Annotated in this window: 53 protein-coding genes (1 of these 53 cut by a window edge); 30 read left to right on the top strand and 23 right to left on the bottom strand. The window is 70.2% G+C overall.

What is annotated here, in order from left to right:
• From WYO_RS13755 to WYO_RS13765, 3 genes are all read left to right on the top strand, one after another.
• On the top strand, nucleotides 1-891 hold an 891-nt coding region (locus tag WYO_RS13755), incomplete at its 5' end, for an outer membrane beta-barrel protein (RefSeq protein WP_007563397.1).
• Nucleotides 892-1,142: 251 nt separating this feature from the next.
• The gene (locus WYO_RS13760) at nucleotides 1,143-2,039 is read left to right on the top strand and encodes an outer membrane beta-barrel protein (RefSeq protein ID WP_007563399.1); all 897 of its coding nucleotides are present in this window, start codon (nucleotides 1,143-1,145) and stop codon (nucleotides 2,037-2,039) included.
• 26 nt (nucleotides 2,040-2,065) lie between these two features.
• Nucleotides 2,066-2,311 (top strand): hypothetical protein, encoded by a 246-nt coding sequence (locus WYO_RS13765; RefSeq protein WP_007563400.1) that lies wholly within the window; start codon nucleotides 2,066-2,068, stop codon nucleotides 2,309-2,311.
• Nucleotides 2,312-2,318: 7 nt separating this feature from the next.
• Here WYO_RS13765 and WYO_RS13770 read toward each other — a convergent pair whose 3' ends face one another.
• Nucleotides 2,319-2,867, bottom strand: coding sequence for an HNH endonuclease (locus WYO_RS13770; protein ID WP_007563401.1), 549 nt, complete (start codon nucleotides 2,865-2,867; stop codon nucleotides 2,319-2,321).
• 625 nt (nucleotides 2,868-3,492) lie between these two features.
• Between WYO_RS13770 and WYO_RS13775 the strand changes: the two genes are divergently transcribed.
• Nucleotides 3,493-6,201 carry a DUF3772 domain-containing protein gene (locus WYO_RS13775; RefSeq protein WP_007563403.1) on the top strand — a complete coding sequence of 903 codons (2,709 nt, stop codon included), beginning with the start codon at nucleotides 3,493-3,495 and terminating at the stop codon, nucleotides 6,199-6,201.
• A 14-nt stretch (nucleotides 6,202-6,215) separates the two neighbouring features.
• Here the strand turns inward: WYO_RS13775 and WYO_RS13780 are convergent, their stop codons facing one another.
• Together WYO_RS13780 and WYO_RS13785 are read right to left on the bottom strand one after the other, a co-directional pair.
• Entirely contained in the window at nucleotides 6,216-6,593 is a 378-nt protein-coding gene (locus tag WYO_RS13780; protein WP_007563405.1) for a hypothetical protein, read from the bottom strand.
• Nucleotides 6,590-6,889 carry a DUF6516 family protein gene (locus tag WYO_RS13785; RefSeq protein WP_007563406.1) on the bottom strand — a complete coding sequence of 100 codons (300 nt, stop codon included), beginning with the start codon at nucleotides 6,887-6,889 and terminating at the stop codon, nucleotides 6,590-6,592. Before WYO_RS13785 ends, WYO_RS13780 begins: the two co-directional genes overlap by 4 nt.
• Before the next feature lie 147 nt (nucleotides 6,890-7,036).
• On the opposite strand from WYO_RS13785, the gene WYO_RS13790 reads away from it, so the two are divergent.
• Entirely contained in the window at nucleotides 7,037-7,546 is a 510-nt protein-coding gene (locus WYO_RS13790; protein WP_007563407.1) for a CAP domain-containing protein, read from the top strand.
• Nucleotides 7,547-7,551: 5 nt separating this feature from the next.
• Here WYO_RS13790 and WYO_RS13795 read toward each other — a convergent pair whose 3' ends face one another.
• Together WYO_RS13795 and WYO_RS13800 are read right to left on the bottom strand one after the other, a co-directional pair.
• The gene (locus WYO_RS13795; protein ID WP_007563408.1) at nucleotides 7,552-8,385 is read right to left on the bottom strand and encodes a flagellar motor protein MotB; all 834 of its coding nucleotides are present in this window, start codon (nucleotides 8,383-8,385) and stop codon (nucleotides 7,552-7,554) included.
• A 1-nt stretch (nucleotide 8,386) separates the two neighbouring features.
• Nucleotides 8,387-9,160, bottom strand: a complete 774-nt coding sequence (locus tag WYO_RS13800) for a MotA/TolQ/ExbB proton channel family protein (RefSeq protein ID WP_039902939.1) — start codon at nucleotides 9,158-9,160, stop codon at nucleotides 8,387-8,389.
• Nucleotides 9,161-9,435: 275 nt separating this feature from the next.
• On the opposite strand from WYO_RS13800, the gene WYO_RS13805 reads away from it, so the two are divergent.
• The 6 genes from WYO_RS13805 to WYO_RS13830 all read left to right on the top strand — a co-directional run bounded on the left by WYO_RS13805 (nucleotide 9,436) and on the right by WYO_RS13830 (nucleotide 15,842).
• Complete coding sequence (locus tag WYO_RS13805) at nucleotides 9,436-11,220, top strand: glucan ABC transporter ATP-binding protein/ permease (RefSeq protein ID WP_039902940.1); 1,785 nt, start codon at nucleotides 9,436-9,438, stop codon at nucleotides 11,218-11,220.
• 238 nt (nucleotides 11,221-11,458) lie between these two features.
• Nucleotides 11,459-12,175, top strand: a complete 717-nt coding sequence (dnaQ, locus tag WYO_RS13810; RefSeq protein WP_007563411.1) for a DNA polymerase III subunit epsilon — start codon at nucleotides 11,459-11,461, stop codon at nucleotides 12,173-12,175.
• Between the two features lie 110 nt (nucleotides 12,176-12,285).
• Entirely contained in the window at nucleotides 12,286-13,554 is a 1,269-nt protein-coding gene (locus tag WYO_RS13815) for a PHB depolymerase family esterase (protein WP_007563412.1), read from the top strand.
• 86 nt (nucleotides 13,555-13,640) lie between these two features.
• A complete protein-coding gene (locus WYO_RS13820) occupies nucleotides 13,641-14,522 on the top strand; it encodes a TIGR01459 family HAD-type hydrolase (RefSeq protein WP_007563413.1) in 882 nt (293 codons plus the stop codon).
• Nucleotides 14,523-14,557: 35 nt separating this feature from the next.
• On the top strand, nucleotides 14,558-15,382 hold the full coding sequence (locus tag WYO_RS13825; RefSeq protein WP_007563414.1) for a hypothetical protein: 825 nt from the start codon (nucleotides 14,558-14,560) through the stop codon (nucleotides 15,380-15,382).
• A gap of 205 nt (nucleotides 15,383-15,587) precedes the next feature.
• Complete coding sequence (locus tag WYO_RS13830; RefSeq protein ID WP_007563415.1) at nucleotides 15,588-15,842, top strand: hypothetical protein; 255 nt, start codon at nucleotides 15,588-15,590, stop codon at nucleotides 15,840-15,842.
• Between the two features lie 10 nt (nucleotides 15,843-15,852).
• Here the strand turns inward: WYO_RS13830 and WYO_RS13835 are convergent, their stop codons facing one another.
• Nucleotides 15,853-16,560, bottom strand: coding sequence for a response regulator transcription factor (locus WYO_RS13835; RefSeq protein ID WP_007563416.1), 708 nt, complete (start codon nucleotides 16,558-16,560; stop codon nucleotides 15,853-15,855).
• Nucleotides 16,557-17,009 (bottom strand): MarR family transcriptional regulator, encoded by a 453-nt coding sequence (locus WYO_RS13840; RefSeq protein WP_128755000.1) that lies wholly within the window; start codon nucleotides 17,007-17,009, stop codon nucleotides 16,557-16,559. Before WYO_RS13840 ends, WYO_RS13835 begins: the two co-directional genes overlap by 4 nt.
• A 382-nt stretch (nucleotides 17,010-17,391) precedes the next feature.
• Here WYO_RS13840 and WYO_RS13845 point away from each other — a divergent pair, with 382 nt between their 5' ends.
• Nucleotides 17,392-18,756 (top strand): 8-oxoguanine deaminase, encoded by a 1,365-nt coding sequence (locus tag WYO_RS13845; RefSeq protein WP_007563418.1) that lies wholly within the window; start codon nucleotides 17,392-17,394, stop codon nucleotides 18,754-18,756.
• A 443-nt stretch (nucleotides 18,757-19,199) separates the two neighbouring features.
• Here WYO_RS13845 and WYO_RS13850 read toward each other — a convergent pair whose 3' ends face one another.
• From WYO_RS13850 to WYO_RS13860, 3 genes are all read right to left on the bottom strand, one after another.
• Entirely contained in the window at nucleotides 19,200-20,873 is a 1,674-nt protein-coding gene (locus WYO_RS13850) for a formate--tetrahydrofolate ligase (protein WP_007563419.1), read from the bottom strand.
• Between the two features lie 242 nt (nucleotides 20,874-21,115).
• Nucleotides 21,116-22,984, bottom strand: coding sequence for a tetratricopeptide repeat protein (locus WYO_RS13855; RefSeq protein ID WP_007563420.1), 1,869 nt, complete (start codon nucleotides 22,982-22,984; stop codon nucleotides 21,116-21,118).
• 151 nt (nucleotides 22,985-23,135) lie between these two features.
• Entirely contained in the window at nucleotides 23,136-24,809 is a 1,674-nt protein-coding gene (locus tag WYO_RS13860) for an electron transfer flavoprotein-ubiquinone oxidoreductase (protein ID WP_007563421.1), read from the bottom strand.
• A 282-nt stretch (nucleotides 24,810-25,091) separates the two neighbouring features.
• Here WYO_RS13860 and WYO_RS13865 point away from each other — a divergent pair, with 282 nt between their 5' ends.
• Nucleotides 25,092-25,973 (top strand): uracil-DNA glycosylase, encoded by an 882-nt coding sequence (locus WYO_RS13865; RefSeq protein ID WP_007563422.1) that lies wholly within the window; start codon nucleotides 25,092-25,094, stop codon nucleotides 25,971-25,973.
• A 140-nt stretch (nucleotides 25,974-26,113) separates the two neighbouring features.
• Entirely contained in the window at nucleotides 26,114-27,019 is a 906-nt protein-coding gene (locus WYO_RS13870) for a neutral zinc metallopeptidase (RefSeq protein ID WP_007563423.1), read from the top strand.
• A gap of 135 nt (nucleotides 27,020-27,154) precedes the next feature.
• Here the strand turns inward: WYO_RS13870 and WYO_RS13875 are convergent, their stop codons facing one another.
• Nucleotides 27,155-27,415, bottom strand: coding sequence for a hypothetical protein (locus tag WYO_RS13875; protein ID WP_007563424.1), 261 nt, complete (start codon nucleotides 27,413-27,415; stop codon nucleotides 27,155-27,157).
• A 240-nt stretch (nucleotides 27,416-27,655) separates the two neighbouring features.
• Between WYO_RS13875 and WYO_RS13880 the strand changes: the two genes are divergently transcribed.
• Nucleotides 27,656-29,278, top strand: a complete 1,623-nt coding sequence (locus WYO_RS13880; protein WP_007563425.1) for an ABC-F family ATP-binding cassette domain-containing protein — start codon at nucleotides 27,656-27,658, stop codon at nucleotides 29,276-29,278.
• Nucleotides 29,279-29,363: 85 nt separating this feature from the next.
• Nucleotides 29,364-29,843 (top strand): hypothetical protein, encoded by a 480-nt coding sequence (locus WYO_RS13885; protein ID WP_007563426.1) that lies wholly within the window; start codon nucleotides 29,364-29,366, stop codon nucleotides 29,841-29,843.
• A gap of 277 nt (nucleotides 29,844-30,120) precedes the next feature.
• Here the strand turns inward: WYO_RS13885 and mnmE are convergent, their stop codons facing one another.
• Complete coding sequence (gene mnmE / locus WYO_RS13890) at nucleotides 30,121-31,446, bottom strand: tRNA uridine-5-carboxymethylaminomethyl(34) synthesis GTPase MnmE (RefSeq protein ID WP_039902950.1); 1,326 nt, start codon at nucleotides 31,444-31,446, stop codon at nucleotides 30,121-30,123.
• A 170-nt stretch (nucleotides 31,447-31,616) separates the two neighbouring features.
• Between mnmE and bla the strand changes: the two genes are divergently transcribed.
• The 6 genes from bla to WYO_RS13920 all read left to right on the top strand — a co-directional run bounded on the left by bla (nucleotide 31,617) and on the right by WYO_RS13920 (nucleotide 36,942).
• Complete coding sequence (gene bla, locus WYO_RS13895) at nucleotides 31,617-32,504, top strand: class A beta-lactamase (RefSeq protein ID WP_007563428.1); 888 nt, start codon at nucleotides 31,617-31,619, stop codon at nucleotides 32,502-32,504.
• 12 nt (nucleotides 32,505-32,516) lie between these two features.
• Nucleotides 32,517-33,005 carry an aminoacyl-tRNA deacylase gene (locus tag WYO_RS13900; protein WP_007563429.1) on the top strand — a complete coding sequence of 163 codons (489 nt, stop codon included), beginning with the start codon at nucleotides 32,517-32,519 and terminating at the stop codon, nucleotides 33,003-33,005.
• Nucleotides 33,006-33,076: 71 nt separating this feature from the next.
• Complete coding sequence (locus tag WYO_RS13905; protein WP_007563430.1) at nucleotides 33,077-33,439, top strand: hypothetical protein; 363 nt, start codon at nucleotides 33,077-33,079, stop codon at nucleotides 33,437-33,439.
• Nucleotides 33,440-33,508: 69 nt separating this feature from the next.
• Nucleotides 33,509-34,357 (top strand): pantoate--beta-alanine ligase, encoded by an 849-nt coding sequence (gene panC / locus WYO_RS13910; protein WP_007563431.1) that lies wholly within the window; start codon nucleotides 33,509-33,511, stop codon nucleotides 34,355-34,357.
• A gap of 292 nt (nucleotides 34,358-34,649) precedes the next feature.
• Nucleotides 34,650-35,564, top strand: a complete 915-nt coding sequence (locus WYO_RS13915; RefSeq protein ID WP_007563432.1) for an alpha/beta hydrolase — start codon at nucleotides 34,650-34,652, stop codon at nucleotides 35,562-35,564.
• A gap of 100 nt (nucleotides 35,565-35,664) precedes the next feature.
• The gene (locus WYO_RS13920; RefSeq protein WP_244424171.1) at nucleotides 35,665-36,942 is read left to right on the top strand and encodes a porin; all 1,278 of its coding nucleotides are present in this window, start codon (nucleotides 35,665-35,667) and stop codon (nucleotides 36,940-36,942) included.
• 10 nt (nucleotides 36,943-36,952) lie between these two features.
• Here the strand turns inward: WYO_RS13920 and WYO_RS13925 are convergent, their stop codons facing one another.
• Nucleotides 36,953-38,404: an EAL domain-containing protein gene (locus tag WYO_RS13925; RefSeq protein WP_007563435.1), complete on the bottom strand. Its 1,452-nt coding sequence runs from the start codon at nucleotides 38,402-38,404 to the stop codon at nucleotides 36,953-36,955.
• A gap of 300 nt (nucleotides 38,405-38,704) precedes the next feature.
• Between WYO_RS13925 and WYO_RS13930 the strand changes: the two genes are divergently transcribed.
• The 6 genes from WYO_RS13930 to WYO_RS13955 all read left to right on the top strand — a co-directional run bounded on the left by WYO_RS13930 (nucleotide 38,705) and on the right by WYO_RS13955 (nucleotide 44,412).
• Nucleotides 38,705-39,577, top strand: a complete 873-nt coding sequence (locus WYO_RS13930; RefSeq protein WP_007563438.1) for a MipA/OmpV family protein — start codon at nucleotides 38,705-38,707, stop codon at nucleotides 39,575-39,577.
• Between the two features lie 59 nt (nucleotides 39,578-39,636).
• Nucleotides 39,637-39,858, top strand: coding sequence for a heavy-metal-associated domain-containing protein (locus WYO_RS13935; protein ID WP_007563439.1), 222 nt, complete (start codon nucleotides 39,637-39,639; stop codon nucleotides 39,856-39,858).
• 167 nt (nucleotides 39,859-40,025) lie between these two features.
• Nucleotides 40,026-41,915: a tRNA uridine-5-carboxymethylaminomethyl(34) synthesis enzyme MnmG gene (gene mnmG, locus WYO_RS13940; protein ID WP_007563440.1), complete on the top strand. Its 1,890-nt coding sequence runs from the start codon at nucleotides 40,026-40,028 to the stop codon at nucleotides 41,913-41,915.
• A complete protein-coding gene (gene rsmG, locus WYO_RS13945) occupies nucleotides 41,912-42,547 on the top strand; it encodes a 16S rRNA (guanine(527)-N(7))-methyltransferase RsmG (RefSeq protein ID WP_007563441.1) in 636 nt (211 codons plus the stop codon). The genes mnmG and rsmG overlap by 4 nt, the downstream gene beginning before the upstream one ends.
• Nucleotides 42,544-43,437 (top strand): ParA family protein, encoded by an 894-nt coding sequence (locus WYO_RS13950; RefSeq protein ID WP_007563442.1) that lies wholly within the window; start codon nucleotides 42,544-42,546, stop codon nucleotides 43,435-43,437. The genes rsmG and WYO_RS13950 overlap by 4 nt, the downstream gene beginning before the upstream one ends.
• A 60-nt stretch (nucleotides 43,438-43,497) precedes the next feature.
• A complete protein-coding gene (locus WYO_RS13955; RefSeq protein WP_039902943.1) occupies nucleotides 43,498-44,412 on the top strand; it encodes a ParB/RepB/Spo0J family partition protein in 915 nt (304 codons plus the stop codon).
• 211 nt (nucleotides 44,413-44,623) lie between these two features.
• Here WYO_RS13955 and holA read toward each other — a convergent pair whose 3' ends face one another.
• The 5 genes from holA to WYO_RS13980 form a co-directional block, all read right to left on the bottom strand.
• Nucleotides 44,624-45,667, bottom strand: coding sequence for a DNA polymerase III subunit delta (holA, locus tag WYO_RS13960; protein ID WP_007563444.1), 1,044 nt, complete (start codon nucleotides 45,665-45,667; stop codon nucleotides 44,624-44,626).
• Nucleotides 45,668-45,674: 7 nt separating this feature from the next.
• Nucleotides 45,675-46,220 (bottom strand): LPS assembly lipoprotein LptE, encoded by a 546-nt coding sequence (gene lptE / locus WYO_RS13965; RefSeq protein WP_039902944.1) that lies wholly within the window; start codon nucleotides 46,218-46,220, stop codon nucleotides 45,675-45,677.
• Between the two features lie 119 nt (nucleotides 46,221-46,339).
• Entirely contained in the window at nucleotides 46,340-47,293 is a 954-nt protein-coding gene (locus WYO_RS13970; RefSeq protein WP_007563446.1) for an AEC family transporter, read from the bottom strand.
• A 112-nt stretch (nucleotides 47,294-47,405) separates the two neighbouring features.
• Complete coding sequence (locus tag WYO_RS13975) at nucleotides 47,406-49,649, bottom strand: TonB-dependent siderophore receptor (protein ID WP_007563447.1); 2,244 nt, start codon at nucleotides 49,647-49,649, stop codon at nucleotides 47,406-47,408.
• A gap of 131 nt (nucleotides 49,650-49,780) precedes the next feature.
• Nucleotides 49,781-50,650: a phosphatase PAP2 family protein gene (locus WYO_RS13980; protein WP_039902952.1), complete on the bottom strand. Its 870-nt coding sequence runs from the start codon at nucleotides 50,648-50,650 to the stop codon at nucleotides 49,781-49,783.
• Nucleotides 50,651-50,896: 246 nt separating this feature from the next.
• Here WYO_RS13980 and WYO_RS13985 point away from each other — a divergent pair, with 246 nt between their 5' ends.
• Nucleotides 50,897-51,343: a hypothetical protein gene (locus WYO_RS13985; RefSeq protein WP_007563449.1), complete on the top strand. Its 447-nt coding sequence runs from the start codon at nucleotides 50,897-50,899 to the stop codon at nucleotides 51,341-51,343.
• A 90-nt stretch (nucleotides 51,344-51,433) separates the two neighbouring features.
• Here WYO_RS13985 and WYO_RS13990 read toward each other — a convergent pair whose 3' ends face one another.
• Nucleotides 51,434-52,099, bottom strand: a complete 666-nt coding sequence (locus WYO_RS13990) for a WYL domain-containing protein (RefSeq protein ID WP_007563450.1) — start codon at nucleotides 52,097-52,099, stop codon at nucleotides 51,434-51,436.
• A gap of 90 nt (nucleotides 52,100-52,189) precedes the next feature.
• Here WYO_RS13990 and WYO_RS13995 point away from each other — a divergent pair, with 90 nt between their 5' ends.
• Nucleotides 52,190-52,762 carry a glutathione S-transferase family protein gene (locus WYO_RS13995; RefSeq protein ID WP_007563452.1) on the top strand — a complete coding sequence of 191 codons (573 nt, stop codon included), beginning with the start codon at nucleotides 52,190-52,192 and terminating at the stop codon, nucleotides 52,760-52,762.
• A 260-nt stretch (nucleotides 52,763-53,022) separates the two neighbouring features.
• On the opposite strand, the gene WYO_RS14000 is transcribed toward WYO_RS13995, so the two are convergent.
• From WYO_RS14000 to WYO_RS14015, 4 genes are all read right to left on the bottom strand, one after another.
• Nucleotides 53,023-53,883: an alpha/beta hydrolase gene (locus WYO_RS14000; protein WP_007563453.1), complete on the bottom strand. Its 861-nt coding sequence runs from the start codon at nucleotides 53,881-53,883 to the stop codon at nucleotides 53,023-53,025.
• A 25-nt stretch (nucleotides 53,884-53,908) separates the two neighbouring features.
• Complete coding sequence (gene dapD / locus WYO_RS14005) at nucleotides 53,909-54,754, bottom strand: 2,3,4,5-tetrahydropyridine-2,6-dicarboxylate N-succinyltransferase (RefSeq protein WP_007563455.1); 846 nt, start codon at nucleotides 54,752-54,754, stop codon at nucleotides 53,909-53,911.
• Between the two features lie 97 nt (nucleotides 54,755-54,851).
• Nucleotides 54,852-55,301 carry a Crp/Fnr family transcriptional regulator gene (locus WYO_RS14010; protein WP_007563456.1) on the bottom strand — a complete coding sequence of 150 codons (450 nt, stop codon included), beginning with the start codon at nucleotides 55,299-55,301 and terminating at the stop codon, nucleotides 54,852-54,854.
• Between the two features lie 123 nt (nucleotides 55,302-55,424).
• On the bottom strand, nucleotides 55,425-55,915 hold the 3' portion of the coding sequence (locus WYO_RS14015) for a response regulator transcription factor (RefSeq protein WP_007563457.1). It continues 196 nt past the right edge of the window; 491 of the gene's 687 nt are visible here — the last part of the coding sequence; its start codon lies beyond the right edge, outside the window; its stop codon occupies nucleotides 55,425-55,427.

A 55,915-nucleotide genomic window follows, 5' to 3' on the forward strand; every position in this document is an offset into this window, starting at 1 on the left:
CCGCCCCCGCCCCCTCCGCCCCCGATCGAGGTCGGCGGCGGCTGGTACCTGCGCGGCGATGTCGGCGCGAGCGTCTACACCCGCCCGAGATACACCGAGGCCTACGATTACACCGGCTACGCGGATGCCAACCGGTCGTTCGGCAACGAGATCGGCGGTGGCGGTTTCGCGGGTGTCGGCGTCGGCTACCAGTTCACCCCGTTCCTGCGCGGCGACGTCACCGGTGAGTACCGCTACTCCACCGGCCTGCGCGGCAGCGAGTATTACAAGGGCCCCGAGTTCGACAACGGCCTCGGCTCCTACGGGGTCAACAAGTCGACCAGCAACTTCGATTCCGCGGTGGTGCTGGCCAACGCGTATTTCGACCTCGGCACCTGGTACGGGATCACCCCGTTCATCGGCGGCGGCGTCGGCTACGCCTTCAACCACATCTCGGGCTATTCGACCAACCAGCAGTTCACCAGCCCGACCTACGCCTACGATTACGGCAACCCGATTTACGACTGCAAGTGCGGCCAGCCCTACTACAATTACGCGCCGGTCTACGACAACAACGGCAACCCGGTGTACAACACCAACAGCGGCAGCAAGTTCTACAAGAGCAAGACCAGCGGCAGCTTCGCCTGGGCGCTGCATGCCGGTCTGGCCTACGACGTGAGCGACGCCCTGAAGATCGAGGTGGCCTATCGCTACCTGAACCTCGGCAAGGCCGAGACCGGCGCCGGCTTCGTGCCGTGCTGCACCGAGGCCCTGCGCCCGATCAAGGTGAAGGACATCGAGGCCCACGACGTGAAGATCGGCCTGCGCTACTACCTCGGCGGCCTGGTCGCGGCGCCGCTGCCGCCGCTGATGCCGGAGCCGATCCCCGGCCCGCTGGTCCGCAAATACTGATCGTCTTTCCAACGCTCTGACGGCCGACGGCGCGGATGCTCTCCGCGCCGTTTTTTTTCGTCCTGCCGCCGGGGCAGACATCGATCGCAAGGCGCAGAGCAACATTGGGCCGTCGGATAGTTCTGGCCCAGTCGCGATGATCGAATCGGGATCTCCGAAGAACCCCGAAATAACGGACGCTTAAGGTTACCCAACTATCACTGCATCGAGGCCCGAGCCGCCGTCCGTCTCGCAGTTCCAGGACGATCCCGATGCGTACCGTCACCCTGCCGCTGCTGGCGGTCCTCAGCCTCTGCGGCGCCAGCACCGCCCGGGCCGCCGACCTGGACTACGATTACCTGCGTGGCGCCGATTACGACCCGGTCCCGGCCCCGGTGGTCGACTGGAGCGGCGTCTACGTGGGTGGCCATGGCGGGTATACGTCCGCGGCGCTGGGTACAAAGGGCGCGCTGCAACCCCTGATCTATCGGGACTCTCACGATACGACGGGCGAATCGACGTTTCGTGCGTCGACCCTTCTCAATCCTCCGTCGAAGCGGGTCGGCGACACGAGTTTTGGCGCCTTCGTCGGTTACAATGTCCAGTTCGACGACTTCGTCTTCGGCTTCGAGGCCGACTACACGAATTTCGGCAAGATGGGCGTGTCGAGCGACGGACTCGGGCGCAGCAAGACCGCCTCGAACATTCTCGAAACAGTCGATATGGCCGGATACACGGCCACGCGCGTCAACGATTACGGCACGCTGCGAGCCCGGGCCGGCTACGCTCTCGGCAACATCCTGCCCTTCGTGACCGGCGGTCTGGCGATCGGCCGGGCGCGCATCGCCGACACGACGATGTACCGGAACTATGGCTTCGACGTCACCGCCTACAACGCCAACCTCGCCGGGACACCGACCTACGTGTCCAATTTCGGCTATACGAGCTTCAATCCGAACGCTCCCTACAATGGCACGCCGTTCACGTCGATCCAGACGCAATCGAAGACCAAAGTGGTCGCCGGTGCGACGGTCGGCGCCGGTCTCGAATACGCGATCACGCCGAACATCCTGCTGCGCGCCGAGTATCAATACGTGCTGTTCAGTCAGTTCGATGGGCACAAGGTCAACCTGAACACGGTCCGGGCCGGCGCGGCGGTCAAGTTCTGATGCGGCCCGGCGCCGGGAGGCTTCCGATGCTCGACCCGAGGGGATTGCGACCGTTCACGTTCGGCCTGCTCGCCGGGCTCGCCCTCATCCCCGCGCCGGCTTCCGCCTGGCCCGAGGACCGCAACTTCGATCCGCCCCGCCTCCGGCGCGTGGTCCGCGTCCGACCCGACCTGTCGGCCGTGCCGCCACCCGTGATCGTCCGGGGCTACCTGCCGCGCAATCACAACGTCCCGATGTACAACGAGCCGCCCCGCCGCGGGCCGGCTTGGTGATCCCGCTTCAGCTCTCCAGCTCGCTGTCCCAGTACAGGTAGTCGAGCCAGGTGTGGTGGTACTGGCGGTGGTCGAATTCGGGCTGCCGGTGGTGCAGCTCGTAGCGGGTCGGCCGGCGGGGCTCGGTCGCGAGCGGCATGTCGGCCTCCTGCGGCGTGCGGTTGGCCTTGCGCAGGTTGCAGGGCGAGCAGGCCGCCACGACGTTCTCCCAGCTCGACAGGCCGCCCCGGGAGCGCGGCACCACGTGGTCGAAGGTCAGGCCGCCCGAGGGCAGCCGCAGGCCGCAATACTGGCAGCTGAAACCATCGCGCAGGTAGATGTTGTAGCGGGTGAAGGCCGGGCTGCGCGCGAGCGTCACGTAGTTCTTCAGGGCCACCACGCTCGGCACCCGCAGCGCCCGCGAGGGCGAGCGGGCCTCGACGTCGTAGCTCGCCACCAGGGTGACGCGGTCGAGGAACAGGGCCGTGAAGGCGTCCTTCCACGACCAGAGCGAGAGCGGATTGTAGGAGAGCGGCCGATAATCCGCGTTCAGGACGAGGGTTTGGAGATCCATCATCGGCGCGACTCTTCGGACTATCTCTGACGCGTATAACGCGCGGGAACGCGCCGGCGCCCCACCGGCCCGTCCGACGCGGCCGCGGGCCGGTACAGGACGGGCCGGCGGACGGGACGTCGGCTCGGCGGGAGAGGCGGAAGGAGCAACAGGGCGGCGGGCCGGCGCGCGGTGACGCCAGTCGGTGCGGTAGCAACCGGAACGCGGCCGGGCCGGACCGGCATCGGCGCCGGCCGAACCCTTTCGCGTGACGACGAAAAGGCCCTGTCCATCTGGTGTTCATCTAATCCCACCGTGACAGCCTTGTGAAGCTGCTCCCTCAGGGGCCTGGGGACGCACCCACAGCGGGTGCCGGGCGCGCCGGCCGGCGCCAGGGTGGGCAGGGGCACGGTTTCGCCCTATTGGAAGCCCACAGCGCCCGGCCTCGAGGGCCGTGCCCGAATCGCCCTGCGGTCAGGCGCGCCCCTCAGGCTTCGATTCACGCGCTCGCCGACGCCGAACCGGCGTCCCCGCCGGTATCCCCTCCGGCGGCGAGCGCTCGAGAAGGCCCGCGCGGTTCCCGATGACCGCCGGTCCGCCGATGCCGGGCTCCGACCGCGCGCCCGGCGCGCCCGACGAGAGGTAGCCTATGATCCGCACGCCCGTGCGCCCCCGGAAGCCGAACGGCGCGCCGCGCCGGCCCGCCGCGCTGGCCCTCCTGGCCGCGCTGATGCTGGGCATCCCGGCCGCCGCGCCGCCCGCATCCTGGGCCCAGGGCGAGGCGCCGGTCGGGCAGCACCCGGGGACCAAGCCCGCCGATGCCAAGCCCTCCGAGTCCAAGCCCGCGGACGCCAAGCCGGCCGACGCGAAGGCGCCCGACGCCAAGCCCGCGGCGCCGAAACCCGAGATGTCGGAGCAGCTCAAGGCGGTCCGGGCCCAGCTCGACGCCGCCAAGGCCGAGCTCGAGGCGCGCGAGAAGCAGCTGGGGCATCCCGATCTGACCGCCACCGACCTGGCGGCGATCCGCGACAGCGCCGGGACCGTCACCGAGGAGATCCGCGCGCTGATCACCCGGCTCGACGCGCCCCTCGAGGCGGCGCGCGAGCGGCTGGCGCAGCTCGGCCCGAAGCCGAAGGACACCCAGGAAAGCCCCGAGATCGCCGAGCAGCGCGTGGAGCGCGAGGCGGCGGTGACCCGCATCGACGAGACCCAGCGTCTCGCCCGCTCCCTGCTGGTGCAGGGCGACCAGATCATCGACCGGGTGTCGAACCGCCGGCGCGAATCGTTCACCCGCGACCTGTTCCAGCGCTCGCAGCCGCTGGTCAGCCCGGGCCTCTGGGCCAAGGTCATGGCCGACATACCGCGCGATACCCGCTCGCTGCAGAGCGCCGTGTCCGATATCGGGCTGCTGTTCTCGCGCAACGGCAGCATGGGCAATCTGCTGTTCCTGGGGCTCGCTTTCGGGATCTCGGTCGCGCTGTATTTCGGCCGGCGCAACATCGCGCCCCGGGCCGCCCGCCGGGACGCCTCCGCCACCGAGCCGTCGCGCCGCGCCACCCTGCTGGCCGCCTGGCGGGTGATCCTGCTCGGCACGGTGCCGGCGGTGGCGGGTTCCTACGCGGTCTACTACGCGCTCGACGCCACCAACCTGCTGCCGTCCCGGCTGCTGCCGGTGGCCGCCGCGATCCTGGGCGGGCTGGCCTTCATCGCCTTCGTCGAGGCCCTGTGCGACGGGTTGCTAAGCCCCGACAAGCCGGCCTGGCGCCCCGCCCCGGTCGGCGACGCGGCCGCCACCCGGCTCACGCGCCTGGCCGTCGGCATCGCCACGGTAATCACCGTGGTGAAATCCGTGGAGGCGCTCAATTCCGGGATCTCGGCGGCGCTGCCGATCTCGATCGCGACCCGCGGCCTCGGCGCCGTGGCCACCGCGCTGATCCTGGCGGTCGGCCTCCACCGCTTCGCCGATACCGAGCAGGAGGAAGAGGCCTGTTTCGGCCCCTACGTGCCGACCAAGACCACCACGGGCATCGGCGGCCCGGCCCGGCTCCTCGGCTGGGCCGGGGTCGCGCTGATCGGGCTCGGCGCGCTCGTCGGCTACGTCGCCTTCGCGGCCTTCCTGATCGACCAGCTGATCTGGGCCGCGGGCGTGCTCGTGCTGCTCTACCTGCTGGTCCAGAGCGTCGACACCTTCATCGGCCGCGCGCTCACCGACGAGACCCGGCTCGCCACCGCGCTCCAGGCCAATACCGGCCTGCGCAAGCGCTCGCTGAACCAGATCTCGGTCCTGGCGACCGGGGCCGCCCGGGTCGTGCTGATGCTGGTGGCGGCGCTGCTCGTGCTGGCGCCCTGGGGGCTCGATTCCACCGACATCGTCTCGTCGATCCGGCAGGCCTTCTTCGGCTTCAAGGTCGGCGACGTGACGATCTCGCTGTCGAGCATCGCCTTCGGCATCGGCATCCTGGTGCTCGGCGTGTTCGTCACCCGGGCGGTGCAGCGCTGGCTGGAACAGACCTACCTGCCCGCCACCGACCTCGATGCCGGCCTGCGCAACTCGATCACCACGATCGCGGGCTATTGCGGCTTCCTGCTCTCCCTGGCGCTCGCCTTCTCGTATCTCGGCCTGAGCCTGGAGAAGCTGACCATCGTGGCCGGCGCCCTGTCGGTCGGTATCGGTTTCGGCCTGCAGTCGATCGTCAACAACTTCGTCTCCGGCCTGCTGCTCCTGTGGGAGCGGCCGATCCGGGTCGGCGACCAGGTGGTGATCGGCGATTCGGAGGGCATCGTGAAGCGCATCTCGGTGCGCTCCACCGAGATCCAGACCTTCGACCGCTCGGCCGTGATCGTGCCGAACTCGAACCTGATTTCCGGAGTGGTCAAGAACCGCGTGCGCGGCGACCGTTCGGGCCGGGTCAGCATCACGGTCAGCGTCCTGCGCAACCAAGACCCGGTGCGGGCCGCCGAGATGATCGTCGGCTGCGCCCAGGCCCATGCCGACGTGCTGAAGGATCCGGCGCCCCGGGTGGTGTTCAAGAAGATCGGCGACCCGTTCCTGGAATTCGAGCTGCTGGTCTGGATCGTCGATGTCAGCCTCGGCCTGAAGGTCCAGACCGACCTGAACTACGCGGTGTTCGCCACCCTGTCGGGCGCGGGCTTCATCCCGCCGCTCGGCCCCGGCGCCAGCATCGTCACCGTGCAGGGCTTCGAGACGATGCAGGCCGCCATGGGCGAGATCGCGAGCCGGTTCGGCCAGGCCGCGCCGGCCCCCGGGCCCCAGGAGCCGAAGGAGATCCCGGAGCCCCAGGAGGCGCCGCCGTCCCAGCCGCAGCGCGACCGCGGCCTCCGGAGCGCCGGGGGCTGACGGGGGAGTGCGTCTCAGCGCGTCGCGCGCTGAGACGGCCGCAGATCGAGATGCGCGCGCGCGCCGTCGGCGGCGAGCATCACCTGCCTGCCCCTGCGCGTCAGCAGGCCGGCTCGCTCCAGCGCGGTGACGTCGTCATGCACGCGCCGGTAGTTCCGGCGAAGCGATCCGGCCAACGCATTGATCGATTCGGCAGGGCCTCCGGTCAGGGCCTCCAGGAGCGCGATGCGGGCCGGCGAGAAGGTCTTGAGGAAGGCGGACCAGTTCTCGAAGGTGACGATCCGCTCAGGCTGCGGCGCCTCGCCGGCCTCGGCACGCCGCACGGCCGTGAGGAAGCGATCCCGCATGTCCTCGACGGATCCGCCGATGACGTATGTCACCTCGTCGCTCATAGTTGGCCTCCGCGCAGAGTCCCGACCTCGGTCAGAAAGTCGTCCAGCAGCTTTTCGTAGGTGGTGAACCGGTACGGAGTTTCCACGTCGCCGCGGTGGACGTGATCGCCCTTCCCGGCCTCGTTGTCGTAGGCCAGGATCCGCAGGCCCTCGCGCCCGTAGAACAGCGAGTATTTGAGGCCGTGCGCCGAGCCGCGGACCCGGTTCGGCGGCTTGAGTTCCCAAAGCTTGAGCTGAAGAATGGAACCGTCCGCGTAGACCTTCTTGGCATCGATCAGAAGCGTCGCACGCGGCATATGACATGAGATGGCATAGGCCTTTTATGGCGTAAAGTGTCTGATCGGGCTGGGCGATACGGTCAGGAGGTCCGGTCGCGCGATCGCCCGGGGCTCCCTATATGGGCCGGGCGTCCGAGCCGGATGCGCGAGCATGGATCTTCGAACGTGGGCGGACGCAACCTGAGACGAGGCTTCTGGGCGGCGGCCTGCATTCCGGCGCTGGCGCTGCTCGGCGCCTGCGCCACCGAGGCGCCGAGCACGGCGGCGCTGCCGAGCATCTACCTGCCGCTGGCCAGCCAGGCCGCCCATGTCGACACCGACGCCGCCCGGGACATGATCTCGTCCTATCGCCGCAACCGCGGCGCGGCGCCGCTCACGGTCGATCCCGAGCTGCAGCGTCTGGCCGAGGCCGAGGCCGCCGCCATGGCGGTCGCCGACCGGCCGAGCAAGGCGCAGACCGTGAAGGCCGCGGTCGGGCGGCTCGGCTTCTCCGACGTCAACGCCAACCTGTCGGCCGGCTATCACACCCTGGCCGAGGCGTTCTCCGGCTGGCGCGAGAGCGCGCCGCACGACGCCACGATGCTCGACCCCCGGGCGACCCGGATGGGGATCGCCACCGCCTACGCGCCCGGCTCGAAATACAAGGTCTACTGGGCGCTGCTCACCGCCAAGTAGGCGCGCTACGGCAGCCCCTTCACGTTCGGCACCGGGGGCGCCTCCTTCAGCAGCGTCACCGTCACCCGGCGGTTGGCCGCGAGATAGGGGTTGTCGGGGAACATGGGCTCGGTGTCGGCCTTGCCGGAGACCGAGGCGAACCGGTCGTCCTGCACGCCCGCCCCGGCCAGGATCTCCCGCACGCTGATCGCCCGGCCGGCCGACAGCTCCCAGGGCGACACCGGCAGGCGCTGGCCCGGCCTTTCGGTGGCGGTAAAGCCCGTGATGGCGATGCGGTTGGGCATCTGCCGCAAGGCCGGGGCGAGCTTCTCCAGGAGGCGCCTCGTGCGCTCGTTCGGGCGGGTCGAGCCGTCCGGGAACATCGCGCGCCCGTCCTGGTCGACGATTGACAGTTCGAGACCCTGGTCGGTCCGGACGATCACGACGTTCTTCGACAGTTCGGCGATGTCCGGCATGTCCTGCAGCGCCTGCCGCAGGGAGGCCGCCGCGAGGCCGAAATTGTCCGGCTCGCCGGTCTCGGTCAGGCCGAACTCGCTGCTCTGGTCGCGCCGGGGCGGCGTCGTCCGGTCGGTGGCCTTCTCGGGCGGGATGCTGCGCAGGTACTTCACGTGGTCGGCGGCCGGCAGGCCCTCGGATTCGAGGATGCCGGCGAACTTCGATTCCTTGTTCACCCCGAAGGCGTCGCGCATCGAGCCGGCGACCACCTGCATCTTCTTCTGGTCCTGCGTCGAATAGGCCGCGACCATCACGAAGAAGCTCATCAGGAGCGCCATCAGGTCGGCGAAGGTCACGAACCAGCCATGGCCGCCATGCGCGCCGCCGCGCTTCCGTCTGGCCATATCAGGCGGCCGGTTCCAGCAGCGCTTCGCGATGGTTGTGCGGCAGGTAGGCGACCAGCATCTCGCGCACCAGCATCGGGCTCTTCTGGTCGCGGATCATCAGGATGCCGTCGATGATCAGGGAGCGGGAGACGTCCTCCTCCTCCAGCTTGACGTGCAGCTTGTCGGCGAGCGGCAGGGTGATCAGGTTGGCGATCACGGCACCGTACAGGGTAGCGAGCAGGGCGGTCGCCATGGCGGGGCCGAGCTTCGAGGGGTCGGACATGTTGGCGAACATCGCCACCATGCCGAGGATCGTGCCGATCATGCCCCAGGCGGGGGCGCAGTCGCCGTAGGCCCGGTAGACCTTCGAGCCCTCGTCGAGATGCATCAGGAAGTTGTCGCGGTCCCGCTCCATCGTGTCCCGGATGAAGTCCCGGTCGTAGCCGTCGGCGATGTAGCGCGCGCCCTGGGCCAGGAACGGGTCGGAGATCTCCATGTTCTCCAGCGCCATCGGGCCGGACTTGCGGACCACGTCGGCGAGCTTGGTGATCTCCTCGATCAGCTCCTGCGGCTTCACCGAGCGCATCATGAAGGCGAAGCGCAGGCCCATCGGCAGGCCGTGGACGATCACCGAGAACGGGAAGCGGATCATCGTGGCCGCGGTGGCGCCGCCGAACACCACGACGACCGCGTGCTCCGACGCGTAGGCGCCGAAATGGCCGCCATCGAGCACGATCAGCCCGACCACGACGCCGAGACCTGAGAGGAGGCCGAGTGCAGTTGCGAGATCCATGCTGCGGCGCCCGGTCCGGAAAGGTAAAAAAAAGCTGACCCCGCGGTCGCTTGCGGCCGGGTTATTCACAGCGGTAGGAAATCTTGCTGAACGAACCGTAAAGGCGAAGGCCTCGACCCTGTCGAGGGCCGTCATCGCCCGTTCAGGCGGGCCCGGGCATAAGCCGTGTCGTGTGAGGGGTTTGGTGGCGAAGGCGGCTGTGTCCGCCCGCCGCACGGACCTTAAGAAATGGCGCGAGACCCGGACACACGGGCCGCGCCGGGGGTGGTGGAGCGGTGGCGATGGTTCGTCTGTACGGGCGGGTCCTTGGTTTCCTGAAGGCGGAGCGGCGGCTGGCCATCGGTCTGGCCGCCACCAACGTCGTGCTGGCGATCGCGGCGTTTGCCGAGCCGCTGCTCATGGGCCGGATCATCGATCAGCTCACCCACCTGCAGCGCGGCGGCAACGCCATGGGCACGATGCTGCCCCTGCTGGCCGCCTGGGTGGCGTTCGGCTTCTTCACCATCGCGGCGGGCGTGTTCATCGCGCTCCACGCCGACCGGCTGGCCCACCGCAACCGCCTGTCCTCGATGGCGAGCTATTTCGAGCACGTGCTCGACCTGCCGCTGGCGTTCCACTCGGCGAACCATTCGGGCCGGGTGCTGAAGGCGATGTTGGAGGGCACCAACGGCATGGCCTGGCTGTGGCTCGGCTTCTTCCGGGACCACCTCGTCGCCCTGGTCTCGCTGGTCGTGCTCCTGCCCATGACCCTGTTCATCAATTGGCAGCTCGGCTCGATCCTGGTCGTCCTGGTGCTCGCCTTCACGGCGCTCACCACCTTCGTGATGCGCCGGACCGAGACGCTCCAGGGCCAGGTCGAGGCGTTCAATTCGGGCCTCGCCGCCCACGCCTCCGACGCGCTGGGCAACGTCGCGGTGATCCAGTCCTTCACCCGCGCCAAGGCCGAGAAGGACGCGATGCGCGGCATCATCACGAACCTGCTCGCCGCGCAGATCCCGGTCCTGTCCTGGTGGGCGCTCGCCAACGTCGCGACCCGCGCCTCGGCGACCATCACCATGACGGCGATCTTCGTCACCGGCATCTGGCTGTATCAGGCCGGCACCACCACGGTGGGCGAGGTCGTGGCCTTCATGAGCCTGGCCACCGCCTTCGTGGCGCGGCTCGACCATGTGGTCGGCTTCGTTAACGGACTATTCCAGCAGGCGCCCAAGATCGCCGAGTTCTTCGAGATCTACGACACCGTGCCGGCCGTGGCCGACCGCCCGCATGCCCGCCAGGTCGCCCGGTTCGAGGGCGAGGTCACCTTCGACGACGTCGCCTTCTCGTATGATGGCCGGCGCCAGGCGCTCGACGGCGTCTCGTTCTCGGCCCGTCCCGGCGAGACCGTGGCCCTGGTCGGCACCACCGGCTCGGGCAAGTCGACGACGCTCGGCCTCCTGCACCGCAGCTTCGATCCGGCTTCCGGGTCGATCCGGATCGACGACATCGACGTGCGCGACATCGGCCTCTCGTCCCTGCGCCACAACATCGGCGTGGTGTTCCAGGAGCCGATGCTGTTCGCCCGCTCGATCCGCGAGAACCTGCAGGTCGGCCGTCCCGACGCCACCGATGCCGAGATGCTCGACGCCCTGGAGCGGGCCCAGGCCGGTGCGTTCATGGCGCGCCAGCCCGACGGGCTCGACACGGTGATCGGCGAGCGCGGCCGGTCGCTCTCCGGCGGCGAGCGCCAGCGGCTCTCGATCGCCCGGGCGCTCCTGAAGAACCCGCCGATCCTGATCCTCGACGAGGCGACCTCGGCCCTGGACGCGGCCACCGAGCGCAAGCTCCAGGGCGCCCTGGAAGCCGTCATGGAGGGGCGCACCACCTTCGTGATCGCCCACCGGCTCGCCACGATCCGCAACGCCGACCGCATCCTGGTCTTCCACGAGGGCCGCATCGTCGAGGCCGGCACGTTCGACGCGCTGGTCGCCCAGAACGGCCGCTTCGCCGAGCTCGCCCGGGCCCAGTTCATGGCGGCCGCGGCCGACGAGGACGAGGGTCGCCTGGCCCTGGCAGCGTAAGGAACGGGCGCCGGTCAGCCGGCGCTCAGCGCATCGTGCCGGATATCCGAACCGGCACGATGCGCCAGCTTTTTGCTTTGCATCGTCTTTTTCTCAAAAGCCGGCAGCTCCCTTTCGGGACGATAGCTCTAGGGAAGTCTCAACCTTTCGGGAGACAGTGTCTTCCGAAGACGCTCACCCGCCCCGGAGCCCCGTCCCCGATCGGGCAAGTGATCCTGACCCTCTGAGTCGCAAAAACATGCTGCGCGAGATCGTCCTCGACACCGAGACCACCGGCACGGAGGCGCGGAACGGCGACCGGCTGATCGAGATCGGCGCGGTCGAGCTGCTCAACCACATCCCCACCGGCCGCACCTTCCACCGCTACTGCAACCCGCAGCGGGCGGTCTCGGAGGGCGCGTTCAACGTCCACGGGCTGTCGGACGCCTTCCTGTCCGACAAGCCGGTCTTCGCCGAGATCGTCGGCGAGCTGCAGGCCTTCCTGGCGGACGGGCGCCTTGTCATCCACAACGCCCCCTTCGACGTCGGCTTCCTCAACATGGAATATGCCCGGCTCGGAGCGAACGCGCCGCCGCCGATCCAGCTGGACGACGTGGTCGACACCCTGCCGATGGCCCGCCGCAAGCATCCGGGCGCGGCCAACAACCTCGACGCCCTGTGCAATCGCTACGGCATCGACACCAGCCGCCGAACCAAGCACGGGGCGTTGCTCGACGCCCAGATCCTGGCCGAGGTCTATGTCGAGCTGCTCGGCGGCAAGCAGACCAGCCTCGGCCTCCTGGATGCCCAGGCGGGACCGCAGGTCCAGGCCGTCGTCCAGGCGGTTCCGGCGGCCCCCCGCCCGTATCGGAGTCGCCTTACGGATGAGGAGCGGGCGAGGCACGACAGCTTCCGCGCGAGCCTCGGCCCGGCGCCGATCTGGGCCGACTATATCGGCGCCGACGACCCGGCCTGACCGGCCTTGCCGCATCGCACATCGGCCTCTATTGCGTCGCACCAAATGGCGAGCTTCGCGCCAACCCCGGCCGCGACACGGACGCTGATGTGACCAAGCGTGCACCCATCATGGACCCCTTCAGCAAGCTGAAGGATATGCAGGACGGCGTCCGCGACAGGAATGTCCGCTCGCCCTTCGCCGACATGATCGAGGTCACCCGCCTCACGAGCCTCGGCCGTCTGGACGAGGCGACCGCCCTGATCCAGCGCAGCCTCGGGGGCTACGCGGCCGCACCGCCGCCCGACGCGCCAGCCCCCCAGGCCGCGACCCGCCGCGCGGAAGCGCCCCAAGAGGCCCGGCGCGAGGTCTCGCAGAAGACGCCGCGCACCGAGCCTGCCCGCACGGTGATCGCCGAGCCGGCGGTGCGGGTCCGCAAGGCGGTCGGCAAGGTCGTGCGCGGCCTGGCGCCGGTGCTGAAGGGGCTCGGCCATGCGCGGCGCATCCCCGCACGGCCGCCGGCCCCCCGGACGCCGGCCGAGAGCCGCTTCGTCGCCCTCAGCCACGCCGAGCCCGCCGGCAGTCGCGACTACAAGCTGTTCATTCCGGGCCATCCGGCCGAGCCGGCGCCGCTGGTGGTGATGCTGCACGGCTGCACGCAGAACCCGGACGATTTCGCCGCCGGCACCGGCATGAACGCTTTGGCCGAGCGCGCCGGCTTCTTCGTCGCCTACCCGGCCCAGAGCCGGCAGGCCCATGTCCAGCGCTGCTGGAACTGGTACGAGCCGCGGGACCAGCGCCGGGAATCCGGCGAGGCCGCGATCATCGCGGGGCTCACCCGGGCCGTGATGGCGGCTCACCCGATCGACCCGACCCGGGTCTACATCGCCGGCATGTCGGCGGGCGGCGCGGCCGCCCTGAACATCGCCCGGGCCTATCCGGATCTCTACGCCGCGGTGGGCGTGCATTCGGGTCTCGCGGCCGGCTGCGCCCGCGATCTCGGCTCGGCCTTGATGGCCATGCAGGTCGGCGCGCCGGGCCTGGGCACCGCGCCGTCCTTCGGCGCAGCGCCCATCGGCCAGCGAATCCCCACCATCGTGTTCCACGGCGAGGATGACGGCACCGTGAGCGTGCGCAACGCCGATCAGGTGCTGGCCCAGGCCAACGTCGCCGGCCTGACGGCCCGGTCCGAGACCTTCGAGGGCCGCGGCCACCCGTTCACCCGCACCCGCTACCAGGACGAGACCGGTCGGGTCATGGTCGAGGATTGGCGGGTGCGCGGCGCCGGCCATGCCTGGTCCGGTGGCCGCCCGGAAGGCAGCTACACCGATTCCGACGGCCCCGACGCCTCGCGGGCGATGCTCGACTTCTTCGCCGCGCATCGGCTCGGGCCGCAGTAAACGCGCGCGCGTCCGGAGACTTGCAGGGCGCGGCCCTGCGCCCGCAAAAGGTCCCGGACCTTTCGAAACCGTGACCGGACCCATCCATGACCGCACCGATCCCGACCCTCGACGGCCTCGCGCAGGTGGCGGAGCGCTACGACCTGCTTCTCTGCGACGTCTGGGGCGTGCTGCATGACGGCCAGAAGGCCCATGTTCCAGCCGGCGAGGCGCTGATCCGGTTCCGCGGCCTGCCGGGCGCGCGGCCGCGCCGGGTGGTCCTGGTCTCGAATGCGCCCCGGCCCGGGGACGGGGTGGGCCGCATCCTCGACCGGTTCGGCGTGCCGCGCGAGGCCTACGACGCGATCCTGACCTCGGGGGACCTCACCCGCGAGCTGATCGCCGGCCGCCCGGGGGCGCGGATCCGGCATCTCGGGCCGGAGCGCGACCTCGGGATCTTCCAGGGCCTCGATCTCAGCCTCGTCCCGGAGGAGGAGGCCGACCTCGTGGTCTGCACCGGCCTGTTCGACGACCGCAGCGAGACCGCCGACGATTACCGCGACGAGCTCATGCGGCTGGCGGCCCGGGGGCTGACGATGATCTGTGCCAATCCCGACCTCGTGGTCGAGAGCGGCAACCGGCTGATCCCCTGCGCGGGCCTGCTCGCGGCGGCCTATGCCGAGCTCGGCGGCGCAGTGATCTATGCCGGCAAGCCGCACCGCCCGGTCTACGAGGCGGCGCTGGCCAAGGGGGCCGAGCTCACGGGTGCGCCGGTGGATCCGGCCCGGGTGATGGCGATCGGCGACGCGATCCGCACCGACATCGCCGGCGCCCGCGGCTTCGGCATCGCCAGCCTGCTGGTGGCCCGCGGCATCCATGCCGAGGAGCTCGGCGTCTCGGCCGAGCACCACCGCCTCGGCGACGTCGCCGAGTGGCTCGGCCGCCAGGCGGTGCATCCGGACGCGGTGATCGAGCGGCTGGTCTGGTAGAGCACCGGCCCCGGCGGCCATGCTACAGAGCGGGGATGAGCGATCCCGTCCCCGCCGCCACCCATGCCCGCACGATCCTGGCGGCGCACGAGCATCGCCGGCAGATCGCGCCCCTGACCGGCTGGGATTCCGGCCTCGACCTCGCGGCTGCCTACCGGGTGGCCGAGGAGGTCAGGCGCCTGCGCGCGGCGCGGGGCGAAAAGCCGGTGGGCCGCAAGATCGGCTTCACCAACACGACCCTCTGGGAAACCTACGGCGTCCACGCGCCGATCTGGGGACATGTCTACGACACGACCCTGCACGACCACGCCGCCCTGACCGGCCCGGTCCCGCTCGCCGCCCTGGTCGAGCCGCGGATCGAGCCGGAGATCGTGTTCGGGCTTGCCCGGGTGCCGGAGCCTGGCATGGACGACGCGGCTCTGACCGGTTGCCTCGCCTGGGTCGCCCAGGGCTTCGAGATCGTGCAATCGCTGTTCCCCGGCTGGCGTTTCGCCGCCCCCGACACGGTGGCGGCCTTCGGTCTGCACGGCCTTTTGGTGCTCGGCGAGCGCGTCCGGATCGACCCGGACGCGGCGCGCAGCTGGATCGACGGGCTGGCGGGCTTTTCCGTCGAGCTTCTGCGCGACGGTGCGGTCGCCGACCGGGGCAGCGCCGGCAACGTGCTCGGGGGCGGCCCCCTGGCGGCGCTCCGGCACCTCGTCGATGTGCTGGCTAACGATCTTGGTAGCCCACCCCTCGCGGCCGGCGAGATCGTCTCGACCGGGACGCTGACCGACGCCCTGCCGGTCGCGCCCGGGCAGGTCTGGACCGCGCGTCTGTCCGGCCTGCCGCTGCCCGGCTTCGACCTCAGCTTGGCCTGACCGCACCGCCGCGCGTCTGTCCGGCACAAAGCCGCTGCGCATCCGCACGAAATCCGTCGCGCATGGCGCCGGATGCGGTATGGCGGGATCGGGCGGTCTCGTGCGGCACGGGATTCGCCCTGTGCCGTCCGTCATCGCCTCCGCCCCGGCTCCGCCGCGGCGTCGGGCTTTGGCGATAATTAGCCGACATGCCACATGCTGAGACATGCCTGGACGCGCACGGAGCCGCTACACGACCTACCTGGTGTCCATGACCCCGGAGCGATCCGGCCGTCGCGGCCGGTCGGGTCCCAAACCCGCTCCCGCGGTCTACGCGGTCATGAAGCCCAATGCCGAGGCGGCGATCGAGGCGGTCCGCGCCCTGGCCGAGGGGCCCATGGTGGTCGCTGTCGTAGGCAGCCTCTCCACCCGGGTCTCCAAGGGCCTGAAGCTGAAGCCTGGAGAGCCGCGTCTCGTCTGACGAGCCGGCCTCAATCCACCGCGAGCCGGTAGCCGACGCCCCGCACAGTCTGCAGGAAGACCGGGTTGGCGGGATCGACCTCGGTCTTGCGGCGCAGGCGGTTGATCTGCACGTCGACGGTGCGCTCCGCGGCGGCGCCCCCGGGGCCGGCGAGCTGCTCCCGCTCGACATTGGCGCCGCCGGCCGCGGCCAGGATGGTCAGGATCTCGCGCTCGCGCTCGGTGATGCGGATCAGCGCGTCGTCCCGGCGCAATTCGCCCCGGTCGATGCGGAACGCGAACGGCCCGAAGGTCACGGCCTCGGCCGCCGCCTCGCGCGGGCCGACGCTGCGCTTGATGATGTTGTTGAGCCGCAGGGTCAGCTCCCGGGGCTCGAACGGCTTGGGCAGGTAATCGTCGGCGCCGATCTCCAGGCCCATCACCCGGTCGTTCGGGTTGGAGCGGGCGGTGAGCATCAGGATCGGCACCCGGGAGGTCTCGCGGACGCTGCGGGCGTAGTCGAAGCCGTTCTCGCCGGGCATCATCACGTCGAGCACCATCGCGTCGAACACGACGCTCTGGGCCCGGGCCCGGGCCTCGGCGGCGCTGGCCGCCACGGTGACGCGAAACCCCTGGTCGGTCAGGTAGCGGGCGAGCAATTCGCGCAGGCGCCGGTCGTCGTCGACCACGAGGACGTGCGGCGCCGTGTCGGGCAGGTCGGCCCGGGGGGCGGCCGTCACGCGTCGCCACCCGCGCTGGATCCGCGCCGGGCCATCAGGCGCCGCACCGCCGCGCGATCCTCCGGCTCGATCATCGCCATCAGGAAATCCTCCGGGGAGCCCAGCGCGTCCGGGGCGGCGAGCGCCCGGGCGAGGCGGCGGGCCTGGACCCGGGTGAGGTCGGCGGCCAGCTCCGCACCGGACGGCGTGCAATACAGCAGGCGCTGGCGCCGGTCGCTCGGGCCGGTCTTCTGCGCGACGTAGCCCTGGCCGATCAGGTCCTTCAGCACCCGGTTGAGGCTCTGCTTGGTGATCCGCAGGATGTCGAGCAATTCCGCGATGGTCAGACCCGGATAGCGGTCGACGAAATGCAGCACCCGGTGATGCGCCCGGCCGAAGCCGTAGGCGGCCAGAATCCGGTCGGGATCGCCGACGAAATCCCGGTAGGCGAAGAACAGGAGCTCGATCAGGTCGTCGCTGCCGAGGCCATGCGCCGGAGCCGCCGCGACGCCGTCGGCCCGGCGGGGTGCGGGGTTCGGCGTGACAGGACTCGGCGTGACAGGACTCGCCGTGACAGGACTTGGCGTGGCGGGACCGGGCGCGGCAGTGAGCCCGGAGACGCCGAGGCCGTCGCGCTGTGCCGATGAGGTCACGGGGGGCAGGCCGTCACGTGGGGACCGTCCGGATGGCAAGAAGGTCAGTCCCGCTGACATGTCTCAGCGCCGCCCGGGAGCGTCAAGCCCGAGGACGCCCGCGCGCGAGACAGCCATGCCGGACCGATCCGGGGCTTGCCGGCCGCCGCTCCGGGTCCGATACCGGACCGGGCCGATACCGGGACCCGAGGGGAACAGCATGAGCGACGCCGACGCACGGGCCCGCCGGGTCTGGATCCGCGATCCGCTGGCCATCCTGGCGGAGGAGGCCGGGGGCGGCATCGTGGTTGCGGGCAGCCGGATCGTCGAGCGCGTCGCCGTCGGAGCCCAGCCGGCCGCCCCGGTGGACGAGACCTTCGACGCCTCGCGCCACGTGGTCATCCCGGGCCTCATCAACACCCATCACCACGCGTTCCAGACCCTGACGCGGGCGCACCCGATCGCGATCAACAAGCCGCTGTTTCCGTGGCTGAAGGCGCTCTACACGGTCTGGGGCCGGATCACCCCGGAGGCGTTCCGGCTCGCCAACCGGGTGGCCTATACCGAGCTGCTGCTGTCGGGCTGCACCACGGCGGGCGACCACCATTACCTGTTCCCGAAGGGGCTGGAGCAGTCGGTCGACATCCAGGTCGAGGAGGCGCGCAGCCTCGGGATCCGCGCCGCCATCACCCGCGGCTCGATGAGCCTGTCCGATCGCGAGGGCGGCCTGCCCCCCGAGACGTTGACGCAGGACGACGACACGATCCTGGCCGATTGTGAGCGGGTGCTGAACCTGTTCCACGACCCGGCTCCCGGGGCGATGGTGCAGGTCGGGCTGGCGCCCTGCTCGCCCTTCGCGGTGACGAAGCGGCTGATGCGCGAGAGCGCGGCGCTCGCCGACCGGCACGGCTGCCGCCTGCACACCCATCTCGGTGAGACGCTGGACGAGGACCAGTTCTGCCTGTCGATGTTCGGCTGCCGTCCGGTGGATTACCTCGAGGAGGTCGGCTGGATGAGCGACCGGGTCTGGCTCGCCCACGGCATCCATTTCAACGATGCCGAGGTCGCCCGGCTCGGCAAGGCCGGGGTCGGCGTCTGCCATTGCCCGACCTCGAACATGACCCTCGCGTCCGGCCATTGCCGCACCTGCGAGCTGGAGGCGGCGGGCTCCCCGGTGGGCCTCGGCGTCGACGGCTCGGCCTCCAACGACAGCTCGAACCTGATGGAGGGGGTGCGCCACGCGCTGATGCTGAACCGGCTCACCTACGGAGCCGAGACCGTGACCCATCTCGATGCGCTCCGCTGGGCCACCGAGGGCTCGGCCGCCTGCCTGGGCCGCTCCGATATCGGCCGGATCGAGCCGGGCCGCGAGGCCGACCTCGCCCTGTTCACCCTGGACGAGTTGCGCTTCTCCGGCGCCCACGATCCGCTGGCCGCCCTGGTCCTGTGCGGCGCGACCCGGGCCGACCGGGTGATGGTGGCGGGTCAATGGCGGGTGATCGACGGCCAGCCGCTCGGTGTCGATGCGGTCCGCCTGCGGGAGGACCATTCGCGGCTGGCGAAGGCGTTGTTCGGAGTGGGGTGAGGCTCGAAGGATCCGGATTCAAAAGGTCCGGGACCTTTTGCGGGTGCAGGGTGGAACCCTGCCCGGTCTCGGTGAGACTTGAAGGCTGCGGCCGAGGGACCAAACTTCATCACCCAGACCCTGGGCCAACCGGCAGGCTTCGAAGACGTGGCGGTGAAGTTTCCCCACACGCGCGACCTCGCTCAAGGCGCTGATCTCGACTGATGTTTCTGCTCGTCGCGAGACCTCGTGAGGGCCTTCTCAGTAAACCGAGCCAGCTCAGCTGAAAAAGTGTGATTTGAAGCGGTAACCCAGTCCTTCTGCCTGGAAGGGGCTACCGGATTCACACCTCGCCGAATGAGGCTCGGGTCCCCTCTCCCGTGCGGGAGAGGGGGCGCGTCGCGCCTACACGAACCGATGTGTGAACATCGTAGCCCGCAGAAAGGCGGCCCGAGCGCTCCGGCTCAGAACAACCCGTCGATCTGCCCGTCGGCATCCAGGCGGATCGTGTCGGCGGCCGGGACCCGGGGCAGGCCGGGCATGGTCATGATCTCCCCGCAGATCGCCACCACGAAGCCCGCGCCCGCCGAGAGGCGGACGTCGCGCACGCCGACGATGTGGCCCTCGGGGGCGCCCATCAGGCTCGGGTCGGTGGAGAACGAGTACTGGGTCTTGGCCATGCAGATCGGCAGGTGGCCGTAGCCGTCCTTCTCGAAGGTGGCGAGCTTGCCCGCGGCCTTGGTCTCGATCTGGATGTCGGCGGCGCCGTACAGCTTGGTGGCGATCGCCCGGATCTTGTCGGTGAGCGGCGCCTCGGTCTCGTAGGCGTAGCGGATCGGGGCGGGCTCGGCGGCGGCGAGCTGCACCACGGCCCGGGCGAGATCCTCGGCGCCGGCGCCGCCCTCGGCCCAGTGGCGGCAGGTGATCGCCTCGACGTCCAGCCGCTCGCGGCACAGCTCCTTGAGCCGGGCATGCTCGGCATCGGTGTCGGCGTAGAAGTGGTTGACCGCCACCACCACGGGCAGGCCGAAGCCGCGCAGGTTGGTCACGTGCCGGGCGAGGTTGGCGAACCCCTTCTCCAGGGCGCCGATATTCTCGCCGCCGAGGCTCTTCTTGTCGACGCCGCCATGCATCTTGAGAGCGCGGATCGTGGCCACCACCACGACCGCCGAGGGCGTCAGGCCGGCCTGCCGGCACTTGATGTCCAGGAACTTCTCCGCGCCGAGATCGGCGCCGAACCCGGCCTCGGTCACGGTGTAGTCGGCGAGCCGCAGGCCGGCCCGGGTCGCGATCACCGAGTTGCAGCCATGGGCGATGTTGGCGAAGGGGCCGCCATGGATCAGCGCCGGGTTGCCCTCCAGCGTCTGCACCAGGTTCGGCTGCAGGGCGTCCTTGAGCAGCACCGTCATGGCACCGGTGGCCTTCACGTCCTTCAGGGTGACGAGCTTGCGGTCGCGGGTCTCGGCGATGACGATCCGTCCGAGGCGCTCCTCCAGGTCGGCGAGGTCCTTGGCGAGGCAGAACACCGCCATCACCTCGGAGGCGACGGTGATGTCGAACCCGTCCTCCCGGGGGAAGCCGTTGGCGACGCCGCCGAGCGACTGGGTGATCTGGCGCAGGGCCCGGTCGTTCATGTCGACGACGCGGCGCCAATGGATGCGGCGCACGTCGATGTTGAGCTCGTTGGCCCAGTAGACATGGTTGTCGATCAGCGCGGCCGCGAGGCTGTGGGCCGAGGTGATGGCGTGGAAATCGCCGGTGAAGTGCAGGTTGATCTGCTCCATCGGCACGACCTGCGCCTTGCCGCCGCCGGCCGCCCCGCCCTTCATGCCGAAGCAGGGGCCGAGCGAGGGCTCGCGCAGGCAGATCATGGTCTTCTCGCCGATGCGGTTCAGCGCGTCGCCGAGGCCCACCGTGGTGGTGGTCTTGCCCTCGCCCGCCGGGGTCGGCGAGATCGCCGTCACCAGCACGAGCTTGCCGGGCGCCTTGCCCTCGAGCCCGGCGATGTAGCCGTGGTCGAGCTTGGCGATGTGCTTGCCGTAATTGTGCAGCGCCGCATCCGGGATGCCGAGCTTCTCGGCGACCTGCGCGATCGGCTTGAGCGTCGCCGCGCGGGCGATCTCGATATCTGAGGGCATGGGCGTTCCTCCCTGGCTCCGCGGGCACGGCGCCCGCCCACCCGTCGACTGTTATCGTACGGGGATCTTGCCTCACGATGACGTGTCGCGCCGGTCTCGCACGGGCGCGGACGCACGGCGAGGCCGCCCCGCGAGCAGCGGCAGCACTGTGCGTCAAACCGGACGGAAATGCCCGTCGATTTTTATGAGCCGGCCGACAAATTACTCTTGCCGCGCCGGAGAGGATGCGGCCCGGAGGGGTTTCAGCCCCCGGACTTCTTGGCCTTGTCGGCGGCGCCCGGCGCCTCGTGCGGCTGCGGCGCGCCCTTAGGCAGTTCCGGGTTCTCGGCGTTGTGCGGCACGGCGACCGGAGCCGGCGTGGTCTCGGCGGTGGCGGTGGGCTTCTCGGTGTCGGGCAGGCCGTCCTTGAGCTTCTCGTTGATCTGCGCGAGGTCGTCCGGCTCGGGGTTCAGGTCCTTGGCGTGCTGCCACTGGAACTTGCCCTCGAGGCGCCGGCCCGCCCGCCAATAGGCGTCGCCGAGGTGGTCGTTGATGGTCGGGTCGCCGGGCTTCAGCTCGACCGCCTTCTCCAGCTCGCGCACCGCATCGTCCCAGCGGCCGAGGCGGTAATAGGCCCAGCCCAAGCTGTCGACGATCATGCCGTCCCGGGGGCTGGCATCGGCGGCCTGCTGCAGCAGCTTGAACGCCTCGTCGATGTTGATCTTCTGGTCGACCCAGGAATAGCCGAGGTAGTTCATCACCTGCGCCTTGGCGGCCGGCTGGCTCGCCGGCACCAGGGACAGGGCCTTCTTCAGGTCGGCCTCGGCCTTGGGCCATTGCTTGGCGCGCTCGTAGGCGGTGCCGCGGAAGTAGAAGGTCGTCCAGTAATTCGACAGCGGCCGGTCGCCGATCAGCGCGATGGCGCGGGAATAGGTGGCGGCCGCCTCCTCGTACTTCTTGCGCGCCCGCTGGACGTTCCCCAGCGCGGTGATCACGTCGATGTCGTCGGGATGCGCCTTCATGGCGGCGTCGAGATGGGCGAGCGCCTCGTCGCCCTTGCCCATCTGCTCGAGGTTGAGGCCGATCTGGATGTCGGCGTTGAGCTTGAGCGGCGAGGTCGCGGGGATCTGCGCGTAGGCCTCGTTGGCCCGCTCGGTCTGCTTCATCCGGTCGAGGGTGTCGGCGAGCGTCAGCCGGGCGAGGGCGTGGTCCGGGGCGAGGTAGAGCGCCAGCCGCAGGTAGATCACCGCGGGCAGCTCGTCGCCCTGCGTCGAGCCCGCCGAGCCGAGCCCGTACAGCACCTCGGCGGCGCCCTCCTGGGCGGTGCCGATCAGCCGGGTCAGGGGCTTGCCGTCCTTCAGCTTGTCCAGGGCGTCGCGCACCAGCGGGTGGCGCGGCGAGAGCTGGTCGAAGTCGGAATAGGCCTGGATCGCCAGGTCGGTGCGGCCGAGGCTGGCCTCGAGCCGGGCATAGGCGTCGACGATGCGCAGGGTGTTGCGGTCGGCCTCGTAGGCGGCCTTGAGGCGGCGCTCGGCCTCGGCGTTGTCGCCGATCACCGAGGCGATCAGGCCGGCATGGTAGTCGCGGAAGGTGTTGTAGTAGCGCTCGCCCCGGAGCTTGTTGACCGTCTCCAGCGCCTTCTTGCCGTCGCCCGCGCCGGCATAGGACCAGGCGGTCAGCAGGGTCGCGGTCAGGTCGGTGGCCGCACCGCGGCCGCTGCGGGAAAAATTCTGGCGGGCGGCGGCCCACTGGCCGGCCTTGATCTGGCGCACCCCGAGGGAGAGGTTGGCGAGCCCGTTGGTGGGATCGCGCGCGATCAGCTTCTCGGCGGCCCGGAACGCATCCGGCAGGGCGCCGTCGGCCAAGAGCGAGATGAAGGCGCGCTCGACCAGCTCGGCATTGCGCGGATCGGCCTTGACCGCCTCCCGGTAGAAGGTCGCCGCCGCCGCCGTGTCCCGGGACGCGCCCGCGATGTAGGCGGACAGGAAGTTGCCCTCCAGGGATTCCGCGGGCTCGTAATCCAGCACCGGGCTCGATTCCCGCGGCTGTGCGGCAAGCACGGTCTGCGGCAGACCGGCGGCGAGCAGCAGGGCGAGCGCCGAGACGCTCCGGCGGGCGCGTGTTGTCATCATGAACCGGTCGCGGCTCCTGGGCGCCGGCCAGCCAAGGGGCCGGGCGCGAGAATGGCGGGTTATCCCCGTGAAAAACGCCGGGGACACTGAACCCATCCCGCCAGCCCCGCAAGGCGAAAGGATGGCGCCGCGCCCTCCCGGCCCGACGCCCTCACATATTCGGATAGTTCGGCCCGCCCGGCCCCTCCGGGGTCACCCAATCGATGTTCTGGTTCGGGTCCTTGATATCGCAGGTCTTGCAGTGGACGCAGTTCTGCGCGTTGATCTGGTAGCGCACGCCGTCGCTGGCGGCGGCGTCCTCCACCCATTCGTAGACACCGGCCGGGCAGTAGCGGGCCGAGGGGCCGCCGTAGACGTCGTGCTCGGAGCGCTTCTGGAGCTCCATGTCGCGGACCTTGAGGTGCGGCGGCTGGTCCTCCTCGTGGTTGGTGTTCGAGAGATAGACCGAGGAGAGCCGGTCGAAGGTCAGCTTGCCGTCGGGCTTCGGGTAGGTGATCGGCGTCACCTCCGAGAGCGGCTTGAGGCAGGCATGGTCCGGCTTGCCGTGCTTGAGCGTGCCGAACGGCGAGGCGCCGAGCAGGCTGGTGGCCCACATGTCGACCCCGCCGAGGCCGACGCCCACCAGGGTGCCGTAGCGCGACCAGAGCGGCTTGACGTTGCGCACGGCCTTGAGGTCCTGCCCGATCGGGCTGTCGCGCCAGCCGGCCTCGTAGGCGGTGAGCTCGTCGCCGGCCCGGCCGGCCTTCAGGGCGTCCGCGATGGCGTCGGCCGCCTGCATCCCGGACAGGATCGCGTTGTGCGAGCCCTTGATCCGCGGCACGTTGACGAAGCCGGCCGAGCAGCCGACCAGGCAGCCGCCCGGGAAGACGAGCTTGGGCACCGATTGCCAGCCGCCCTCCATGATGGCGCGCGCCCCGTAGCCGATCCGCTTGGCGCCCACGAAGGTCTCGGCGATCATCGGGTGGGTCTTGAACCGCTGGAACTCCTCGAACGGCGACAGGGTCGGGTTCTCGTAGTTCAGGTGCGTGACGAAGCCGACCGAGAGCAGGTTGTCGTCGAAATGGTAGAGCCAGGAGCCGCCGCCGGCCTTGTTGGGCAGGGGCCAGCCCATCGTGTGGCGCACCAGCCCCGGCTCGAAGGTGGAATCCGGCAGCTGCCAGAGCTCCTTCACGCCGAGCCCGTATTTCTGGTGGTCGCTGTGCCGGTTGAGGGCAAAGCGCTGGACCAGCCCCTTGGTCAGGTTGCCCCGGGCGCCCTCGCCGAACACCGTATACTTGCCGCGCAGCTCCATGCCGCGGGTGTAGTCGTCGCGCGGCTCGCCCGACCTGCCGATCCCGAGATCGCCCGTGGCGATGCCCGCCACCGCGCCGGACTCGTCGAACAGCACCTCGGAGGCCGGGAAGCCCGGATAGATCTCGACGCCGAGCGCCTCGGCCTGGACGCCCAGATACTTGCAGGTGTTCGACAGCGAGCCGACGAAATTGCCGTGGTTCGACATGAGCTTGGGGAAGAACACGTTCGGCAGGGTGATGCCGCTGTTCTTGGTGAGCATCATGAACTCGTCGCGCTGGACCTCGGTCTTCAGCGGCCGCTCCGGATCGGTGCGCCAGTCCGGCAGCAGCCGGTCGAGGCCGATCGGGTCGATCACCGCGCCCGACAGGATATGGGCGCCGACCTCCGAGCCCTTCTCGACCACGACGACGGAGATTTCCTCGCCGATCTCGGCGGCGCGCTGCTTCAGGCGGATCGCGGTGGCGAGCCCGGCCGGGCCGGCGCCGACCACGACCACGTCGAAATCCATGCTTTCGCGTTCGGGCAGCGCCATCGTCGAGCCTCCTGTTTTCTTGTCGATTGGCCCGATCCGTTGCCGGATCGGCATTGCGTGCTGCCGTCTCAAGCGATTCCAGACTGGAAAGGCAAGCTGCCGGAGCCCGGACTTGAGCGAAAGCTCCCCTATGCCGCATGGGTGGGGAATGCGGACGGGTTCGGGGCGACTCAGCGGTAACGGGCATGCGCGGCACGGCGTCCGGGGCCGCGCCGTTCGGTCACGCAAGTCCTTGCCGTCGAGCGGGTTTCAAGAGTTGTCCACAGGCATCGAGCGCCCCACATGCTGATCAGCATGCCGAGCCCCAACGACGCGCAAGCCGACCTCATCGCCTATCTCGACTTCCACGTGGAGGCCGGCGCGGACGCGGCCCTCGACGAGCAGCCGCACGACCGGTTCGGCGAGGCCGACACGCCGGCCCCGACCCTGCGGGCGCCCCGGCGCCAAGCCGCAGCGCCCCGGCCCGTTGCCCAGTCCAATTCCCTCGTGCCGCCCCCGGGCTCGCCCCCGCCGGCAGCCCCGGCCCGGACCTTCGGGCGCGCGGCGAGCGCCCAGCCGGACGAGGCGGCGAGCGATGCGCGAGCCCGGGCGCGCGAGGCCAAGAGCCTCGCCGAGCTGGAAAAGATCCTGGCGGATTTCGACGCCTGCCCGCTGCGCTTCACCGCCAAGAACTTGGTCTTCGCCGACGGCAACCCCGAGGCGCGGGTGATGTTCTTGGGCGAGGCGCCGGGGGCCGACGAGGACCGGATCGGCAAGCCGTTCATGGGCCGGTCGGGCCAGCTCCTCGACAAGATGATGGCGGCGATCGGCCTCGACCGGACCAGCGCCTATATCGGCAACATCGTGCCCTGGCGGCCTCCGGGCAACCGCAACCCGACCCCCCAGGAGGTGGCGGTGTGCCGACCTTTCGTGGAACGCCAGATCGAGCTGGTCGACCCGGAGGTGATCGTCTGCCTCGGTGCACCGGCGACCCAGACCCTGACCGGCACCAAGGACGGCATCCTGCGCACCCGCGGCCGGCTGTTCCCCTACAAGCTGCCGACCCGCGAGGCGAAGCTGCTCGCCACGCTCCACCCGGCCTTCCTGCTGCGCCAGCCGGTGCAGAAGCGCCTGGCCTGGCGGGATTTCCGGGCCCTGCGCGCCTTGCTCGACGGAAAAGCTTGACCATGGCCGCGGAACCGGGCGTTCCCTCCCGTCATTAGAGCTTCGTCCCGAACGGTGTCTGCCGGCTTTCGGACATAGGCGATGCACAGGTAGGAACCGTGCCCTGCCGGAACCGGTGGGCGCGGCATCAGGACGGGACCATGCGCTGGGACGATCTACGCAGCTCCGACAACGTCGAAGACCGCCGCGGCGAGGGTGGCGGCGGTGGCATGGGCTTCCCGGGCGGCGGCGCCGGCGGTCTCGGGATCGGCACCATCGTGGTGCTGATGATCATCGGCTACTTCACCGGCATCAACCCGGCGATCCTGATCGGGGGCGCGCAGCAGATCGGCGGACGCGGCCATCAGGAACAGCAGGCCGACCCGCAGACGCAGGCCAGGCGTCGCCAGGCGCCCACGGATGAGAGCGGGCGGTTCGCCTCGAAGATCCTGGGCAACACCGAGGACGTGTGGAGTCAGATCCTGCCGCAGCAGACCGGCAAGCAATACACCCCGACGACCCTGGTGCTCTACACCGGCGGCACCCGCTCGGGCTGCGGCTCGGCCCAGGCCGCCATGGGGCCGTTCTACTGCCCGCTCGACAAGAAAGTTTATCTCGACACCGGCTTCTTCAAGGAGATGGCGATCAAGTTCGGCGTGAAGGGTGACTTCGCCTACGCCTACGTCATCGCCCACGAAGTCGGCCACCACGTCCAGGACGTGCTCGGGATCCTCGGCAAGGTCCAGGCTCGCCAGCAGCAGGCCTCCAGCAAGGCCGAGGCGAACGCCCTGTCGGTGCGGATCGAGCTGATGGCCGATTGCCTCGCCGGCGTCTGGGCCAAGAACTCCAACGATAAGTACGCCGAGCTCGAGCAGGGCGATATCGACGAGGCCCTGAACGCGGCCGCCCAGATCGGCGACGATTCGCTCCAGAAGCGCTCGCAGGGCTACGTGGTGCCGGATTCCTTCACCCACGGTTCCTCGGCGCAGCGCCAGCGCTGGTTCAGTGCCGGCTTCAAGAGTGGCCAGACCAAGGCCTGCGACACGTTCCGGACGGCGAACAACTGAGACGGAACCGGCCGGTGGTCCATCCGTCATTGCGAGCGTAGCGAAGCAACCTAGGGATCCGCGATGATCTGAGGGCCCGCGCTACACTGGGTTGCTTCGCTACGCTCGCAATGACGCTGCGAGCTGAACAGTCCCTCAGCGCTCGCTCAGCCGCTTCGCGTTGGCCTGGACCTTCCGGCGGTAACTGCGGATCACCTTGCTGTTGGAGGCGCCGGAGGCGACCATCAGGGCCGCTTCGCTCGCCGCCATGATCTTCTCCGTGACCATGCGCTGCGCCTCGAGCTGCGCGGCCGGGCCGCCCACCGCGAACATCGCCATGCGCTGGGCGATCACCCCCTGCGCTTCCAGCCCCAGCATGGCCATGTCCAGGCTCGTCTTCCACCAACCGAACAGCATCGTGTTCCTCGTCTCAAGGGCCGCGGCCCGAAAGGTGTTTGCCGGCTTCTAGGGAAGGATGATGCCCAACCGAAGGCGTCGCACCGGGCAACGGCCCAGCCGGCGCTCGGCTCCCGATACCGGAGCTGCGTTGCATGAAGCAGCCGAAAGCCCGCGATCCCGGCTCCGTCTTTGCGCCGTCTCGATCCATGCCGTAAGCGGCCCGGAGCGATCTCCCCCGGGACACAGTCACCAGCCTTCATGATACGCCTGGACAAAATCACCAAGCAGAACGGGCGGCAGCTCGTCTTCATCGAGGCCTCGGCCGCCCTCCAGCGGGGCGAGAAGGTCGGGCTCGTGGGGCCCAACGGGGCCGGCAAGACCACCCTGTTCCGGATGATCATCGGCCAGGAGCAGCCCGACGAGGGCCAGGTCTCCGCCGACCGGGGCATCACCATCGGGTATTTCAGCCAGGATGTCGGCGAGATGTCCGGCCGCAGCGTGGTCACCGAGGTGATGGACGGCGCCGGCCCGGTGAGCGCGGTGGCCGCGGAGCTCGCCGAGCTCGGCGCGGCGCTGGCCGACCCGGACCGCGCCGACGAGATGGATGCCCTGGTCGAGCGCTACGGCGAGGTCCAGGCCCGGTTCGAGGAGCTCGACGGCTATGCCCTGGAAGGCCGGGCCCGCGAGGTGCTGGACGGCCTCAGCTTCAGCCAGGAGATGATGGAGGGCGATGTCGGCGCCCTCTCGGGGGGCTGGAAGATGCGCGTGGCGCTCGCCCGCATCCTCCTGATGCGCCCGGACGTGATGCTGCTGGACGAGCCCTCGAACCACCTCGACATCGAGAGCCTGATCTGGCTCGAATCGTTCCTGAAGGCCTATGACGGCGCCCTGCTCATGACCTCGCACGACCGCGAGTTCATGAACCGCATCGTCACCAAGGTGATCGAGATCGACGGTGGCGCGCTCACCACCTTCTCGGGCGATTACGCCTTCTACGAGGGCCAGCGGAAGCTGAACGAGGCCCAGCAGCAGGCGCAGTTCGAGCGCCAGCAGGCGATGCTCGCCAAGGAGATCGCCTTCATCGAGCGGTTCAAGGCCCGGGCCTCCCACGCCGCCCAGGTGCAGAGCCGGGTGAAGAAGCTCGACAAGATCGAGCGCGTCGAGCCGCCCCGGCGGCGGCAATCCGTGGCCTTCGAGTTCCAGCCGGCGCCGCGCTCGGGCGACGACGTCGTGATGCTCAAGGGCGTGCACAAGCGCTACGGCAGCCGCACGATCTACGAGGGGCTCGACTTCTCGGTGCGCCGCAAGGAGCGCTGGTGCGTGATGGGCATCAACGGCGCCGGCAAGTCGACGCTCCTGAAGCTCGTCACCGGCACCACCGAGCCGGATGACGGCTCGGTCACGGTCGGCGGCAGCGTCAAGCTCGGCTACTTCGCCCAGCACGCCATGGACCTGCTCGACGGCGACCGCACCGTGTTCCAGACCCTGGAGGAGGCGTTCCCGCAGGCGGGCCAGGGTTCGCTCCGGGCGCTGGCCGGCTGCTTCGGCTTCTCGGGCGACGACGTCGAGAAGCGCTGCCGGGTGCTCTCGGGCGGCGAGAAGGCCCGGCTGGTGATGGCCCTGATGCTCTACGACCCGCCGAACTTCTTGGTGCTCGACGAGCCGACCAACCACCTCGACATGGGCACCAAGGAGATGCTGATCGCGGCGCTCGGCGCCTACGAGGGCACGATGCTGTTCGTCTCGCACGACCGGCACTTCCTGGCGGCCCTGTCCAACCGGGTGCTGGAGGTGACCCCGGAGGGCATCCACCAGTATGGCGGCGGCTACACCGAATACGTGGCCCGCACCGGCCAGGAGGCGCCGGGGCTGCGCAGCTGAGGGCCTTCGGGCGCGACCTTAAGGCCTCACGCCGGCGCAGGATCCGACGCTAAGCTGGCGTGGATTGGGCCGGGGCAAAGACGCCGTGCGACGCCTGCTGAAGTTCCTGCACACGATGGGCGCCGCCGGCGTGTTGGGCGCGATGGCGTCCCTGGTCGTGATGCTGGCCCTCGCCCCGGCGCCGGCCGCCCTCCCCGGCTACGCCGCGATCCGGGGCGCCATGGGGGCCGTCGCCACCTGGGTGTTCCTGCCGTCGCTCGCCGTGACCCTGCTGTCGGGGCTGCTGGCGATGGCGCTCAACCGCGGCTACCTCAACGCCGGCTGGGCATGGGTGAAGCTCGCCACCGGCGTCCTGATGTTCGAGGGCGGCCTGGTCTACGTGCAGGGCCCGATGAAGCGCGAGGCCGAGCAGAGCGCCCGGGCATTGGCCGGTCTCCTCGATCCCACCGCCTTGGCGGCCTCGCTCGAGGGTGAGCGCGGGACACTCTGGGTGCTGCTCGCAGTGGCCACCGCGAACGTCGTGCTTGGGATTTGGCGCCCGCGAATCCTGCGGATCCCGCAATAGAGCCAGGTCGGAGAGGACCGGCGACGCCTGCTCCTTCAGCTTGAGGTCCGAAACCGGCAGGGCTCCAGATCTCCCCCTCTCCTGAGGCGTCGGGCGCTCGAAGACCGTTCGGGCTCGGAGAAGGTTTTCGGGGATCGCACGGTGGGCCGGAGGCCTCCTGCAAGGCCGCTGACGCGGCACCTCAGGGTCAGGGAGTTGGGTGGGAGAGACCGTTCTTCTCCTCGCAGGAGCATGCGGGGACGAACGGACTTCCGGAAAAATATGCCGGCTATGGAAATTACTTTCCGATGCAAAATCCCGAGAACAGCCGGTCCAGGACGTCCTCGACACCGACATGACCGGCGACCTCGCCGAGGGACCGGACGGCGAGCCGCAGGTCCTCGGCGGCGAGCTCGGGCAGGGCCCCCTCCCCTGCGAGCAACCGGTCGAGATGCCTGACGCAGCCTTCGAGCGCCGCCCGGTGGCGGGCTCGGGTCACCAGCGCGTCGCCGGTTCCGAGCCCCGCCTGAGCCTCGGCCTGGATTGCGTCGAGCAAGGCCTCCAAGCCGGCGCCGGTCCGTGCCGAGACGGCGATCGCCCCCGCGGGCGACGGCTCTAATGAGCCGGCAAATAGATCGGCCTTGGTGTGCACGGTCAGCGTTCGAATTGCGGACGCGCCAAGATCCGGCGTGGTCCCGTGCGGCGGGACGACGGCCAGGATCAGATCGGCCGCGTCGATCCGGGCGCGGCTGCGGCGGATGCCTTCCGCCTCCACCGGCTCGGCGGTGTCGCGCAGTCCCGCGGTATCGACGAGGAATACCGGGAGGCCGCCGAGATCCAGGCGCACCTCAATCGCGTCCCGAGTGGTCCCGGGCATATCGGACACGATCGCCACGTCCCGCCGGCTGAGGGCATTGAGCAGGGTGGACTTTCCGGCATTCGGCTCGCCGGCCAGGACGACGAAAAAACCTTCGCGCAGGCGCTCGCCCCGACGGCCATCCTGCAGGGCTTTTGCAATGTCCTGGCGCAGGGCGTCGGCACGGCCGAACAGGGCGGCGTCGAGGCGGGCATCGTCGACATCGCCCTCATCGGCGAAATCGAGGGCGGCTTCGGCTGCGGCGAGGCAGTCGATCGCTTCCTCCCGCCACGCCGCGACCTGGCGGCTGAGCGCGCCGTCGAGCTGGCGCAGGGCCTGGCGGCGTTGTCCCTCGGTTTCGGCGTCGATCAGGTCGGCGACCGCCTCGGCCTCGGCCAGGTCCATTCGGCCGTTGAGCACCGCGCGGCGGGTGAAGGCGCCTGGCCCGGCGGCCCGGCATCCGGGCATCCGGGCCAGGGTGGTGAGGACGCCCATCCGCACCGCCGTGCCGCCATGCAGGTGCAACTCGGCCATGTCCTCGCCGCTATAGGTGTCGGGCCCCGGGAACCACGCGACCAGCGCCCGGTCGAGCTCGGTGCCGTCCGCGGGATCGCGCAAGGTCCGCAATGACAGGCGCCGGGGCGGCGGGAGCGTGCCGCCCAGGGCGACCAGCACGTGCCCCGCCGCCGGGCCGCTCACACGGATCACCGAGACGGCGGCGCGGCCGAAGCCGCTGGCTGGGGCGAAGAGGGTTTCCGTCGCGATCATGGCGTTGGCAGATGTCGGCATCCGCATGGATCCGGAGGGCGCGTTTCACGTGAAACACAGCGTCCCGCCCCTGTAACGATTTCGGCGCGGCCACTCCATCCGCGGTCACGGAATGGCCAAGCTCGGCCATCACCCCAAGCGGCGATGCCCTCAGAAGATCGAATCACGCCATGACGTCCTGGACCCGCCGCGCCGCCTGCCTCGGCGCCCTCACGGCGCCGCTGATCCTGCGACGCGGACATGCGCAGGCCGAGGCAATCGAATCTGCACTCGCGGCGATCGAGAAGCGGCTCGGCGGACGCCTCGGTGTCTCGGCCGGAACGCAGGAGCGCGTCTTCCTGCGCCATCGTGCGGATGAGCTGTTCCCGATGTGCAGCACCTTCAAGGTCCTGGCCGCGGCTTGCGTGCTGGCACGGGTCGATGCGGGCACTGAATCCCTCGACAGGCTCGTCACCTACGGGAACGACGTTCTTCTGAGCTACGCGCCGGTGATCCGGAAGGGCCTGGAGGCCGGCGGCGGCACCGGGCACATGACCGTCGCGGATCTCTGCGCCGCCGCGCTCGAATGGAGCGACAACAGCGCCGCCAACCTGCTGCTGACGGCGCTGGGCGGCCCGCAGGCGCTGACCCTCTGGTTGCGCGGCATCGGCGATACGGTGACCCGCCTCGACCGCAATGAGCCCACCCTGAACACCGCCCTGCAAGGCGACCCGCGCGACACAACCAGCCCGGAGGCGATGCGCGCCACGCTCGCGCGCCTGCTCCTCGGACCGAGCCTGTCGGCGGCCGCGCGCGCGCGGCTGGAAGCCTGGATGGTCGCGTCCCAGACCGGGTTCAAGCGCCTGCGGGCCGGGCTGCCGCCGGATTGGACCGCTGGCGACAAGACCGGCACCGGCGATCACGGCACGGTCAACGACGTCGCGATCCTGCGGCCGCCGGGGCGTGCGCCGATCCTCGCCTGCGTGTACGTCACCGGGGCCCAGGCCCCGACGGAGGTCGTCGAGGCGGCCCATGCGGAGATCGGCCGCCTCGTCGCCGCCCGGGCCGGCGCCGCGTGAGCCGAGACCGAGATGGCGAAGACGCCCGCTAAGACGACCCGAGCGACCCAGGCCCTGGACAGGCTTGGTCTTCGCTACAGCCTGCACGCCTACGATTACGATCCCGAGGCGCCGCGCATCGGCCTTCAGGCCGCGGAGGCGCTGGGTGTCGAGCCCGGCAGGGTCCTGAAGACCCTGATGGCGGCGGTGGACGGAAAGACGGTCTGCCTGCTGGTGGCCTCCGACAAGGAGGTGTCGATGAAGCGGGTGGCGGCAGCCTTTTCCGGCAAGACGGCCGCGATGCTCAAACCCGCGGATGCCGAACGCCTCACCGGCTACCATGTCGGCGGCATCAGTCCGCTCGGACAGAAGCGGGTCTTTCCGACCGCGATCGATGCCGGCTCGCTGTCGAACCCGGTCGCCGAGATCCACATCAATGGTGGCGGGCGCGGCCTGCAGATCCGCCTGACCGAGGGGGATCTGGTGACCGCGCTGTCGGCTCTGGTGGTGGCGCTGGTCTAGGAACGCCGCCCGCGTAAGCCCCTGTTTACCCTGCTCCCGCACCCTGGGCCGGTATCGGGGACGGGTTCGGCATGCAGGCGACGGTGCGGCACGGGATCGGGACGGCGCTCGGCCTCGCTCTGCTGGTCGCCGGGCCTGGCGCCCGCGGGGCGGATCTCGATGGGCCCGGCGGCTACGAAGCCATCACCCGCAGCGGCCCACGCTTCTTCCCGCGCAACGACGGGATCGAGCGCCGGCCCGTCTACGCCATCCGCAGCCGGGCCGTCCCGGTGGGCTGCACGCCCCGTCGCGTGCCGGTGCCGACCAACGCGCCGGACGATCCGAGTTACGTCGGCTCGGAATACGGCCTGTCGCATCCGAGCTATTACGGCTTCACGCCGCCGCTCGGCGTAGACGACCCGTTCGGCCGGTCGCTCCTGCCCTACTGCCCCTGAACCGGCCCAGGCGGCTTTCGCGCCCGCGGATCATGCTCTAGATCGGCGCCCCGCCGCGGAGCCTGACCCGTGTCCGAATCGATCCCCCAGCGTTTCAGCGATCTCGCCTCCCTGCGCCGGAGCGTGGCCGATTGGCGGCGTGCCGGCGAGCGGGTCGTCCTGGTGCCGACCATGGGGGCGCTGCACGAGGGGCATCTCGCCCTTGTGGCCGAGGGCCGGCGGATCGGCCGGCGGGTCGTCGCGAGCATCTTCGTCAACCCGACCCAGTTCGGCCCGAACGAGGATTTCTCGCGCTACCCGCGCGATCTCGAGGCCGACCTGGCACTGCTTGGCCGGGCCGGCGCCGACGCCGCCTGGACGCCCGCCGTGGAGACCATGTACCCGCCGGGCTTCAGCACCCGGATCGATGTCGCGGGCCTGACCGAGGGGCTGTGCGGCCCGTTCCGGCCCGGGCATTTCTCCGGGGTCGCCACGGTGGTGACCAAGCTGCTGAACCAGGTCGGGCCCGACACCGCCCTGTTCGGCGAGAAGGATTTCCAGCAGCTTCGGGTGATCCAGCAGGCGGTGGCCGATCTGGACCTCCCGGTGGAGATCCAGGGTGTGCCGACGGTGCGTGAAGCGGACGGCCTCGCCCTGTCGTCGCGCAACCGCTACCTCTCGCCCGAGGAGCGGACGGTGGCGCCGAGACTCCACGCGGTGCTGGCCGAGATCGCCGCCACGGCCCGAGACGGCACCCCGGTCGCGGCGCCGATCGCCCAGGGTCGCGCCGCCTTGGAGGCCGCGGGCTTCCAGGTGCAGTATCTCGCGGTCTGCGACGCCCGGACCCTGGCACCGGTCGAGCGGGTGGACGGACCCGCCCGGGTTCTCGTCGCCGCGTTCCTCAGCCGGACCCGGCTGATCGACAACGTGGCGGTCTGAAGGGCCGCTCGACCGGTCGTTCCGACCCCCCATCCTGAGGCTCCCTGCGCTCGCATCTCAGGATCGGGGGGAGTCCGGATCGCATCGATCTGACCCCTCGCCGGACCGGCTGCATCGGCAAAGAACCCCCGGCTTCAGAGGGTCGTCGACCTTGTGCGGGTGCCGGGCGGAGCCCTGCAATCCCATCGCCCCGCCGAACCCCGTTGCGTCAGCATCCGGATCGCGCTCATCTGGACCGATCACGCGGCCCCGGTCATCGTGACGTCAATGCCCGCCGCGCCGAGACCCGCCGATGCCGACCCCCTCGCCCGACGTGAGCGACATCGACCGGATCCGCGCCCGCTTGGCCGCCAGCCCGCGCCCGGCCGATCTCGCGGCCCGTCGCGCCCGCGTGGATGCGCTCGGGGCGAACGACCCGCTGCCCGACGATGTCCATGTCCAGCCCACGAAGATACGCGCCCTGCCCGCGGAATGGACCGCCACGCCGGGGGCGGATCGGGACCGGGTGATCCTGTTCCTGCACGGGGGCGGCTACGTCTCCGGGTCGCTGGCGAGCCATCGCCACGTCGTGGCCCAGGCCGGCCGGGAGGCCGGAACGCGCACCCTCGCCCTCGCCTATCGACTTGCGCCCGAGCACCCGTTCCCGGCGGCGATCGGTGATGCCCTGGCCGGCTACCGGTTCCTGCTCGAATCGGGGTTCACGCCCGAGCGCATCGCGCTGGCCGGCGAGAGCGCGGGCGGCGGCCTCGCCGTGGCGGCCATCCTGTCGCTGCGGGAGCGGGGCCTGCCGCTGCCCGGCTGCCTGTGGCTCAGCTCGCCCTGGACCGATCTCGCGCTCACCGGTGGCAGCCTGGACGCCAAGGCGTCGGTCGATCCGCTGATCAGCCGGGCCTACCTCGCCGAGCTGGCGAGCGCCTACCTCAACGGCACCGACCCGCGCGACCCGCTGGTCTCGCCGATCTACGCGGACCTCGCCGGCCTGCCTCCGACGCTGATCCAGGTCGGCTCCGCGGAGACCTTGCTCGACGACGCCTTGCGGCTCGCCGGCGTCGCGGCGGCGGCGGACGTGGCCGTCACGCTGCAGGTCTGGCCGCACATGATCCACGCCTGGCACCTGTTCTACCCGGAGGTGGCGGCCGGGCGGCGGTCGCTGGCGAGCGCGGGGCGCTACATCCGGGCGCAGCTGGACGGGGCGGCCCGGGACTGAGGCGCCGTGTCCGCCGGGCCACGGGCTCGCTGATTCGCGCATTCCCTGCCCGATGTGATTGGCGCGCGCCCGTCAACCTGCTCTGTGCCCGGTGATGGGAATGCGCCGCGCCCCTGCCCTCCTGCTCCTATCGCTGGCGGCTGCCTCGCCCGCCGACGCGGCCGATGACGCGATCGAGGGCATGGCCGGCCCGTATGGCGAGCGCCTGCGCTACGACCCGAAGGGCCTGACGCTCAGCTTCCCCGAGCCGGAGGTGAAGCTCCAGATCGGCGGCCGCCTGCACATCGATGCCGGCGCGGCGCGCTTCAGCCGGCCCGGCCTGGGCGCGACCTTCCCCGACACCGTGGCGGTGCGGCGCTCCTGGATCGAGCCGACGCTCACCATCGGGAAGGATTGGGTCGTCGCCTTCCAGTACGATTTCAGCGACCCGATCCTGCCGATCAACGACGCCTTCGTCGCCTGGAAGGGGCTGCCGGACACGATCCTGACACTCGGCAACATGAAGGTGCCGTTCAGCCTCGAATGGCTGCAGAGCAACAACGACACGCTGTTCGCCGAGCGCTCCCTGGCCAACGCCTTCGTGCCGGACCGGCGCTTCGGCTTCGCGATCGGGCATCACGGGCAGGCCTGGACGGCCGTCGCGAGCGTGTTCGGCGACGCAGCCAGCAACGGCATCACCGGCGACGGGGTGGCGGCTGCGGGCCGTGCCACGGTGGCGCCGATCCTGGAGGAACGCGAGACCCTGCATCTCGGGGTGGCCGGCATCGTCCAGAGCCGCGCCCGGGGCGATGGCGCGTTCAACTTCTCCACCCCGGCCGAGGCATTCCTGTTCGCCCGGCCCTTCGTCGATACCGGTGACCTGCCGGACGCGGCGCGCGTGTCGCGGATCGGCGCGGAGTTCGCCTATCGCAACGGCCCGATCCTGCTGCAGGCGGAGTATATCCACGCCGCCATCGATCGGTTCGCCGGGCCGGGCGGCGCCCTTCCGAGCCTCGGGTTCCAGGGCGGCTATGTCGAGGCCGGCTGGGTGCTGAACGGCGTGGGCCGGGCTTACGCGCTGGTCCCGAAGGGCGGCACGACCTACGCGACGTTCAAGGGCATCCAGCCGCGCGACGACCAGCGGATCTCCCGGGGCGGGATCGGCGTCTTCGAGCTGTCCGCCCGTTACAGTGCCATCGAGCTGAACGCCCGGGGCTTTCGCGGCGGCGCCGAGCGGGACGTGACCCTGGGCCTGAGCTGGTACCCGGAGCCGAACCTGCGCCTGATCGCGAACGTCATCCACGGTCGCGTGCAGCCGGGTGCGGCCCAGTCCGACGCGCTGGGGACCGCGCCCTTCTCGGTCGACACGATCCTGGGGCGTCTGCAGATCTACTGGTGACGGGCGGCGCTCAGACCGCCCGGCGCAGGACCGAGCGGAACGGCCGCCGCTCCGGCTCCGGCTCCACCGGCGGGGGCGGCGGGGCCTCGGGCGGTGCGGCCAGGACCTCGGCGCGCACGGGCCGCGGCGCCGCGAAGGCAGCCCCCTGGCCGTACGGGATGTCGAGGTCGATCAGGTCCGGCACGTCCGCCTCGTCGGTGACGCCGGTCGCGACCAGGCGGATGCCGGCCCGGGCCAAAGCCGGGGCGAGATCCTCGATCGCGATGTCCGACAGGAGCCGCCGGTCCGCCCCCGGACGCAGCAGCATGTCGGCGGGCACCTTGACCTGGCCGACCCCGAGCCCGGCGAGCTGGGCCACGTCGAAGCGTAAATCCTCCGCCCGGTCGAGGCTGAACCCGATCCGGCCGCGCAGGGACAGGAGCAGGCCGCGCTGCCCGCCATCGAGGCCGTTCCAGCTGGCCTGCGGCAGGGCGATCACCAGCCCCGCCAGGGCGGGATCGTCCGCGACCGTGCGCGCCAGCTCCCGCAGCAGGCCGGGCTCGAACAGCGAGAGCGGCGACAGGCCGTAGGTCAGCAGGGTCTCGCTGCCCCGGCGGGCGAGGTGGCGCACCACGATGGAGGCCCGCTGCAGCATGCGCCGGTCGAGCTCGGTGGTGCGGCCGTAGCGCTCCAGCACCGGCAGGAACGCCTCCGGCTCGACGAGGCGGCCGTCGACCCGCAGGCGGGCCAGGGCCTCGTAGGCCGTCACCTTGCGCTGGGGCAGGGTCACCACCGGCTGCAGGTGGATCTCGAGCGCGTCCGCCTCGAAGGCCCGGACGATCTCCGCCTCGCTCTCGACCCAGGGGGCGGGCGCGCGGGCGACGGGACGGGGCGGGATCGGCCGCGGTGCCGGTGCCGGCTCGGGGGGCAGTTCCCGCGTGAGCGGCTGGGCGGCCGGGATCCGCTCACTTGGAGCGGCCGGCGGGATTGGATGCGGACGGCTCGTGAGCGCCGGGCCCTCGGGTTCCGGGGCGGTCTGGGCCTGCGCCGGCTCCGGCACAGCAGCGGGCGGCAGCTCCGGGCGCGGCTCGGGCCGGGCCTTGAGGCTGGCGATCTCGGAATCCTGGGTGCTGACCACCGTGGTCAGGTCACGGACGATGCCGCTGAGCAGCCCGAGCTCGACGGTCAGTTCCTCGACCTCGGCCCGGAGCGCGGCGTCCCCGGCCTCCGGCCGCGGCGGCACGGCGGCGGTCTCGGCCTTCAGCAGGCGCCGGGACAGCAGATCGACCTCGCCGGACAGCTTCTCGCAGCGTGCCTTCAGGGAGGCGGTACGCGCCTGGGCGATGCCGGCCGCGACGGCGGCGAGCCCACCGAGCGCCAGGGCACTCATGAGCGGCGCGAACACCGCCAGCGGCCCGAGCACGACGAGCGCCAGGAGCCCGGCCGCCAACAGCCCCGCGTACCGGCCGAGGACCGGGACCATCGTCAGAACACCTACCAGGGTCACGCACCGGCCGCCGGGGGAAGTCCCGGGATGATTCGGCGGGCGAAGACCGATTCGTCGATCTTTGTCGCCGCGCGGCCCCCACGGCAAGGCGAGGGACGGCGAATTCCGCATTGTGTGGTGCCGGCGCAAGCGGGAACGTTGCGGAATCGCCACGTCCCGGCGGTTTGCGAATGCTCGGAAGAGGGTTGCACTGCGCGCTCATGTGAACGGAAAGAAAAGGCGCCATAAAGCGTGGCTATGACCACAGTGTCTCCAAGCGTTCCGAAGTGCGTTCCGATGCTCCGTTCTTTCCGTCGCGTCGGCTCGTCCGTCGGCGCCCTCGTTCTCGTCTTCGGTGCTGCGCCGACCGTCGCGGCTGATCTCGGGTCGGCATCCTCCCGCTCGGGACCGGTCTTCACGCGGGTCGATCCGAATGCCGTCGATCCCAGCACCTGGATCGTCACGGTCAGCGCCTCGCTCCAGGCGATCCCGCGCTATCCTGGGGCCTCGGATTACACCGCGGTCGGCTATCCCGGGATCGACATCCGCAAGGCCGGCGAGCCGCGCCGCTTCTCGACGCCGGATGACGGATTCAGCGTGTCGGTCTACGACAACCCCATGTTCAGCATCGGGCCGACCGCCCGCATCGTGCCAGGCCGCTATTACGGCGACGACCGGCGCCACCTGCTCGGCTTCCGGGACGCGCGCATCGCCCTCGAGCCCGGGGTGTTCGCGGAGTTCTATCCCTCCCCCTCCATCCGCACGCGCGTGGAGATCCGCCAGGGGGTGTACGGGCATCACGGCACGGTCGGCTCGGTGGCGGCCGACTACCTGATGCCCACGGGCCCGTTCCTGTTCTCGATCGGCCCGCGCCTCAACATCGGCGATGCCAGCTACGCCCGGAAGTATTTCGGCGTGTCGCCGGCCGAGGCCGCGCTCAATGGCCGGGTCGTCCCGTACAATCCCGGCGGGTTCTACTCGGCGGGCGTGCTCGGCGCCGTGACCTACACGCAGAGCGAGACCTGGGCCTACACGGCCTATGCCGGCTACACCCGCATCCTGGGCGCCTCGGGCGACAGCCCGCTGGTGCGGCGCCCGTTCGGCAATCCCGACCAGTACCAGTTCGGCCTCAAGGTCGACTACGCGTTCCGCATGCCGGCGCAGTTCTGACGCTTGCGCCGGCCGTGCTCCGCCCCGACATGCCGGTGACACGGTTCATGGAGGCCCGGATGAACGAGATGCGCGCCGACCTGCTGATGCAGGTGGAGGGGATGACCTGCGACGGCTGCGCCGCCGCGGTGACCCGTACGGTCAACCGGATCGACCCGGCGGCCGAGATCCAGGTCGACCGCGAAGCCGGGCGTGTCGCGATCCGCACCGATGCCCAGGCCCTGGTCATCGCGGATGCGCTGACGAAGGCCGGCTACACCGCCACGGCGATGACCGGCTGAGCGGCGTTCTCTCTCATCGGCCAGTCCCCCTCCCCGGCCTCGTCGTAAGGGGCCGCAGCGGAAGCGCATCGGTGGCGGCCGGGCGAAGGCCGCCCCACCGACCACGCGCATCTTCAGCGCTTGCCGGACGCGTTGACCGCTCCCGCCGCGCCCGCGTAATCACCCGCATGCTCACCACCTCATCCGACCGGTTCGACGTCGTGGTCGTCGGCGGCGGCCATGCCGGCGTCGAGGCGGCGGCCGCGGCTGCGCGCTGCGGCGCCCGCACGGCGCTGGTCACCCACGACCCCGCCACGATCGGGGCCATGTCGTGCAATCCCGCCATCGGGGGGCTCGGCAAGGGCCATCTCGTGCGCGAGGTCGATGCCCTGGACGGGCTGATGGGCCGGGTCGCCGACGCGGCCGGCATCCAGTTCCGCCTGCTCAACCGCCGGAAGGGACCGGCCGTGCGCGGTCCCCGCACCCAGGCCGACCGCAAGCTCTACGCCGCGGCCATGCAGGCGGCCATCGCCGAGACCGCGGGCCTCACCGTGGTGGCGGGCGCCTGCGAGGACCTTACCCGCGATTCGCAGGGGCGCCTCACCGGTCTCGTGCTGGCGGATGGGCGGGTGATCACCTGCGCCGCCGTGGTGCTGACCACAGGCACCTTCCTGCGCGGGTTGATCCATATCGGCGAGCGCCAGATCCCCGCCGGCCGCGTCGGCGAGGCGCCGGCGATCGGGCTGGCCCAGACCCTCGACCGGCTCGGCCTGCGGCTCGGCCGCCTTAAGACCGGCACCCCGCCCCGCCTCGACGGCCAGACCATCGACTGGTCGGGCCTGGAGATGCAGGAGGCCGATGCCGAGCCGGTGCCGTTCTCGACGCTGACGGAGAAAATCACCACGCCGCAGATCCGCTGCGGCATCACCCGGACCACCCAGGCGGTCCACGACCTGATCCGCGCCAACCTGCACCGCTCGCCGATGTATTCCGGCGGCATCGCCAGCCGGGGGCCGCGCTACTGCCCGTCGATCGAGGACAAGGTCGTGCGCTTCGGCGACCGGGAGGGGCACCAGATCTTCCTCGAGCCGGAGGGGCTGGACGACCCGACCATCTACCCGAACGGCATCTCCACGGCCCTGCCCGAGGAGGTTCAGCGCGAGATCATCCGGCTGATCCCGGGGCTGGAGCGCGCCGCGATCCTGCGGCCGGGCTACGCCATCGAGTACGATTACGTGGACCCGCGCGAGCTCGATACCGGGCTTCAGGTGAAGCGCCTGCCCGGCCTGTTCCTGGCCGGCCAGATCAACGGCACCACCGGCTACGAGGAGGCGGCCGGCCAGGGTCTCGTGGCCGGGCTCAACGCTGCCCGGCGCGCCGGCGGTCTCGACCTCGCGGCTTTCGACCGGGCCGAATCCTATCTCGGCGTGATGATCGACGACCTCGTGACCCACGGGGTCAGCGAGCCCTACCGGATGTTCACCTCGCGCTCCGAGTACCGCCTGTCCCTGCGGGTCGACAATGCCGACGAGCGGCTGACGCCGCGGGGCCTCGTGCTGGGCTGCGTCGGCCGTCATCGCGCCGATCATTTCGCGGCGTCTCAGCAGGAGCTTCAAGAGGCGCGGGCCCGGCTCGATGCCGTGAGCCTGACCCCGAGCCAGGCCGCCGCGCATGGGATCATGCTGAACCGCGACGGCATACGCCGCAGCGCGTTCCAGCTGCTCGCCTATCCCGAGATCACCTGGGCGCAGCTCGCCGCGATCTGGCCGGAGCTGTCCGAGACCGCGCCCCGGATCGCGGACCGCCTCAAGACCGACGCGACCTACGCGGTCTATCTCGACCGGCAGAACGCTGACATCGCCGCCTTCCGGCGCGACGAGGCGGTGCGGCTGCCCGCGAGCCTGGATTATGCCGGGATCAGCGGGCTCTCGAACGAGATGCGGGTGAAGCTCGAGACCGTCCGGCCGGGCACCCTCGGCCAGGCCGCCCGGATCGAGGGCGTGACGCCGGCCGCCCTCACCCTGTTGGCCGCCCATGCCCGACGGGCCGCGCCCGATGCCGGACGGCGCGTGCCATGAGCGATCCGGACCGCGCCCGAATCCTCGCCGCCTCCGGTGTTTCACGTGAAACAGCCGAGCTGCTGGACCTTTACGTCGCGCAGCTCCGGCGCTGGCAACCGATCAAGAACCTCGTCGGCCCCGCCACGCTGGCGGAGGTCTGGAGCCGCCATATCGACGACGCGCTCCAGCTGCTCGACCTCGCCCCCGAAGCCCGGACCTGGCTGGATCTCGGCTCCGGCGCCGGCATCCCGGGCCTGATCCTCGCCATCGCGGGCCGCGACCGCGGCATCCAGGTCGATCTGGTCGAGAGCAACGCGCGCAAATGCGCCTTCCTCACCGAGACCGCCCGCCTCACCGGCGCGCCGGCACGGGTGCGCAACGCCCGGATCGAGACAGTGATCGGCGCGTATCAGGGCGTCGATATCGTCTGCGCGCGCGCGCTCGCGCCCATGACGCAGCTCCTCGCCTGGACGGAGCCGCTGTTGAAAACGGGCACCACCGGCCTGTTTCCGAAGGGCCGGGACGTGCAAGCTGAATTGACCCAGGCGGCCGCGCAGTGGAGAGTCGTTAACGACCTCGTGCCGAGCCGGACTGATTCCGAAGCCCGGATCGTGCGCGTCACTGCCCTCGCCGCCCCGAGCCATCGATGACCGAAGCGATCCTCGGCGATTCCGCCGACCGGTCCGTGGATCCGTCCAGCGATCCTGTCTTAACCCCTGCCGAAAGACCGTCCGTGAGACATCCCCTGCGGATCCTGGCGCTGGCCAACCAGAAGGGCGGCGTTGGCAAGACCACCACGGCGATCAACCTCGGCACGGCCCTGGCGGCGATCGGCGAGGACGTGCTGGTGCTCGACCTCGACCCGCAGGGCAACGCCTCCACGGGGCTGGGGATCGACCGGGCGCGCCGCCAGGTCTCGACCTACGACGTCATGACCGGCGAGGCCTCGCTCGCCGAGGCGGTGATCCCCACGGCGGTGCCGCGCCTGTCGATCGCGCCCTCCACCATGGATCTCCTCGGCCTGGAGATGGAGCTGGCCACCCTGCCCGACCGCGCCCACCGGCTGCGCGGCGTGCTGAAGGACATCGCCCAGGCCAAGGGTCTGGAGCGGATCAGCTACGTGCTGATCGATTGCCCGCCCTCGCTCAACCTGCTGACCATCAACGCGCTGGCCGCCGCCGATGCGGTTTTGGTGCCGCTGCAATGCGAGTTCTTCGCCCTGGAGGGCCTGAGCCAGCTGCTGCGCACCGTCGAGCAGGTCCGCGGCGCCCTGAACCCGAAGCTGACCATCCAGGGCATCGTGCTGACGATGTTCGACCCGCGCAACAACCTCTCCGCCCAGGTGGTGGCGGATGTCCGCGGTTTCATGGGCGACAAGGTCTACGAGACCGTGATCCCCCGGAACGTCCGCATCTCCGAGGCGCCGTCCCACGGCAAGCCGGCTTTGCTCTACGATTTGAAATGCGCCGGCAGCCAAGCGTATCTGCGCCTCGCCTCCGAGGTGATCCAGCGTGAAGGCCGCGTGCCGGCGGCGGCATGATTGTGTGATCCTTTTCCTATTCGGACGGATCGAGTGCGGAGCGTGACACGGGTGACAAGGATGGCGGAGGAGGGGGCACGACCCCGTCTCGGGCGCGGGCTCGCGGCGCTGATCGGCGATTTCGGCGATGCCGGACAGGCGGCCAAGACCGACGGCAAGATCGAGCCGCAGCGGAAGGTCCCGGTGGAGTTCCTGCGCCCGAACCCGCGCAACCCGCGCCGGAGCTTCGGCGAGGCGGAACTCGCGGAACTCGCGACCTCGATCACCCAGCGCGGCATCATCCAGCCGATCGTGGTGCGGCCGCTGGCCGATGTGCCGGGCGCCTTCGAAATCGTGGCCGGCGAGCGCCGCTGGCGGGCGTCCCAGAAGGCCGGGCTCGACGAGGTGCCGGTGGTGATCGTCGAGATCGACGACCGCGCCTCCCTGGAATTCGCCATCCTGGAGAACGTCCAGCGCTCCGACCTCAACCCGATCGAGGAAGCCTCGGGCTACGAGCGCCTGATGCAGGACTTCGCCTACACCCAGAAGGAACTGGCCGAGATCCTCGGCAAGAGCCGCAGCCACCTCGCCAACACGTTGCGGCTGCTCAACTTGCCGCCCGCCGTGCAGGACCGGGTCACCGCCGGGGAGCTCACGGCCGGCCATGCCCGCGCGCTCCTGGCGGTGCGCGATCCCAAGACCCTGGCCCGCCGGGTCGTGGCCGAGGGCCTATCGGTGCGCGAGGTCGAGGCGGTGGCGGCCGCCGAGGCGGCCGAGGCTGCGGCCCCCGATACCCCCCGCCCCGGCCGCCCGCGCCTCTCCGCCGAGCGCCCTGCCCCGGTGCGCGACCTGGAATTGCGGATCCGCCGGGCCCTGGGGGTCGAGGTGACCTACAAGCCCAAGGACGAGGCCTCGGGCGAGATCCGGATCCGCTACGAGACCCGGGACGAGCTCGAGGCGCTGCTCAACCGGTTCAAGGTTTCGGAAGAGAGCTGAGAAAAGCTTCTTTCCGGCGTCCATCCCACCCCTTCCCTCATCCTGAGGTGACGGAGCGAAGCGAAGGCCTCGAAGGAGAGCTCCAGGAATCGCGGAGGCGTCTGGAGGGCTCCTTCGAGGCGCCCGCTGCGCGGGCCCACCTCAGGATGAGGGCGCGGATGGGATGGATGCAGACCGTCTTGCCTCGTCGAAGGCGAAGCTGCTGGATGGCCTAACGCCGCCGCCGGGCGCCCGCCTCCGCCACCCGCAGCAGCGCCGCGGAGGCCAGGGCGTGCGCCAGCTCCGGCTCGGCCCGCCGGCAGGCCAGGATCGCGTCCTGAAGGGCCTTGACCGCCTGCCGGAGGGTACCGGCCGGCCAGGTGGCGAGCTGCCCCTCGATGCTGGCCTTGCGCTTGAAATGCAGCCCCCGCCACGAGGCCGCCATCAGGGCCGGGGTCTTGTCGGGATTGTCGAGGCGGGTCGCCAGCAGGGTCAGGGCGTGCCGCAGGGCCGAGCCGAGCACCACGCCGGGATCCAGGCCCTCGTGCCGGAAGCGCCGATAGTCGCGCTCCACCGCCTCGCGACGGCCGTCGAAGGCGGCGTCGATCAGGGTGTTGAGCACGCTGGCCGCCACATCGCTGGTGATGGCCTCGACATGGTCGAGGGTGACGACCGTGTCCCCGTGCCCCTCCCCGGCCGCGTAGAGGGCGAGCTTCTCGATCTCCATCAGGCTGGCCCGGCGGTCACCGCCGAGGCTGCGGGCCAGGACCTCCCGGGCGGCGCGGTCGATGCGCAGGCCGCGCTCCTGCAGGGTGCGCTCGATCAGGTCGGAGAGCGTGCGCTCGTCATCCGCGTAGCAGGGAATCGCCAGCGCCTTGGGCGAGCGCTCGCAGAGGACGCGCAACGGGTTGTTCTTCGCGAGGTCGCCGCCCTCGACGACGATGCGGGCATCGGCCACCGCGGCACCCAGCACCGCCTCGACCGCCGGCGCGTAGTTGCGGCTGCCCGGCCGCACCCAGATCGACCGGCGGCCGCCGAACAGTCCCATCGTCCCGGCCTCGTCGCAGAGCCGGCCGGGATCGGAGGCGAGGGTGTCGCCGTCGATCCGCACCAGCGCGAAGGGATCGCCCGGGTCGGTGACGAAGTCCTCGGCGAGCTTGCGGGCGCGTTCGGTGACGAGGCCGGTATCAGGCCCGTAGACCAGGATCACCGGGATGCGCGGATCCGGCCCGCGCCGGATCAGCCCCTCGATCTCGCCCGCCTTGACCGCGGTCAAAGTCGGCTCACGGCTTGGTCGAGAGCACGGCGGCCAAGCGCGTCTTGATCTGGTCCGCCAGCACGCTGGCCAGGCGGATCTCGGCGTCGCGCGCCGCCCGCTGGCTGGCGAAGCGCTGGACCGAGCGGTCGTAGGTCGCGGTCGAGGTCGCCACGCCCTCTGTGTAGACCTTGGCGCCGGCCATATCCTCCAGGCTGTACTTGATGTTGGCCACCAGCGTGCCGGCCTCGGCGCGGCCGGTGGTGGAGGAGACGATCGGGGTCTGCACGATCTCGGAGCCCGAGAGCTTCAGCCGGTAGCGCTTGCTCGCGGGCTGGCCCGATCCGTCGAGCTCGAAGATCAGCTCGCTGCGCAGGTAATGCCCGAGCCGCTCCTGGCCCTGAGCCATCGCCACGTCGTCGACCTGCACGGCGGCGAGCAGCGCCTGCACGGTCTCGCCGGAGGCGGTCGGTCCGTAGAGGGGGCGGAAGCAGGCCGACAGGCTCAGCGCCAGGCCGGCGACGCAGGCGAGGCGGCCGATCCGGCCCGCAACCGATACTCCCGAACGCACCATCACGTCGCCGTCCGCCCCGCTCTGTTCGATCGTGTTTAGCGCGGACCCGGAGGGCCGCGCCATGACGCTACGCAGCAACCGTTACGATTTGTCTGCGGCAAGAGCGTGGTCGTGTCGTTTCAAACTGTCGCCAGATAGCCCGAGACCGTGAGGATCGACAGGATCGTCGAGACCAGCACCACCGTGGAGGTGAGGTCGGCCTCCCGGCGGTAGAACTCGGCCAGCATGAACGGGCCGGTCCCGGTGGGCAGGGCGGCCATCAGCACCGCGACGTGCAGCAGCAGCGGCGGCAGGTCGAACAGGTAACGGCCGAGCGCGTAGGCGAGCGCGGGCTGCCCGACGAGCTTGAGGCCGACCAGCAGGGCGGCCGCCCGGGGCTGCGCGGCTCCGGGCCGGCGCTTCTGGGCCAGGAACAGGCCGAGCGCCACCAGGGCGCAGGGCGAGGCGGCCCCGCCGAGGAGCTTCAGGAAGGACTCGACCGACGCCGGCAGGGTGAGGCCGGCAATCGGTATCAGGGCGCCGAGCGCCGGTGAGACCAGGAGGGGGTTGCGGATCAGCGACCGGCCGGCCGCGAGCCAGACCGGAACGCCCGGCCGGTCCCGGCCGGCACCCCGCGCCTCGCGCCGGAGCCCGATCTCGATCAGCACGATCGCGACGGCGAACACCCCGCAGACCGTCAGGATCGCCGCCACGGTGGTCGGGGCCAGCGCCTCCGGGCCGAAGGCGATCAGTGCCACGGGGAAGCCCATGAAGCCGGTATTGGGATAGCCGGCATTGAGCCCGTCCACGGCGGCATCGCTGAGCGGATGCCCTCCGGCCCGCCGGAGCAGCACGGTGACCGCGAAGACCGCCAGGCTGCTCAACCCGAAGGCGCCGATGAAGCCGGGCTTCCAGATCTCGCTCCAATGGACCTGCGCGGTCACGTCGAACAGCAGCGCCGGCAGGGCCAGGAACACCACGAAGCGGTTGAGTTCGGTGGTCGCGGCAGCGCCGAGCACGCCGAGCCGCCGGGCCAGCCAGCCCGAAAAGATCAGCGCGAAGATCGGCAGCACGACCAGGAGGGTCGAGAGCATGGGCGGCCCAAGTCGGAGGATTATGCTCCGGCCTTAGGACGGATGTGCCGCCGACCTCCAATGCCGGGAGCGGGGATCTGCCATGCTCCCCTGCCCCATCCCGGTCCGGCGTCTACCAGCGGTAGATCAGGCTTCCGATCACCGTGGCGGGGGCGCCGCGGTAGCAGAAGCCGGCCTGGCAGTTGTAGTAATCGCGGTCGAAGATGTTGAACGCGTTGATCTGCGCCCGGAAGCCTTTGTATTTCGGATCGAGGGCCGCGAAATCGTAGGCGACCAGCGCGTCGAACAGCGTCACGGTTGGGTTGCGAGCCGTATTTTCGTCGTTGGCGAAGCTGTTGGCGTTGAACCGGATGCCGCCGCCGATCGTCAATCCGCGTAGGGCAGAAGAGGGTGGGAACAGGTACGTCAGGAAGGACGCGAAGGTATCCCCCGGAATGCCAGAGAGGCGGTTCCCGTCGATCGGCGCACCGGTGACGGCCGAGGTCTGCTTGATGAAGCGGAAATCGAGATGGGTGTAGGCGACGGTCAGATTGGTCCCCGGCGCGAAATTTGCCGTGGCTTCCATCTCGAAACCGCGTGAGTTGACCTCACCGGTCGCCACTTGGTTGGCAAAATTCGTGGGATCCTGACGCAGGATGCTGGTCTGGTTGATATCGAAGCCCGCGATGGCGGCGCTGATGTTCGTGCCCGGGATCAGGTACTTCACCCCTGCCTCGATCTGGTCGCCGGTGGCGGGCTTGTAGGGGCGTCCGGTGACGACGTTGACGCCGACCTGGGGGGTGAAGGTCGTCGCGTAGCTTGCGTAGGGAACGAGGCCGGGTGCGAGTTCGTAGTTCAGGCCGGCACGGTACGTGAAGGCGCTGTCATTCTGGCCCTGCGGGCCGGCGGCGATGCCCCGCGTGACGCTCGCCGTGTCTGAGGCAACCCAGTCCTGCCGTCCCGTCAATGTCAGGACGAATTTACCCCATTTGGCCTGTTCTTGGACATAGAGGCCGACCTGATCCTGCGCCTGACGCGACGAGCGGTCGATGGTCGGCCGGCTGATCGGTTGTTGGCCGTAGTTCAACGTCGACAAGTTGAGATCGGGAGCCACGCCGAAACCGGCGATGCTCGAGAAGTCATAATGGTAATAGTCGACGCCGGTCAGCAGTGTGTGCGCGATCGGTCCAGTCCGGAGGTGGCCCTCAAGCTGCGTATCGACCGCGAACGAGGCGAGGGACTGCTTGAACAGGCCGGTGGACCGCTGAGCGCTGAGGCCCGTCACCGAGTCGACCTGTGTGTATGAGAAGTTCGCGTCGACGCCGGAATAACGGAAGTTCTGCCGCAAGATCAGGTCCGGCGAAAAAACGTGCTCGAAGGCGTAACCGACCCGGTGCTGATCTGTCCGATAAGTGTTGAGTGCGCCGTCGCCCGAGTAGATCCGCGATACGCGGAAACCCGGGAAGTTGTAGAAGCTGGCATTGCCCGGGACGATCGACTCCTGGAATTCGGTGAGCAGCGTGAACGTTGTGTCGGCCGAGGGCCGCCACGTGAAGGCGGGGGCGATGGTGAACCGGTCGTCTCGAACGCCAGGTCCGGGCAGGAACGTGTCGGACTGGCGCACGACGCCGGTGAGCCGATAGGCCATCGTTCCGTCCGAGCCTTCGATGGGGCCGCCGAGGTCAAAGTTGCCCTGGTAGCGGTCGAAGCTGCCCCCCTGAAACCAGGCCTCTCCGAATTGGGCAAAGACCGGGCGCTTGCTCGTCACGTCGACGATGCCGCCGGGCGAGCCGAGGCCGTAGAGGCCCGAGGCCGGCCCCCGCAGAATGGTGAGCGCCTCGGTGCCGTAGGGCTCGATACGGGGGACAGCGAAGCCGACACCCGTCTGACGCAAGCCGTCGCGGAAGACGCCGTCGTACGTCTCGGCGAATCCGCGGATGTAGAAGGAGTCTGCACGAGGGTCGAAGCCGAACACGTTGCTCGACACGCCGGGCGTGTAGGCGACCGCCTCGTTGAGGCTCTGCACATTGCGATCGTTGAGCTGCTCGCGCGTGACCACGGAGACCGATTGCGGGGTCTCGATCAGCGGTGTGTTGGTCTTGGTGGCGGTCGGGCTCACCCGCGCGACATAGCCGGTCACCCCCGACGGACCGCCGCCCCCGCCGCTGGTGGCCGCGCTGTTGCCGTCGCCACCGCTGACATTCGCTCCGCCGAAGCCCGCTCCGGCCGCCGGCGCGGAAGCCGGGCGGGCGGCCTCCACCGAGATCTCGTTGAGCTGCACGTTGGCGCCCTGCGCGGCGGCGTGCGGTGCGATGGCAGCGGTGGCCAGAGCCGTGGAGGTGAGGAGCAGCCCGAGGCGGCCGGTACGCATGGACATGGACAAACCCTGAGATGCGCTGTTTGACGGCGCTTCGCTCTCAGGATTCATCGTTCACGCGTCGTTGATCAACCCAAAAATGTGTTGCAAATCACACACTTAGAGCTGTTAAAATCTGAAGTTATTCGCATTCAGAACTCCAGCGGCGGTTCGCGCAGGGCCTCCGCTTCGCGGGTGCAGGTGGCCTGGTCGGGTGCCGTGCCGCCGCCGGATAGGGCGCCCCGCAACTCGGTGCGAGCCTTTTCCAGATCGGCCCGGAAGCCCGGATCGCCCATCAGCGTGGCGAGGACCGAGGAGCCGGTGATCCGCCCGGCCGCCACGTCGCTGAGCCAGTGCACCCCGCACACGACCCGGCTCTCGCCATAGGCCCGGCCGCGGGCCAGGATTGGGGTCGCCTTCTCGGGCACCAGGGAGGCCAGGATCAGCGCGTAGGCCCAACCCTGGGTCGCGTGGCCGGACGGGTAGCTGAAGCTGTCGGTCAGCGCCTGGGTCCGCTGGACGCAGATCGGCGCCTCGTTCCCCACGAAGGGGCGCAGCCGGCGGTAATGGACCTTCGGGCCGCGGGTCGCGCGCGCGAGATCGAGCCGGGCGCGCTCGAGGAGGTTGAGCACCGCCGGCACCCGGGTCTGGTCGAGCCGGGTGCCGAGCACGCAGGCGAAATTGTCGAGGACTGCGGTCGCGCCCTCCGACACGTCGTTGGCGGCGATCTCCCAGCGGGCGCTGCCCTTCAGGGCGCGGGTGCCGTTGAAGGCCGCCCGGTCGGCCTTGTCGAGGGGGGCATCGTGGGCCGGCGGCGGCGGCAGGATCTGGAGGGCGTCGGGAATGGCCATGTCGGCCAGATAGGGCTTCACCGCCGGCTTGCCGGGCTTGAGCGTTTCGGCCCCCACGGACGGCGCCGCCGGCGGGGTCGACGGGGCAGGGGAGGGCGGATCCTCGGCGCGCACAGGTGTCGCGGCGGCGATCAGGACGGCGAGGGCCGGCAGGGACAGGGTGCGCAGCATCGGATCCGTGGCGGTGTCGAGCAAGGAGGCGGGCCGCTCCCGCAGACAAACGAACGGCTCGGCCGGACGGTTCAGTCCGCGCACAGGCCTCCGATCCTGTCCAGAGGGCGCCGTGACGGTCGGGCGTCGGTTGACCGGGGCTGCCGGCCGGGCGCACGCTGTGGCGTCCCCATCTCGGCTTCTCGACCGCATGGCCCAGCCCCTCGACCGCCCCCGCCTCTTGGAGGCTTCGTTGCCGGTGGCGCCATGAGACCGCATTCCCTGGCGGAGGTCGTCGAGCGGGCGCGGGAGGACGGGGATTGGGAGCACCATCTGCGCGACTTCCTCGACGCCTTCTACGCCGCCGACGGCGATGTCGCGCGGCAGGCGGCGTTCATCGCCGACGAGCCGGGCCTGCTCGGGCTTCCGGAGGCCGATGCGTTCCTGGGCGGGGCCGGGGAGCATCTGGCACGGCGCTGGGGATTGCGAATGCCCGCTTGGGTCCGGGCGGAGAGCCGGTATCTGACGACCGCCCTGTTCGTACCCGACGACAAGGCCCTGCGGGGCTATCTCTTGTGCGTCAGCCCGGTGTCGTTCCGGACGCGGTTGATCTTCACCGGGCCGGACCCGCTCCAGCGCGCCCGCTTCCCCTGCCATCGCGGCGTGATCACGATGCCGCCGGAACATGGGTTCCCGAAGGCTGAGCCCGGATGAGGCCAGGGGTCGGCCCGCGCCTCTAAAGAGTCGCGGATCTTTTAGAGTCTGGGATTTCTAAGCAATATCGAATAAAATCATCAACACGCTTCAATATGTCTTGCTAACCGCAATATATCGGCGCAGCAATTCCGCCCGGCGTGGACGAAAGCTGGTGTCGCCGCGCTGAAGCCCCTCGATGCAGGCGACTTCGAAGGTCCGGTAGGCTTCGCGCAGGAGACACCAGGCCACCAGCATCAGCGTCCTCGGGCTGTAGGACATACCCAGCGGGAATATCTCGCGCTCGGATCGCTGTCCGGACCTGTCGCGATAGGCGATCCGCACGCTCTGCTCGTCCCAGCAAGCCTGACGCAGGATTTCCAGGTCGATGGTGATGGCCGCGCGTACCGCTGGCGGTCGCCAGGAATGCATCGTGGCATGCATGGCCTGACGCGCTTGACGATCGGGAAGGGTTCCGATGATGCGGGCCAGCGCAGTGCGTCCCGCCTCGGCGAGATTTTCGTCGCCCAGATCGCCGAGACTGGCAACACTCAGCAGCAAGGCCTCGATCTCGAGGCGGGAGAAGCTCTGTGGCGGCAATGCCGGGTCTTCCGTGAGCGTGTAGCCGTAACCGGCCGCGCCATCGATCAAGGCTCCGCCTGCGCGCAAGGTCGCGATATCGCGGTAGAGCTGCCGCAACGAGATCTCCGTCTCTGCCGCCAAGCGCGTGGCCGTGACGGGTTGAGGCAGCCGCCGCAACACGTCCAGCAATCGCATCAGCCTGTCGTGTCGCGCCACGTCTGCTGCCGTATTCTGTCAGGACGCCCTTTCTATCCTGCGGCCTCTCTCATGACCAAGGAGGCTCCCGTGCCGGTTCTCTACCACGCGCCGCAATCGCGTTCCGATACAGTGGTCGCGCTGGCGAGAATGCTCGGTGCCGATCTCGATATCCGCGACGTCAGCATCGCCCGACTGGATGGGTCGGGACACCCCGATCCCGCAAATCCGCACCCCGAAAAGAAAGTGCCTTATCTGACGGACGGCACCGATGCCGTGCGGGAGCGTGGGGCGATCATCCTGTATCTAACCGATACGTATCCGAAGGCGAAGCTTGCTCCGTTACCCGGCGAGGCGGGGCGTGGCGCCTATCTGTCCTGGCTATTCTATTATCAGGGCGTGATGGAGCCGCTGTTGATCCTCAAATGGGCGGGCATCGACCATCCGGCGATCGAAGCGAGCCTGCGTAACTTCGATACGATGATCGAGCGCTTGGCAGAGCCGCTTCGCCAGAAGCCCTGGCTTCTGGGCGATCGGTTCAGCGCCGTGGATATGCTGTGCAGCTCGCCCTTTCACTGGTTCACGGAAATGACCCCCGATGATCCGGCCGTGCGGGATTGGGTGGAACGCTGCGCGGGGATGATGGGAGAAGCCATGTCCTGAGCGCCAGTCGCGAGGATCGGGTTGGCCGACACGATCCTCGCCTCGAGACTCCTTCAACGAAATCCGGATTTCCGCCGAGGCATCAGCCTCCACTCCGTTATCCCGGGGCGCCCCGGGCTCCGCTTCGCGGCCCTGGGAAAACGGGGTGGTTTCCGCAACGGCCTCTGGAAGAACCCAGCGTCTTGGGGCAGGCGGGACAGTCCGCTGCTGCAAACACCCTGGAGGTGGTGGGACAGGCCTTGAAACCTGGGCTGTTCAGGTCATCCCGTCCGGATCGCGGCCGCTACCGCGCTGGGGAACTCCTCGTGCGGGCTGAGTGCCCCGGGGATCGGGACGCCCGTGACCCGGCCGTGGGCGATCAGCGCGTCCATCTCGGCGCCGGAGCGGCGCGGGGCCTTCTCGGGGCGCAGCACCAGGGTCGGCGGCAGGCCGTCCCCGAACAGGTCCAGGAAGGCGGTGCGGTCGCCCACGGGGTCGAGGCCGCCCGTGACGAAGGCGGCGGTGCCGAACCGGCCGTTGCGCTGGCGGGTGACCGCGTGCTTAGCCCGGACCAGGGCCGGGGTGACGTGGGCCGGGTCGGCGTAGACATGGGCGCGCATCATCCGGCCGATGATCGGCGGGCTGATGTTGAGCCGGTAGAGCGCATCGCCGAGCACCGGCGCCTCCACGGCCCGGCGGATCCGCGGGAACCAGTGCGCCCGGCTCGGCATCGCGGTGGGCAGCGGCCCGCGCCAGGTCGGCGCCACCAGCACCAAACGCTCGAAGGCTTTCGGGTGTCGTCGCGCCGCGGCGACCAGGTAGCCGGCGGCATGGCCCGCCGCGATCCCGATCGCGTAGGGGCCGGGGGCGGCAGCGAGCAGCGCGTCCAGGAAGGCGTGCAGGGTGCCCGGCTCCAGCGGTAGGCGGGTCCGCGGCCGGGCGCCGAAGCCCGGCCAGTCGGGCACCAGGCAGCGGTACTCCGAGCCGAGGGCGTGGGCGAGATCGCGCATCTCGGCCCGGTCCGAGATGGTGGACAGGGCCGGCAGCAGCAGCGCGTCCCGCCCCGTGCCGATCACGTCGCAGGGAGTCGGCACGGGCCGGCCCGCCACGATCAGGTCCAGGTTCTTGCGCGTCGTCTCCACCGGACCGTCCTCGAGTCCCAAAGAATCAGGTGCGCAGCAGCTCGTTGATGGCGGTCTTGGAGCGGGTGCCGGCATCGACGCGCTTGACGATCACGGCGCAGTACAGGCCCGGGCCCGGGGTGCCGTCGGGCAGCGCCTTGCCGGGCATCGTGCCCGAGACCACCACGGAGTAGGGCGGCACGCGGCCGTACATCACCTCGCCGGTGGTCCGGTCGACGATCTTGGTCGAGGCGCCGATATAGACGCCCATGGACAGCACGCTGCCCTGGCCGACGATCACGCCCTCGGCCACCTCGGCGCGGGCGCCGATGAAGCAATCGTCCTCGATGATCACCGGGTTGGCCTGGAGCGGCTCGAGCACGCCCGCGATGCCGGCGCCGCCGGAGATGTGGCAGTTCTTCCCCACCTGCGCGCAGGAGCCGATCGTCACCCAGGTGTCGACCATCGTGCCCTCGCCGACATGGGCGCCGAGATTGACGAAGCTCGGCATCAGCACGGCGCCCGGGGCGATGTAGGAGCCGCGGCGCACGAAGCAGCCCGGGACGGCGCGCAGGCCCGCGGCGCGGAACTCGGCCTCGCCCCAGCCGGCGAACTTGGAGGCGACCTTGTCCCACCAGGGCGCGCCGCCGGGGCCGCCCTCGATCGCCGCCATGTCGTTGAGGCGGAAGGACAGCAGAACCGCCTTCTTCAGCCACTGGTTGACGACCCAATCCTGATTGCCGCCCTTCTCGGCGACCCGGGCCTTGCCGGAATCGAGCAGGTTCAGCGCCTCCTCGACCGCCTCGCGCACGGCGCCCTGCGTGGATGTCGAGATGCCGGCGCGCTCCTCCCAGGCCGTCTCGATGGTCTTGGCGAGGTCGGAGGTGGACATGGGCGCACGCTGCTCTTGCGGAGGGACATTCTGCGGAAGCCCGTGCTTACAAGCGGGTATCGGGGCTGTCACCCGGGGCAGCCGCAATCCACCCCGCTCAATCCTCCAGCAGCACCCGCACGCGGTCGAGATCGGCGACGAGGTCGACCAGGTCGATCGCCAGCGTGTCGTAGACGGATTGCGCGGCCGCGGGGAATTCCTCCAGCACCCGGCGCATCAGCGTCGGGGTGATCCGCATGACCTCGGCGGCGCCCTCGGCCCGGGCCTCGGTCGGGCGGGTGCCGCGCACGAACAGGGCGAGCTGCCCGATCAGCGCCGAGCGCCCGGCCCGCACCGGCTCGGCCTCGGCGACCCGGGGGGCGAGCCGGATCGTGCCCGACATCACCACGAAGCCGCCATCGGCCGGGTCGCCGCGGGCGAACAGCAGGTCGCCGTCGGCCAGCTCGCGCCGCTCGGCCGCGAAGGTCAGCAGGCGCAGGGCGTCCCGGTCGAGGAAGCCGAACAGCGGCGCGTCTGCGAGGATCGCGATGTCGTCGTCGAGCCCCAAAGAACCGCCCCACCACCTGCGCGCAAACGAGCCTCGGTCTCGCCTACACGCAAATCCCTAAAGCGGTTTCCGATCGCGTGGCAATCGGGCCCGGCTCCGGGGGCTCGCCCTGACGCGCGCCGATCAGGGCAGCAGCTTGTAGCCGCCGCCCTCGGTGACGAGGATCGCCGCGGTGGCGGGGTTCGGCTCGATCTTCTGGCGCAGCCGGTAGATGTGCGTCTCCAGCGTGTGCGTGGTGACGTGGGCGTTGTAGCCCCAGACCTCGGCGAGCAGCGTGTCGCGGTTCACCACGGCCCGGCCGGCCCGGTACAGGAAGCGCAGGATCGCGGTCTCCTTCTCGGTGAGCTTGAGCTTCGAGCCGCGCTCGCCGACCAGCAGCTTGGCGCCGGGCCGGAACGTGTAGGGACCGATCTGGAACACCGCGTCCTCGGAGGCCTCGTGGCTGCGCAGATGCGCGCGGATCCGGGCGAGCAGGATGCCGAACTTGAACGGCTTGGTGACGTAGTCGTTGGCGCCGGCCTCGAGGCCCTCGACGTGGTCCGCCTCGGAATCCTGCGCGGTGAGCATGATTACCGGGCCGCGGAAGCCGCCGGCGCGCATCCGGCGCACGGCCT

The organism is Methylobacterium sp. GXF4, from assembly GCF_000272495.1.
GTDB lineage: Bacteria > Pseudomonadota > Alphaproteobacteria > Rhizobiales > Beijerinckiaceae > Methylobacterium > Methylobacterium brachiatum.

Coding starts and splice junctions, on each gene's coding strand:
- WYO_RS13950 (WP_007563442.1), top strand. CDS start 42,544: ATGACCGAAGCGATCCTCGGCGATTCCGCCGACCGGTCCGTGGATCCG.
- WYO_RS13980 (WP_039902952.1), bottom strand. CDS start 50,650: ATGCTGCGCACCCTGTCCCTGCCGGCCCTCGCCGTCCTGATCGCCGCC.
- WYO_RS13900 (WP_007563429.1), top strand. CDS start 32,517: ATGGCGAAGACGCCCGCTAAGACGACCCGAGCGACCCAGGCCCTGGAC.
- WYO_RS13855 (WP_007563420.1), bottom strand. CDS start 22,984: ATGATGACAACACGCGCCCGCCGGAGCGTCTCGGCGCTCGCCCTGCTG.
- WYO_RS13775 (WP_007563403.1), top strand. CDS start 3,493: ATGATCCGCACGCCCGTGCGCCCCCGGAAGCCGAACGGCGCGCCGCGC.
- dapD (WP_007563455.1), bottom strand. CDS start 54,754: ATGTCCACCTCCGACCTCGCCAAGACCATCGAGACGGCCTGGGAGGAG.
- WYO_RS13820 (WP_007563413.1), top strand. CDS start 13,641: ATGACCGCACCGATCCCGACCCTCGACGGCCTCGCGCAGGTGGCGGAG.
- mnmE (WP_039902950.1), bottom strand. CDS start 31,446: ATGATCGCGACGGAAACCCTCTTCGCCCCAGCCAGCGGCTTCGGCCGC.
- WYO_RS13875 (WP_007563424.1), bottom strand. CDS start 27,415: ATGCTGTTCGGTTGGTGGAAGACGAGCCTGGACATGGCCATGCTGGGG.
- WYO_RS13795 (WP_007563408.1), bottom strand. CDS start 8,385: ATGGCCAGACGGAAGCGCGGCGGCGCGCATGGCGGCCATGGCTGGTTC.
- WYO_RS13915 (WP_007563432.1), top strand. CDS start 34,650: ATGCCGACCCCCTCGCCCGACGTGAGCGACATCGACCGGATCCGCGCC.
- WYO_RS13905 (WP_007563430.1), top strand. CDS start 33,077: ATGCAGGCGACGGTGCGGCACGGGATCGGGACGGCGCTCGGCCTCGCT.
- WYO_RS13880 (WP_007563425.1), top strand. CDS start 27,656: ATGATACGCCTGGACAAAATCACCAAGCAGAACGGGCGGCAGCTCGTC.
- mnmG (WP_007563440.1), top strand. CDS start 40,026: ATGCTCACCACCTCATCCGACCGGTTCGACGTCGTGGTCGTCGGCGGC.
- WYO_RS13970 (WP_007563446.1), bottom strand. CDS start 47,293: ATGCTCTCGACCCTCCTGGTCGTGCTGCCGATCTTCGCGCTGATCTTT.
- lptE (WP_039902944.1), bottom strand. CDS start 46,220: ATGGTGCGTTCGGGAGTATCGGTTGCGGGCCGGATCGGCCGCCTCGCC.
- WYO_RS13770 (WP_007563401.1), bottom strand. CDS start 2,867: ATGATGGATCTCCAAACCCTCGTCCTGAACGCGGATTATCGGCCGCTC.
- WYO_RS13780 (WP_007563405.1), bottom strand. CDS start 6,593: ATGAGCGACGAGGTGACATACGTCATCGGCGGATCCGTCGAGGACATG.
- WYO_RS13925 (WP_007563435.1), bottom strand. CDS start 38,404: ATGGTCCCGGTCCTCGGCCGGTACGCGGGGCTGTTGGCGGCCGGGCTC.
- WYO_RS13850 (WP_007563419.1), bottom strand. CDS start 20,873: ATGCCCTCAGATATCGAGATCGCCCGCGCGGCGACGCTCAAGCCGATC.
- WYO_RS13865 (WP_007563422.1), top strand. CDS start 25,092: ATGCTGATCAGCATGCCGAGCCCCAACGACGCGCAAGCCGACCTCATC.
- WYO_RS13955 (WP_039902943.1), top strand. CDS start 43,498: ATGGCGGAGGAGGGGGCACGACCCCGTCTCGGGCGCGGGCTCGCGGCG.
- bla (WP_007563428.1), top strand. CDS start 31,617: ATGACGTCCTGGACCCGCCGCGCCGCCTGCCTCGGCGCCCTCACGGCG.
- WYO_RS13760 (WP_007563399.1), top strand. CDS start 1,143: ATGCGTACCGTCACCCTGCCGCTGCTGGCGGTCCTCAGCCTCTGCGGC.
- WYO_RS13990 (WP_007563450.1), bottom strand. CDS start 52,099: ATGCGATTGCTGGACGTGTTGCGGCGGCTGCCTCAACCCGTCACGGCC.
- WYO_RS13830 (WP_007563415.1), top strand. CDS start 15,588: ATGCCTGGACGCGCACGGAGCCGCTACACGACCTACCTGGTGTCCATG.
- WYO_RS13800 (WP_039902939.1), bottom strand. CDS start 9,160: ATGGATCTCGCAACTGCACTCGGCCTCCTCTCAGGTCTCGGCGTCGTG.
- WYO_RS13825 (WP_007563414.1), top strand. CDS start 14,558: ATGAGCGATCCCGTCCCCGCCGCCACCCATGCCCGCACGATCCTGGCG.
- dnaQ (WP_007563411.1), top strand. CDS start 11,459: ATGCTGCGCGAGATCGTCCTCGACACCGAGACCACCGGCACGGAGGCG.
- WYO_RS13930 (WP_007563438.1), top strand. CDS start 38,705: ATGCTCCGTTCTTTCCGTCGCGTCGGCTCGTCCGTCGGCGCCCTCGTT.
- WYO_RS13860 (WP_007563421.1), bottom strand. CDS start 24,809: ATGGCGCTGCCCGAACGCGAAAGCATGGATTTCGACGTGGTCGTGGTC.
- WYO_RS13920 (WP_244424171.1), top strand. CDS start 35,665: ATGCGCCGCGCCCCTGCCCTCCTGCTCCTATCGCTGGCGGCTGCCTCG.
- WYO_RS13785 (WP_007563406.1), bottom strand. CDS start 6,889: ATGCCGCGTGCGACGCTTCTGATCGATGCCAAGAAGGTCTACGCGGAC.
- WYO_RS13870 (WP_007563423.1), top strand. CDS start 26,114: ATGCGCTGGGACGATCTACGCAGCTCCGACAACGTCGAAGACCGCCGC.
- WYO_RS13935 (WP_007563439.1), top strand. CDS start 39,637: ATGAACGAGATGCGCGCCGACCTGCTGATGCAGGTGGAGGGGATGACC.
- WYO_RS13815 (WP_007563412.1), top strand. CDS start 12,286: ATGGACCCCTTCAGCAAGCTGAAGGATATGCAGGACGGCGTCCGCGAC.
- WYO_RS13765 (WP_007563400.1), top strand. CDS start 2,066: ATGCTCGACCCGAGGGGATTGCGACCGTTCACGTTCGGCCTGCTCGCC.
- rsmG (WP_007563441.1), top strand. CDS start 41,912: ATGAGCGATCCGGACCGCGCCCGAATCCTCGCCGCCTCCGGTGTTTCA.
- WYO_RS13845 (WP_007563418.1), top strand. CDS start 17,392: ATGAGCGACGCCGACGCACGGGCCCGCCGGGTCTGGATCCGCGATCCG.
- WYO_RS13975 (WP_007563447.1), bottom strand. CDS start 49,649: ATGTCCATGCGTACCGGCCGCCTCGGGCTGCTCCTCACCTCCACGGCT.
- WYO_RS13985 (WP_007563449.1), top strand. CDS start 50,897: ATGAGACCGCATTCCCTGGCGGAGGTCGTCGAGCGGGCGCGGGAGGAC.